Raw genomic sequence first — 57,671 nt, forward strand, 5'->3', positions numbered from 1 at the left:
GGGTGATAACATTTCATATCATATCAGCTTTTATCTCACATTTCAATTTTTATTTTTTATTCCTTGATGCGATTATTGAAATCCTCAATCTTACTTTCTGCTGCTTGCTTATCTTTTTCTAACTTTTTAATCGCATCTTTTGTTTCGTTCTTCTTGTCGTCATCCTTTATATCTTTCAGCTTTTTATTTTGTTCATCAATTTTGATGTTAATCTCTTTAAGATCGGTTTGTGCCTTTTGCTTCTCATCATAAGCTGATATTTTCTCATCATAATACTTTTTCAGATTATCATAACTTGAACCCACGTCATTTCTCTCATCATTCTTGATACTACTCATGAACTTATCTAATTCTTCTTTCTGATTTGTCATGAAGTAAGCTTCAACTAATTTTTTGCTTCTTCTTTGATTAAAAAGAATATCTTTATTTTCAATCATGGTTTGATATTTATTTTCCAAAGTAGCTATATCAAAGTTTATGACTTCATTATTTTTCACTTGGTTTGCTAATTGCTTTAACCTTTCTTCCCCATCATCTTCTTTAATTAAGGCATCCCCAATTTGGTAAGCATTCTTTTTATCTGCTGTGATCGCCTTTGTTAGTTTGTCTTGATCTATATACCAATCCACTAAAATACTTTGATCTTTTTGATTTAAATTTTCATAGCCAACCCTATCCAACTGAGCGTAAGCTTTTTCCTTTTGATCCTTGTTCCCATTAGCATTGATATAGACACGATAGGAGCTTAACACTTTATTTTGTTCCTGTATTTTTTTCTTGGCCTTGCTTAATGCATTCGGTTCCTCAGCACTACTAAAATTATCAAAGGCGACAGACAATAACCCTATTGCCAGTAAACATACAATGGTTATCACCATGCCTTTAGGACTCGTCATTTTATCCATTAAATTACTCTTCGATTTTTGCTTGGTATTATTTGACTCTTTTTTATTCTGTTCTTCATATAGACTATTTTTAATCATATCTTCTGTGCTAGCTACTTCTTTTTCTGCCGTATCAGACCGTTTGGTTTTAAACATTTTATTCCATTTGCTTTTTTGCCTTTTTTCCTCTTGCTCTATTTCTTTTTGGGTCTCTTCATATTGAATTTGATTTTCATAGGAGCGAATCACATCTTCCATTTCCTCAATGTCTTTTGAATGAATAATATCTTCTGCGAACAGGAAGACTCTTTCCCTTTGCTCTATAAAATCTGACTTTTTGGGTTTCCCTAAAATAGCGTGTTTCGTTGTTAAAGCCAACAATATTAACTCTTTTAAACCATCAACCTTATTATCCTTTTTATAGAGTTTAAACCCTTCAAAATCAAAGAGCAGTGCTTTAACCTTTTCTTCTTTGATATCTATGGCAAAATTACTTTTTTCCCAGAGAACAGAAACATTCTGTTTAGCAATATCGATCATGGAATTAAAATAGGGAAACATCTCTTCAAATTGTATCCGTCGTATATGGTGAAAATCAAAGGCATTTGTCATATCATAGGTGATTTGTAAGCGATCCCTAATGCTTGTTATTGATTCAGCATAGTAAAACGCATCTGCATAATTTAATTCTTTGATTTTTTCTTTATAATTTTCTTCTATCACTTCTATTTCTTCTGTTTCCAATCGTATCAATGGCATGGTAACGAGTGCTTCATTTTTATTAATGGTTATTTCACCGAATCGGTTTATTTTTTTAATCATGTGTTATCACCCTCCAGATCACGAAGCTTTATTCAGTTTGGGTCAAGAGATCATCAATATCTGTTGTCTCATTATCTTCATTCACATTCATCATGTGCGCCATAATGTCATCATGTGTGTTTTCCAACTGCCTTTGCTGCTCCACTTCATTTTCAAATGCTTTTTTAACATCATCAACGGCTCTTGGTTTTTTATTTTCCTCTTGCTGCTTTTTTTGTTTAAGTTGATTAAATTCCTTTTCATCTTCTGATGTCATTGCCACACGAGAATTTATTTCTTGAACAACCATTTCGCTTACACTTTCACTCTTTGACGAAACAGCAGCAGCCACCTCTATATCTGCTAACCTTCTCTGCTGTGCTCGTTGTTTTTGATAATCTTCAAAAGTGTCTATATTACCTTTGTTAATATTTTCTTCTTTTACAGGCGTTTTGTACCCAAGGCTTTTTCTATTCTGGTTATAATTTGGTTTTCTATTTTCATCAAAAAGCAACCCAGGGTAAAGGTCATATTGCCATGCCTTTTCTATTTTTAATGGGTCTTTCCCTTTTAATAATAAGTACGCTATATTTTTTTCCATGCTCATTAATTCATTTGCAGGCAGCAATGCTCTTTTTTCGTAAACATCAGAACGATTTGTTGTTTTCCCTTGCTTTGAAACAGATGTGGATTCACTTTTATATTTTACTGTGGTGGCATCTATCCAATCTGACCAGTATTTTGCCCCTTCCTTTTCCCCAACTTTTAGTATAAGGATGGCAGAGTGATTTGAAATAATGGTCTTAGTGGCTTCTTTCCCATATAACTTTTTATCTTGTAATTGTGAAATATCTTGGACAATGGTGTGCATATAAATTTTATAACCCCGGCATAAAGAGAGTGTATTTTCATAGCCGTCTATCTTACCGATGTTTGGAAATTCATCTAAAAGAAAATGGACTGGTATGTCTAACTCGGGAATTGGGTTTATATCCCCTAGTTCAAAAAAGCGATCGATCATTTGACTAAAGAAAACACTCGTTAGGGAAGCATAAGGATTAGTCGGTACAGCAATCTTTACGTATAGCACACTTTTATGTTTCTGAAATTCATCAAAAGAAAAATCACTGGTTTTGGTCATCTCTTTGATTCTGTTTAATTGGAAAATACTAATCATGCTTTGAAAACTTGATGAAATGCCCGATCTTGTATTCATTGATGTTAAATCACCAAGAACACTAATCAATAACCCTTTTGCTGGGTTTTCATCTGGCATGTCGTCCAACCATTCATCACACTTTTTAGGGTCAGACACATGTTGATTAAAGACATTGATGACTTGTGCCATGTTGGCCTGTTCTTTAGGAAATTCACTTTTAACATAGCTTATTAGACCAGCTAATAACTTTTGAGCACGTTCTTTAAAGAAATCTTCTTTGCCGTCTTTGGTGCTGTTTTTTGAAATGATATCACTCACTTTTTGAGCATCTTCATCATTTTTAACATAATCTAGGGGGTTGTATTTTGCACTGCTGAAGTCAGCGAAATCAATTTGATAAACACGATAGCCTTGATCTCTTTTTAATTGAGATGTGACATGATAGTTTTCACCCTTAGGATCAATGTTTATAATGCATTCGTTTCTGATACTAACTAAATTTGACATCACATACGATTGACCTTTACCACTACCAGAAGGGCCATTGACATAAACGTTCATGGTATCCAATTTGGTATGCTTGGGGAGAATTAAAGCCTTGCTTTTTTTAGGCACCTTTCCAATGATAATGCCTTCTTCCATTTCTAACCCTTTTCCATAGTCGCCTTTACTGAAATCGGCATGTTTCGAAAGGGTTTTTCCATCTAACATAAGCAAAGGGTTTCCCCATTTCGCCGTCCCTTTGACTCCGAAATCGGATGCACTTTTAAAGCTGATGTCAAAAATATTTTTCCTGAAAAGATAAATCGCTGCACAAAACAAAGCTATTGGAATAAAAGGGAAAACGATTTTTAAATTCTCATCACCTAATATTGTTTGATAAATTTCTATCGGTTGCTTTAACGCATCAACTAAACTTACGTTTAGTTTTTTAACGATTTGATAAAGGAATCCTCCAATAATATAAGAGATAGCTAGGGACGAAAATAAGCTTATTAAGACAATTGCTAACCAGCCCTGCTTTAATTTTTCCAATTTGTTATCACCCTCTCGCCCTATCTTCTAAACATACGTGTGACGGTTTTCACGCCACTTATAGCGCCCCGGCCACTGCCACTACTATTACCAAATTCTTTGAGTAATGATGGGATCGCTAACCCAACCATCAAAAAAGCGATAGAAGTTATTTTTTTCATAAAAAACGCCGTACCGTCACCTTCGATAACAAAGGAGATATCGGAAGCAAATGAGAAACATAAAACAACACACAATCCTTGTAGCGCAAGTGTTAAAAACCTAGAAATAATGGTCCTTAACCACATACTAAACATGTTGTATTCATCATTAACCATTGTGACGACTGCAACGGGGCCGACAACAAAGAACACCCCAACCAACGCAAATGTATATAACATCTGAATAAATAAGATCCCAAGCAGTACGGCATAGATAAGAATAAGGATAATAAATAAGGTGCCATTTGGCGTTAATAGTAAATTAAGCATGATGTTATTGGTTAATTCTTTACTTTGACTAATGTAATCAAAGATGCCATAATTCACACGGTATTGTATGGCAAGTATAAATCGAAAGACTAAATCATATGAAAAGAGAAAGATACACGCAAAAGCGATTTTAACAATTTTTTCATTCAAGACATTAATTGTGTCAGAATGATTCACCATGCGATAAGAGTATATCTTCATTAATTGAAACAGGATAAAGACGGCCAATAAAGAGTTTGTAAAAGTTGAAAATGATTCTTTGAATTTATTCAAGTTGTTATCATCTAATATTTTTTCAGGGGTAATCGCTAATTTACTGATGGGGTCTAAGAGCGCACCAATAATCGAGCCACCTGTGACATATCCGATATTAACCACATTACACAAAACATCGAAGTGGCCACATTCAAATTTCCCTTTTGTGTAATTTAATTTCTTTATCAGATCGACAAAAACGCCACCACCGGGAACATCATCTTCCCATTTATCAAATGCCTTTTTATGCGCATGATAGAGATCACCTTTAGCTCCCTCTTTTATGCCTAGGTTATTTTCTTTATATTTTCCACCTTGCTTTTTTGTATCTGAATCGATTTCGTTTCTAATCTCGCTTGATGGTTTATTAATTTCCTGATCGAGACTATTTCCTCCATGTTCTAAGCTATCAGTCGAAGGTTCCTTAGCGTTTGCACTAGGCATAAAAATGAAAAGGAATAGAAACATAGCCACCAGGATTAAAAGCATCTTTTTTCTTTTTTTTTGGAGCACCGTGTTATCACCCTCTCGTTTTAGCCCTTAATGAATAATAAATAGAAAATAACTATTCCAATAATCATTAAAGGAAACGAATAAAATTTAAATAAAAAGAATTTATACTGTGATTCTTCTTCTTTGTTCATGGGGCGTTTATACTTTTTTTGGTAGTAATCATTTTCCTTTTTGATTTTTTTTTCAAAAAGATAATATTTTATTCTATCTTCTAGTACCGTTATTTTTTGGGAGAACGATTCAACAATTGACTTAATCATCAATTCTCACTAATTTATCACCGTTACCAGCCGTACCTTTTTCATGAATTGAAAGCGTGTCTTTGTCCTTCATTTTAATTTGCAATCGCTTAGTTTCGTCATATCCCCCACTTAATATTAGGTAATCATAATCCTTATCCTTTACTTCTTCTACTTTGTATGTTTTATATCCCTCGAATCCTTCAATTGTCATATCATCATTTAGTCTTATATCGCTACCTTCATCAATCAGCGCTTCATCATCTTCTTTTACTTTCCAATGTCCGACAATATCCTTTTCAATATTCGAGCAGCCACTTAAAATAAGCATTACTGATAAACCAAACAAAATAAGCACATATTTTTTCAACCCATCACTTCCTTTTATTCGTTCCTTGAGGTTATTTCATCAAACTTAGTAACTAACCATTTGCCATTTTTCTTTTCCATGTCAATATTGACGACAACAAAATGCTTTTCAGTCACTTCTGGGCCTACAAGTTCTAAAGTAAAGGTGACAATAGACGAGTATTTATTGCTGTTTTTATATTTGCCGTAAAACTCAAAGTCTTTAACCCTTTTCGTAATACTTGGTTCTTCATCGTTATGTTTGGGGATTTTATCACCAAACAATTGTTTTCTTATATCGTCTGAAATGGCAGGTTTGATGGCAATGTATAAATTTTTTCGATCCGTTGATTGATATATTTCTTTGGTCAGCCAATGCGCATCAGATTCAAAGGTGTTTGAGCCATCTCCATGATTTACGTTATCTTTTAAATCCCTTGTTTGTTCATCTTTGTTTTGGCTTTTAACCTTGTTCGCTTCTTTTGTTTTGACAATTTCCTGCTTCAGTTCCTTGTTTTCCTTTTTAATTTCGCTATTTGTTTCTTGAACATTTTTGATTTGAACGATAAACACGACTACGGCTATGATCAAAATTATCGTGATGACGGGAAATATAAACTTTCGCAAGATGCCCCCCCTTTTTTATTTAACCCTTGCTCCAAAGTCCAAGTAATTTCTTGGGTTATAGTTTTTTCTGTTTGGATTTGAGAAATCGTCATTTTGAACCGTAAAATGGAGGTGTGGCCCTGTTGCTGAACCTGAACTTCCACAAATCCCAACGGGATCGCCTTGTTTGATTTCTCCCGGCTGGGCTATCTTTTGGCTCATATGGGCGTAGCCTGTGTAGAAATGATCGTCATGTTTGATAACCACATAGTTTCCTAAGCTGCTACTATGATTAGTTGGCAACACTTCGCCATCAGCACTGGCGTAAACCTTAGTGACGCCCTCTGTACAGGCTAGATCAATGCCGTGGTGATCTTCACCCTTCTCCCCGGTTATCGGATCGATTCGGCGCCCAAATTCGCTTGTTACAGTGATGGATTTTAAAGGATATCCTAATTCGCCATCATAATTAGTCGGTTGGGGCTTTCCACTCTTAATCTCTCCAACATATTTCATAACGGAAGAAACATATAATATATCGCCATAGCAAGCACCATATTTTTTTCCTTCTTGTCTTATACACGTATAATTACTTGGGTTTGCCACTTTTTGCATTTGCATTTTTGAGAAAGCAATAGCAATTTCTTTACTGTATTTTCCGTCATTTTGCTTTTGAGCATAATCAGCAAAACCAATACCGAAGTTATAAGACTGAATAGCAACCTTAATGTTATTATGTGATGCTTTAAGCACTCTTTTAAACTGTTTCACGCCTTGTTCAATGGACTCTTTAGGGTCTGTTATACATCCGATTTGACCACATTTAGATTCAGACGCTTGAAATATATCACCGTTCGATCCTTTCAAATTGCCCCCACTCTCCTGCTGCAGAATGGCCAAAAGAATAATAACGATATCTTTATCCATGCCTTGCCTTTCTACTTCTTTTGCTATATCGTCTTTCCACTGCAAGACACTTTCTGAGACAACTTGCCCTCCACCCTCTAAAGAAAAATCATCATCATTTGGGAGAATGCTAGCAACAATGATAATGATTAAAATGATGCCAACGGCAATGAGTCCTCCAGTAGAAAAAAGTATTTTCATCAGGAGCGTTCTGAAAACACTTTGTATTATCGCTTTAGCGTTTTCCATTTTAAATCTCCAAAGCAGAGTAATCTTTATCTAACCAGAGCTTTGCTTCCAAATCGGTTAACTCAACGTGTATTTTAATTTTTCGACTCCCGACAAATAAAAATCCTTTACCTGCCTTCTTTTTTCGATCTGCTTCACTAAATTCGAGAAAGTTAATGTCATCCTCGGAAAAATCATATAGCATTTCATTATTAACAAACATGACCTCTTTTTTCTGCATGGGTAGTATGATCTGTTGCATGGATAAAGCAATAACAGCATCCCCATAATTTCTGTTGGCATCTTTTGCACTCATAAAATCTTGGATTTGTTGAGTAGCTGTGGTAATGCCACAATTAAAGCTACGGACGACCTTCATCATTTCATATAAAAACTCCATAGCTACGGTTACTTTAGGGTCAGCGATTATATGAGCTTCATCAATGTATAATTGGGTTTTCGCTTTATCCCCATTCAAAATCTCATTACGCAGCGATGATAATAGCAGAAAATATAACGGCTTAACAAGTCGGTCATTTTTATAAACCGAAAATAAATCATAGGAGATTAAATCATTGTTCACATCGACATTCGTGTAGCCATTAAAAACGTTTGAATAAGCGCCAACAGCATATGCTCGAAGCGTTTGATGAAAGTCGGCTATGATTTTATATTGATCCTTATTATTTTGGGCTTTCTCAGATAACAAATTGTACAAGTTTTCCATCGTTGGATAATCGGTATTTTCTAACCTTAAAAACAGGCTTGAATCAGTATTTTTCGTGACTGATTTTCCAAAACGTTCATCTGCATAAAGCTCCAATAAAATTTCCGAAAGAACATCAGCTTGTAGGTCAGTCATATTGGAATACATTAATTGAAAAAAGGTGATTAAGGTTGACACCTTATCAAACAATGGATTTGATGCTTGTAAACTGCCATTATTATCTTCAAAAGATCGAACGGGGAGATCAAAAGGATTGATGATTGAACCACCCTCAAGCGAAAATTTGACCCACTCGCCCCCCATACGTTTTAAGACATTACCAAATTCCCCTTTAGGATCGATCACAATAATGCGATTGCCAAACATGTATTTACGCATCATATTCGAAAACATCGCTGTTGATTTACCACTTCCTGTCGTGCCAATGTAGACAGCGTGTTTATTTAAATAGGTCTCATCATTGACCATAATAATATTGTTTGTATCCATGTTCGACCCAAGGATAATCCCATTTTCATCGTAAATTTCGTTTTCATGAAAAGGAAAAAAGAAAGACACGGCTTCACTGTTCATCGGTCGATACGTTAAATCGTATACCTTGTTTTTGTTAATTGGTAAAAAGCTATCAAAAGCATCTTTCGCCCTTGTTTTCGGAAAATTCAATTTCGCTATACTGGCAACTTCTGATTTAACAAGGGAAGTCACACTTTCTAATTCATCTAGGGATGAGGAAACAATATGAATTAAGAACTGAAACATAAACATTCTTTCACTATTTCGGGCCAGGTTTTGTAAAAGCATTTCGGCATCTTCGATTTCAACTTGAGCCTTGGCTTTCACATATGACGATAACTTTTCTTCTTTTAATTTTGACTTATTCTGATCAATGGACTTGGATAACTCTTTTCTGACTTGAGAAGGTTCGTAAAAATCAAGATATTGCACGATAGAGATCGTTTCTGAGATTTCAGATATACGCCGAATATTATCCTGATTTAAAATTGGTTCAAATTCAACGGCGACTAACGTCCTTGTGTAGTTACTTCCACTGCGAACATAATCTTCTGTGATTTGAATGGAATCAGGGCTGATTTGTCTGGTTATTACATTGTTTTCATCGATCGTATCCTCATAGTTGAATTCTTTTTTATTTTTTTGGAACATTCCTTTTAAAAAGGAGAGAGCCATGTGTTATCACCCTTTAAATTAATAAGCTAAAGAATTTTTCTCTGCTTTGTTTCTTCCCATTCCTCTTGCATGCCTTGATAAGATGTGTCGCCCATAGATATTGGGAAGGCTATATTTTTACTAAGATCAATTTCATGATTAATTTGGGCTGATTCATAATCAATGCTAGAATAGATGAGTTTGAAAAGGTCTTCGTTATTTAAAACGTTGGCATTTATTCTGTATTTGTCTCCAATCATATTGATCAAATTAGAAATCATTATTTCGCTTTTTCGACTTAATTTACTTATTGCCTTTTCTTTATTGACGCCAATCTTTTCCGAAATAATAAAATACCTTGCCTTACTTACCATTTTTTTATTTTTTTGAATTTGGTTTGCTTTATTAATATAGCTTTCTGCAAGCATTCTTTTTATCATATTTCTTTCATTTCCTGTTTCTTCATGAACCCAATTCAAATAGGATTTAAGGTTTACAGGTTTAGACTGCTGCTCAATTTGAATTGGGAAATCCGAAGGAGGGTAGCTATTTAAAAAGTTTTGATATGACTTTAATGTTCGGTTTCTATCATTTTTGGACATACCCGTTAAATTGACACTAGAGACCTCAATGACTTTAACAATGCGTTTATCCAACGTCTCAATACAGTCATTAGCAATATTAAAAATGCCTAACTGGGTCCGAATATCATTTTTCATGTCTTCTGCCCTTTCCTTTGAATACTCATAAACCTTTTTGCTTTTCTTAAACTTAATTTGCCACCACATTTGCCGAATTAAAGAAATGTTTTTTCTGTCTGGGTGTTTGATCCACAAGAGACATAATACTAGTACAGGGGGCAGTACGGTAAAAGCAACGTTACCGGCTTTAAGGTATCCTAGGTTATACATGATATAGATCAAGATGATTGACAAGATAATAAAGGGTGTTGTGTACAAAATATCTACCCAACGGAATGTCCCCATAAAGTAACGGGAGGTATCAACATTCATTGGTATTTCAATCTGACCTTCATCTCTCATTTTTTGTTTTCGGACGTAATAGGATTCTTCAGCCAAAGTATCCCCCCTTATTCAAGTTGCTTTCCTTCTTACAAATTGCCTTGGAAAAACGAAATGATTGGTTTAGCTAAGAAGAATACAATAATTCCGGCTATACACGTAATAAATCCTCTTTGAAAAGTTCTTTTGTTTTCTTCGCCACCAAAAGCCGTAAGAAGAGCCATAACAATAATTCCGATCGCAAAGATTGAAATCCCCAATGTTCTGAATTCCGTAAATATGGTATCAACCAATCTTCCTAAAGCATCAAACATATCATAAATTCCTCCTTTTAATATACACATCTGATACATGCGTGTATAATTTATGTATAGTATATCATATGGAAAAACATGTTACAATAAGATTTAATAAGATCTTGGGGGAATATATTAGCTATGAAAAATGAAAAGAAACCAGATGAATTTTCCAGTATTCATATCAAATTAAGCAACAAATTTTTAAATGAGTTAGATGAATTTACAACAAGCTTTAACTTCACAAATCGGACTGAGGCTATGAGATATTTATTAAGCCTGGGCTTGAAATATCAAAAAGGTCTCCTAAAAGATAAAATGAGTGAATAATTTACATAAAGATCAAAAACATTCAGGTGTGCAGCATTGCTATTATTTTTAAATAGCAGCTGCACTTTTTATTTTAAATCCTTTAATTACCAATTATTTAAGTAGTCCGTAAGCCACTTTTCTTTTGCCCTTGCTTCTTCAGAAGACATAATGTTTGAATCATTTTCTTTTTTCGAGTCTTCATTATCCCATTTTAAATAATCATTCAACCATCTTTCCTCTGAAGCTGAAAGCTTTTCTTCCTGCTGCTCCTTTTCCCGTCCCATGTCCTTTTGAAGCCACTTAGGGAGTTTGTCACGTCTTTGATCAATATGTTGGTTAGAAGTAATACCTTCTGTTTTTTTACGTTTGTTCTCGATGTATGTATCTATGGAAACTTGTAGCATATTTCTAAAGTTTGATTTAACTTCACTGTTCAGAACATTGGTAAGCACATTTTCAAAATCGTAATCGGATAATCCAGATGTTTTATATTTTGTTTCAATGTCCAAAACATTAATTTTAAAAAGGATCAATCTATCAATCTTTTTTATTAAAGATTTTTTTAGACTTGGAGTAACATTTAAATCCATGATTTCATTTTCTATTTGGATTGATAGATTCTTATTATTATTTGTTTTTAATATATCTTTGTTTTTATTAAAAGATATATTATTACTTGTGTCTCGATTTGAGACTTGAGGAAGTTTCATATCGAGACTTGAGGAAGTTTCATTTTGAGACTTGCCCGTCATATCAGTATTTTCTCTGGAAGTTTCATTTTGAGACTTGCGATTTTCATTCTTATATTTTGTGGAATAAACCTTGTTTTTCTGTTTCCGTTCCTCATAATATTTTAACCGTTGTTCTTTGGCTTCATCATCTGAAAATAATACATTAACGATTTCATCAAAGAACATTTCTAAATATCTAGTAGTCTTTAATTTGTCATTAGACTTAATTTGCCGTTTATGCCGTTTTAAAAATCCTTCATCCTCTAAAGCCTTAAATAAACGAGATTGAGTTGCTTTAGAAAATGTCGTCTGTTCCTCACAATCTTCCTCTGTCCAAAAAAACATGCCTTGATCGTCAAGTTTTCCATCGGTGTACCAACGGCGATATTGATTAACTGCTTCTGCGAGTAACACTGCTTTGTTTAACCCGATTCGATGTGCTGTGTGTTTGTTTACGGGAATAAAGGAACCTGAGGACATCCAATCTAATACAAAGTGTTTTGAATCAATATTCATTTTGACCACTAAAAAAACCTCCTAGTTTAACCCATCCCAATAGTAATCATTCACTATTAGGAAGGAAACAAGCAGGATCGCATTTCCATTTACTTTTTGTTGCAAACATAGTGTGCATGGTGGTACAATATACACATAAATGCAAAGCAAAAAGCAATATCCCTTTTGTGAACAAACGCCCTATTGGTTATTTAATATCAAAATACTCCGCTAAAAGTTCTTTGATATTAAAGGAATGGGCAGTTAAATAGTTTAGAGTGCTACACTCATGTGTAGCGCTTTTTTCTGTTCAATATAAAAATTTTATCATATTTTGGCTAAATATGCCTTATGTATATTATTTAAATTTCTAAAAGAGGTAGGATGGGTGAACAATTTGCTTTTTTTGAATCACTATTTAGTCTAATATACTATTTAATGACTATAAACGCAAGACCATAATTACAAATAGTGAATATCCACTCACCTCTAATAAACGGGGTGTCAATAATGTCCCGTTTACACATCAAAAATCTTATTGTCACTTGTAAATGCTTTATGGCAGCATAGGGCTGCGTAAAAATGATCAGGCACACTGTGCCTTTCTGCCCCCTTTTTTACCAAATCAATAATATAGGCAGGAACCCTAGTAAAAATGGTTTCATATTCATCCGTTTTATAAATAGGCAAGTAATTAATCGGGCCGTTTAAAATACAATAAGATATTAACCCACTAATTGGTATATAATGTTTTTCACTGTAATCAACGATTTTTTTTTTTAGGTCTTCATTCACCTGTATCATCATCTGTTTTGGATCCGTGTTAAGATCGTTTTTTAAAACAGGAGAGTGTTCTTCTAACCGTTCAAAGTAATCTGAAATTAATAAGCCCATAAAGTGGTTTTTTTTCATACCAAGCTGTTTCTGCAGCTCGTCTATTTTCAGAGCGAAATCTTTTTTTATCGTTAATGAAAAGTTATCGGGCTCTAATATTACTTGTTGCTCTAAATTTAAAACATTCGTCATTGAAGGAGCATTCTTAAAAATGTTCGCTAGAGCAAAAGAAATAACACCGGCTTTAGAAAGATTCAAATTCTCGGAAGCACGCTCAATTCGTTTAAATGCCTTAATAGACAGTTTAATTGATAATTTAGTTGTCTCCCCTCGATTCTTTTTCCCCATTATGCAACCTCGCCTTTCGTCTAATATCCTTAGTTTAGATGACGGTATATTTATATGCAATGTCGGTTTGAAATAAAATTAATGTTAATAACCCAGATTAATGAACAAATACAAAAAAGCACGTTTTAAAAAAGATTGATCATTTTTAGGGTGCCTTTTAACCCAAAGCTCCCAATTATTTTAAGAAATAGCACTTAAATAAAGATTGAGTGAATCTTCTACTTCTTTTGCTATTAATTGAATAAAATCACGATAATTTTTTGTTGTATGAGATTTATCTAAGGCTTCATAATAAGCTAACCGGTTTTCCACCTTAATAACAACTGCAGGAAAGCCTGCTTTCATCAATTCTAAATTTAAGAGAAGGCGAGATGTACGTCCATTCCCATCAATGAACGGATGGATGCCAACAAATATTGCATGCAACATCGCTCCTCGCTCCACCGGATGTAACTCTTGCGCCTTGTTGTCGTACCACCTAATCAACTGTTCCATTTGTTCCTTGATTAAATAAGGTGCTGGAGGTGTATGTTTTGCCCCAGCAATAAATACTTGTTGATCACGGTATACACCTGCGTACTCATCATCAACGCCTTTTAAAACGAGCCGATGGAGACTTTTTATTTGCCATTCTGTAAATGGCTCTCCCTTTTGTACAATTTCCTCAACGTAGCGAATCGCATCTCGATGATTAATGACTTCCAAATGCTCTCGCATCGTTTTACCACCTACAGTAATCCCTTCTAACACGACCTTTGTTTCGTTCATTGTTAATGTATTACCTTCAATAGCGTTGGTATTATAAGTCCATTCAAGCAATAGCTTTTCATGTAAACTCTTTAACGTATATTTTGGCAATGGTCGTAAGGCATCTAAACTCGCCTTTTTCCTATCTATTTGCTCAAACATCTTATTTCACCTCTATGTGCCGTCCTATATTTTCACATCCCAATTTTACACTAACTGTTAAATAAAAACAGCTCTTCATTATAATTAGCAAGCTGTTTTATCAAACTTTAAAACCATACAATGATCCATGGTTTAGTTATCAAAAAATTGCATGACCATCATTCGAAAAAAGGACATTCATCTCATAATGATCATGCTTACTTTATAATAAAGAATTTCACTTTTGAAGATCAATCAAAAGTCGATGTTATAATCCTCGTCAATAGTACCAGTGATCTCATCAGATACCAGCTGGCCTTCTTTCTCAGCTAGAGGGCTAATATTATCTTTAGCATCTTTCTGATGGGCTGCCAGGGTGTTGGGCTTGGCCAAAGTTAGCTTGCCCTCTATTTTCTTATTAAGCTGTTTAAATTCATTTTCCATTTTATGACGTAGATCAAGGAGTTCGTCATAAACATGACGGTTTTTTTCCTTCCCCAATTCTATTTCCTTTTCCGACGCTATATCTCGTTCAATTAACTGAAACGCATACTCTCTGAAAGTCTTTTGGGGCATTTCTTGAATTCGCTTTTCCACAAAAGCATACATTCCATCAGACATTTTAGTTGTTCTTACGTTAAATACTGGGCTTCTATCGTCCATAATTATCACCTGAACTAAGTTGTAGTTTGCTGCTTTTTAGCCATATCAGCTCGGCTGAGTATTTCTAAACCATAAAGATTTAATTTACGGGCATCAGGAAGGAAAATATGGTTATTTTCAAATATATCGCCGTTATATCGACTTTCAATTTCATGCCTTACTGATTCTTTGATTATCGGGGCAACGCCACCAATATAGACATATTTATATGTTTTATCTTTAGGTGCTTGAAAAGCACCTTCTACTTTTGTTATTAAAATGTTGGCGTATTCACGCAAGGCATGGTAAATAGGATCCGTTAAATCATACGATTTGCCACTATTCCCATCCTTTCTCTCCATTTTTGATTTATCAATATTATCAACGATAAATTTTTCTAAGGAGCGTACCTCATCAAAGTGTTCTAAAAGCTTTTCTTTTCTAAGATCTTCTATGTGACTTAAATATGGTATATCAGAGAAGAACGTTAATGATTGACGACTTTTTGGCGCTGACAACCCGGCAGGCAAAAGCGCAAGGTCAACCGTTCCGGCCCCAATATCAACTAAGACAACATCATTGTTTTTAAATTGATCGGCATCAGAGTTGTTTTCTAAATCAAAGTTTTTCTTTAAAGCCCAACGAGCGACTTCCCCTTCGATCCGGCAATGACTCTCTTTTACCTCGATTGATAGCTTTTTATCAACACCTAAGGTATGAATCACCACTTCGTGCTGGCCTTTAAAACGGTCAGCCATTTTTGTTTGCATTTCACTAAATTTATTCAATTTCACAAGAAGCCAAATAGGTAGCATGGTTTGAAAATAATCAATTGTAACATTGTAGTCTTGGACCTGTTCCTCTTGTTTAATGGCATGATAGTAAGCAACGGACGCCAAAAAGGCAACATAAGGTATCTCTGATTCCGTCTTATTATGTAGTTTTTTTATATGATTATTACCAAGGACTTCTTTTTCGGCAGCGTTCCCTACTAAAAAATATCTTTCCTCATTATCAATTTTAGTCGAAATTAATAACCGTTGAAGCAACTCTTTTGGTTCCTCAATGGGAGAAACAAAATACCCTTCTGCTTTTTCCTGACTGACTTCCACAATATTAGTAGGCATTTCAAAGTAGTAACCGTCAAATAAGGTCATAAACATAGAATTACCAAAATCAGCATTTACATGGTTAACTTTCACAAAAACATCCCCTTTTGTATTTATCTTGAATTCAATTTATCTTATAATATCATCTATAACTCTCTTTGTAAAGCGCATGTATACAGTGTAATGTCAATAATAATGGGGTTTTATTCGTTTTTTTCTACAAGTGTATACAGTGAATACAATTTACTATTAGATGTGTATTTAGTGTTTTTCAACTAAAAATTTAATTTAAAAGAAAAAAGGACATATGTTAAAACACACCGAAATGTACACTTAGGTGCGAAAGATTGAGGGCAACCTATATGAAAGTTAAAACCTAACTTTAAAATACCGTTAAAGGCGCTTAGTAAAAGAACACTTAGGTTTAAACCAATGTGTGGATGTGAGGTGTGAACATGTGTGATCATGAAAACCCACCTTTTCAAAAGGTGAGTGAAAACCAAGGTGATTTATCACTAACTGTTAAAGAAGCTGCCATTCATATCAATGAAAGCCCTCATGTCGTCCGAAATTGGATGAAAGAATTAAAAGGGCAAATTCCAACCATACAAAAAGAGAATGGCTATCATTACTTTGATGTAGCAGCCTTAGAAAGACTTCTTCTTATTCAAAAATTAAGTAGAGAACAAAACTATACGTTAAAGCAGATACATTATTATTTGAGTACGGGGGAAGATCCTCTTGAACCTGAAAACATAAGTGATGATAAAAACGAAATTCTAGAGGAATTGAAATCAATAAAAGAGATGCTTAAACATCAGGAGAATTTTAATAAAGCTTTGGTTGAACGATTGGAAAATCAAAATAAATACATGGAGGAGACAATAGAAAAAAGGGAACAGCAGCTTCTTTTGTCTTTGAAAGAAACAAAAGAAGAAAATCAGCCTGAACCTCAACCTCCAACTAAAAAAGGCTTTTTTGCTCGACTTTTTAATAAAGATTCATAAATAAATAGAAAGCGAATTTGAAAGGATCAACGGGAGGATATTAACTTAGGTAGAAGACATGATCTATGATCTAAATAAAGTCTAAACTGCCTAATTATAAGGCGATTTAGACTTTAAAAAGATAATAATTATAAAGGCGCGTTTTAATGCTCCAATTCAACTTCATTTGTTGTTTCTTTATATGTCACCTTCGATTCGTTTTCTATGCTTTTATCATTTTCATCATTTTCTTTTGTTGCATTTTGATTGATGTCATCTAGGGTTCTTTCAACAGATACAGATTGAGTTAATTTTTCCAATCGTTTTTCCGTATTGGTAATGTTGTCTGTGATTTCATTCTTTAACTCTTTTATTGTAATTTGATCGGACGGGTTTTCTTTTTCCAGAACATTTAATTCATTTAATTTTTCCTTAAAGCTAAGAATGTTTTTTTCTAAAGCATGAATATTGTAAGCTGTGAAGGCTTTCATGTAAAGACTTTTATCATTACCTAAAGCTGCCTTTACTTTTTGAGCGTAAGACGTATTAAGTAATTCATGATTTACCGAATCATTTTTAACCACTGGGTTTTTATTCGCATTTAAATTTAATTTGTCATCCACTTTTTTAGAGAACGTCTTGATCGTCTCATTGATATTAGAAAGGGACTCTTTTATTTTATCTTTAGAGTGATTTTTGACTTTTTGAATACTATCTTGTGTGGCACTTTTTGATTGTGTAAATTTATCTTTAATGCTTTGTTTAAAGTTGTTTACCAATTCCTTTAATGACACTTTTATATCCGATATATTACCCTTATTTTCTTTTTTATTATAATCCTCTAAAAGCGCTTGAACCTTTAGTAAATGCTCATCAAGCATACCTTCGAGTTCATCTTTGCTGACGTATGATTGATTTGAATTATCCCCAACTACCTCATTATCAATAACGTCAGATAAATCTTTTTTATGATCTTCCAGCAATTGAGTTTGGTCATTTTTATTTTTTTCATTAATTACTTTTTTCTCATTATCATAATTCTTGTTATCTATAAAACTTTTCAGTGATTCCATTGTAACGGATGTATTTTTAAGGTGTTGAAAGTTGGACATATCATTCGTTAATTTTAGTTTATCGTCAATATTATCAAATAATTGGTTAATATCAAGGTCTTTATTATATATTTGGTTTATTTGAGTCTTTAACTTAGAATCGTTAATTTCTTTTATTTCTTTTAGTTCTTGTAAATCAAACGTGTTAAGGCTTTGACTTACTGGTTTATTATTTCCATTAACATTTTCTAGCCCATTCCATGTTTCAATTCCTTTACCACTTTTTAAATTAAGGGATAATGTTTTTGTTTGCTCCGTGTCTCTTTCATGTTTGTAAACTAAAGAAATATCGTCATCTTTTTTATTCACTTTATCAAGATAAAAACCTAGCTTATCTTCTGCCTTATCATAATATGAATTTAGAAGATCATAACCCTCCTTTTCTTCTTTGCTTTCATTGCCTTTTAAAAAATAATAATTTTCGCCCTTTTCTTGGCCTGATGGACTTATTTCACCGTCTTTGATAATCTCTAATCGGTTATCTTTTGAATCCTCTTTAAGCGCTTTGTCACTCTCAATGTTGTTGTCTTTATCATTTTCATTTTTACGTTTGCTAATATCTTGAGACATTTTTTTAAAAATGTTCTCCAATATTTCCATTAAATCATCTTGCTTAAGATCAGTGCTCATAATAAATCCTCCTTAATTATTTTAAATAATTTGGTTTGTTATGATTAACATAATCAGCAAACACTTTTAGGAGTTCCTCTGTTTCTTCAACATTTAATTTTTCACAGTCAAAATATTTTTCTAACAAAGCACCTTTTTGAATGAGCCTATTTGCTCTCTTTTTCCGTTCACCTTCCATAAATTGATACCACTTTCTTTTTTCTCGTTCTATGTGTTGTTTTTTTCTAGCAATTAATGTGAGGGGGTCGTTTGTATGTTTTCTTGTTCGGACTTCCCCATGCTGTCACCTTCATTATTCAGTAATTTGTTAGCTTGGTCTTTAAGTGATGTTATAACTTCAAATACCTTTTCACTATCATCCTGTATATCCCATGTTTTTAAAACAAAAGCACCGATGTCTTGTTGTGCCTTAACCTCTAATTCCTTCATTTCTTTTTCCATTTTTTCAATACGCTCTTGCATCTTTGCTTTACGTTCCATAGCCTTACTTACTTTATTAGCCATTGTTAACCTCTTTTCTTTGACTTATTTAGTATCCTATTGAACTTCTATCTATATAATAAATGAATATGTTGATAAATTCAACAAAAACATTGGAAATAATACGTAAAAATGTTATAATAGGATCACGAATTAAAGATGAGTGCCCATTTACACGCAGTGGTTCCCTCCGGTCTCAACTGCGCATCAAATGGGTTTCCTGCGGGGGCTCTTGGATTATAAAGAAAGGTGGTGACACATTATGAGTAATGGCTACTATTTGTTTAGCTGTGGAACAGTAAATAAGTCAGCGCAATCCGTTGTTGCTATGGCTTCTTATCGTTCAGATGAAAAGTTATATTCAACTCGTGATGGTATGACAAAAAGCTTTAAATCTCATAATGTGAAACCAGAGTCCTTTATCTTATCCCCCAAAAATGCCCCGTCATGGACAACTAACAGAGAGAGATTATGGAATGAAGTTGAAACATTTGAAAAGAGAGATAATGCAAGGTTAGCAAGGAGCATTTTATTAGGTTTACCCAATGATTTAACAAATGACCAGCAATTAGAACTGACAAAAGAATATGTTCAAGAGACGTTTGTTGATGAAGGTATGGTAGCAGATGTATCGATACATCGGGATGATGAACAAAACCCTCATGCTCATATTCTTTTAACAGTAAGAGAATTTAATGAAAAGGGCGAATGGGAAAAGAAGAAGTCACAAAGAGTACCCGTTTTGAATGATAAAGGGGAACAGGTATATGATGATAAAGGATGGAGAAAAACAAGATCGGTCAAGTTGAATAATTGGGATAGCAAAGAAACTTTATTGCATTGGAGGGGAAAATGGTCTGAAAAACTAAATGAAAAAGCCAAAATATATGACTCTGATAAAACATATAGTCATAAATCTTATAAAGACCAAAACAAAACAAAAAAGCCAACGCATCATTTAACACGAAATGCTTATCAATTAGAAGAAAAAGAAAAGAATGAATGTGAAAAAAATAATAAAACATACACTCCGAGAACATATTATGCTAAAAAAAATGTAGAAATTAAAGCATATAATAAAAAATATGAAAATGTTATAAACTTAGAAGAATATAAGACTGAAAAAGAATACAAAAAGTATCTTGATAATGTCCGTAGGGAACATCACTTTGATGAAGAAAAAATTCATGCTACAAACTTATTAGTGGAGAGAGCAAAGGGATATATTGATTATAAAGTGGCCCTAAATCTTTATAATAACTTCCATGATGAGCGTAATAAATGGTCGCTTAAATTGGAACGTGATGAATCAAAAATTAACGCAGAGAAAAAATTATATTCCAGTCTTTTGACAGCTTATAAAAATAATAAAAATGCTGTCGTCCAATTTGGTTATTCATCTAATGATTTTAAAAATGAAGTAAAGGCTGATTTGTTAAAGTTAAAAAATATTGAGGAAAAACATACTGAAGAAAAAGGGAAGTTTGATGAACTTAAAAAAGCAACGGAAATTAGTTTAGATTACCAAAAAGAATTAACTAATCTTGAATTTCATTCAATTTATAATCGTGGTTATGCTAAAGATTATTCCATTGAGGAAAAATATTTTGTTTTAGATTTATTGAAAAAACATAATATCCTTATTCCATCAAATAAGATCAAAGATGAATATCAAAGACAGGCTGTTTCCAATGAAAACATTTCAACTTATGTTCCTGTTTGGAAACAAGCAAAAGATACATTAACATCAATTGAAATATACAATCGAAGTATACGTAAATTTAACAACTTAAATCTCAATATTATCGAACCAACTAAACTTAAAGAAGAAACCATTAAAATTAATAGCATAAAACAATTGAAGTCAAATTATGAAAATTATATTGAAAAAATTGAGCCGTTGTTAGATCAAGATATTAGAGAAAAGATATCGCCAGATATTAATTGTGCTGTGATTGATATTAACGTTAAGGTTGCATTGTTAGAAGGGTATTCAAAACTTAACGAACAAGAAAAATTGTTTCTTGATGTTAATGAATTTATTAAAGACATACAAGAGCAAGAAGAATTTAAACAGCAAGAAGCAGCCAACAAATCAAATGAAAATGGAAATGATGACGAAAAAGAAATATATAATAATATCTCAGATCGTTCGAGTAATATTGTAGATGGTTTAACGTCACTTCTAGACGAATTGCAAAAGGATAATGAAAATGGAAATGGTCAATCTGTTAAACGGGATCGAACAAAATTGAGAAGGAGAAGATCAGAAAACGGAATGGAATTATAAAATACATTTAAAGGGTGATAACACATGGGACTTTCATTAATCTTGGCTGAAAAACCGAGTCAAGCTAAGGCTTATTCTGAAGCCTTTAATGTGGAAAAAAGAACAAAGCATTATATAGAGGTTAAACCTGATAAAGCTTTTCCAAATGGTGCAATTATCACTTGGGCGATTGGCCATTTAGTAGAGTTAAACCCTCCCCAATTTTATGATGAAAAATATAAAAAGTGGGATTTAGCCAATTTACCAATCGTCCCGAAAACCTTTTCTTATTCCGTTTCTAAGGATAAAAAAGAGCATTACAATGAAGTTGAGAAATTATTAAAAAATGCAAAAGAGCTTGTGATCGCTTCAGATATCGATCGAGAGGGTGAAGCGATATCACGCCTTATATTTCAACAAGCTAAGGTTACAAATAAGCCCATTAAACGATTATGGATTAATTCTCTGGAAAATGATGAAGTTCGTAAAGGGATGGAGAATTTACGTGATGGCAAAGAAACATATAACTTTTTCTTGGAAGCTCAAGCAAGGCAAAAAAGCGATTGGTTAGTGGGTATGAACTTATCTCCGTTATTTACTTTGCCACTTCAGCAGAGGGGATATAACGGAAGTCTTTCTATTGGCCGGGTCCAATCACCCACTGTTTATTTAATTTACCAACGACAAAATGAAATAGAAAACTTTGTATCAAAACCTTTTTTTCAAATTGAAGGTGAATTTACCGTGAAAAATGGGTCATACAAAGGTATGGCAGATGTTAAAGAAGAAGCGAGGGAAACGGTTCAAGCTTTGTTGGATAAACATGATATAACTGGTAAGGATCAAGGGATTATTCAATCCGTTGATAAGAAAGAAAAAAGGCAAAAGTCACCCAAATTACACTCTCTTTCTTCTCTGCAGAGTGCAGCCAATAAAAAGTGGAAATACAGCCCCAAGGCTGTCCTTGATATTGTACAGAAACTGTACGACAAAAAGATCCTTTCTTACCCCAGGACGGATAGCCATTTCATTACTGAAAGTGAGTTTCATTATTTAAAAGAGAATTTAAATGGGTATCAACAAATTCTGAACAATGTGTTTACCCCATTATCATTAACGCCAAATAAGCGTTATGTGGATGGATCAAAGGTAGAAGAGCACTATGCCATTATCCCGACCAAAGCCATTCCAAATGAAAGCATTATGGCAGGATTAAGCACAGAAGAAAAGAACATCTATCATGAAATTGTGGCTGTCACCTTGGGGATGTTTCATGGCGATTATATTTTTGAAGAAACCACGATTATGACAAATGTGAAAGGTCTTCCGTTTAAATCAACGGGAAAAACCGAAAAAGAAAAGGGATGGCATTCTTTATTCCCGGTTAATGCTGACAAAAAAGATAAAGATACTGTTTTACCAACTGTTTCTAAAAATGAACAGGCAACTGGTATCATCGGAATTAAGGAAGGTATGACCCAGCCTCCTAAACCTTATACCGAGGGGCAGTTAATCAATATGATGAAGACCTGTGGTAAATACGTTGAAGATGATAAAGATGTCGAGATTCTAAAAGATGTCGAAGGGTTGGGAACTGAAGCCACCCGGAGTAGTATTATAGAAAAAATAAAACAGCAAAACTATATTGATGTAAAAAAGAACATTGTTTCTGTGACTGATAAGGGGAAAATCCTTTGTGAAGCCATTGATGGGACCCTTTTATCGAGTCCGTCGATGACTGCCAAATGGGAAAGTTACCTTAAAAAGATCGGTGAAGGCCAAGGGTCACAAGAAAAGTTTCTTGAACAGATAACAGCATTCATTAATAAAATGATTTCTGAAGTCCCAACTCAATTAAACGTCCCTTCTATTGCTAAAAAAATTCAAGATCAGCAGCAAAGCAATGGCATATCTAAATGCCCTTCCTGCCAAAACGGGTTTATCATTGAAAAAAAGACAAGTAAAGGTAAATTTTATGGCTGCTCTTGTTATAAAGAAGGTTGTAAGGTGACCTTTCCAGCAAAAATGGCAGGGAAAACGTTAGGTAAAACAATCATTAAATCGTTGAGTACAAAAGGCAAAACAAACAAAATTAAAGGATTTAAGAGTAAAAAAGGAAAAGATTTTGAAGCAGCATTAAAATTAGATAGCGAATTTAACATTGAATTTGATTTCAGTTAGAAATATTGTTTTAAGTTCAGGGCATAAGAACCGTTGGTGTTGACTTAAAATAAAGTTTGAACAAAAGTACATCTTATTCCCTTTATTTAACGTTAAATAAAAAGAATCCGTTTTGAAAAAAGTTTGATCAAAATGGATTCCTTTTTTTTTGGCGATATACAATCTTTATAATAAAGTTTGATCATTTTCTATCTGCGATCTTTAACAATCGCGCCCGTTTGGAGTGTAATTTGGTCTACCCTTGATGTCACTATTATAGTCCTTCTACATAGAATTTCTCATACCTAATAAGAGGGTCATGCCAACATAATGTAAAAAATTTCATAAGGCCAATATCTTTAATTGTTTTTATTCAATGCATCAATGACTTTAGCCATGAATTCGGGATTATTAACAACAAGTAACATGATTTGTTTTCTGGCTCGGGTAACGGATTGATAGAACATTCGCTCTGGATCATAATAATTTGCATTTCTTACAGCAATACTATTTTGATCATCGTAATAAAAGGTAGAACCAATTAATACAAGTACTTTATCAAATTCTTGTCCTAAAACCCTATGTGCATTCAATCCTCTGTTAAGCTGCATCCTCTGGATTGCTTCACCATTGTAATTCTGACTTGTGTAATCAATAATCTGCCATCCTTCGTGTTCCAATCCTACTGCAAATTCTCTGGCTTTCTTAATATCTCCAAAGTAATGGATGGATATATTACCAGTGTTCCTACAATTCGCCATAGATCTCAGATTAAAAAGACCTTTGACGAAAGTACCAAGCTCCTTATTTGTTCGCATCTTTTTACTTAGTTCAAATAACTCACTCCTATTCAAGGTGTTTAGAGTATTAAGGTTGTTGAAATTACGTTCATGAACTGAAAGTATTTGCTTTGGATCCAAAGCAAATATACCTCTTATATTATTTTCTTTTATATATTGGATAATACTTTCAAGCTGTTGAGGATACATCCTTTGGGTCTCATCAACAAAAATAACTTTGGGGTTAAGTTGTTTAATCTGTTTAAATTCCTTAATAGGGATAATGTTCCATTTGTATTGTTGTCTTAATTTCAAATGTCCCTCATTCAATTCACCAGTATGAATTATAACTATATCATGTGTTTTGTTAAATTCTTTGGCTAAATCATAAAGTAATAAAGTTTTTCCTGTTCCGGGTAAGCCTTTCAAAATAATAAACTGCTGGTGGTTATCAAATGTTTTTTTCTTAAATTCTTCCTGTTGTTTCGTCAAAAAATATGACCCATTAATGAACCTTTCACTGTCATTGAAGGGAGATACCAAAAAATATGATGGATCAAACAAATCATCTATGTTTGAATGATGTTCTATTTTTTGACTAATTAAGAGCTTTTCGAATGTGGAAATGTCCGCAGGTCGAAAAGTTTCGTCGTTATCTAACTGATAAAAGCCATTATCTTCCGAAATATAGGTAAACAACTTTAAATTTTTACCTAAAGACGATAAATAATATTTATTTTTTAATAACTGTATCCGAGCGTCTTCTACATTCAGACAGGATTTTACTTCCACGTTCAAAATATAATTTTCTCCAAACCTAAGTAAATCAAACTCCTTATCAATTTGAGGTATTTTATAACCTACATAAAAATATCCAAGGTATCTATCATCCACGGACAGATTATCAATAAAGGCAGATATTTGTTCAATTTCCTCACTCCTCATAGAGAATTCGAAAAGATTCTTAATCCCTTCAAAAGTATTTTCTGGTAAATCCCTGTAACTGCTCACTAAAGAATTTAAATCAGTTGGTTTTTTCAATGCCTTCACCTTATATATATTTTTTTTTTGATTCCTACTAAATAATCTTGCCCGATTGTGGAACTGTCACATCAAGTTCGTCGACTTAATTGTATCAAACCTTTTTATAAATTATCGGACATTATTCCAAATGATCAATCTTTATTATAAATTATCAAAAAAGCTACAGTTGGGGTCGCCTTCCAGGTCTGCTCACAGCATGTAAAATAACCAAGGACGTTATTTAACATGCTATGGCATCTCACTGCCCTCTAAATTGCCCGATAACAACAAACTGTAGCATAATGGGCTCCATCCAAAGACGGATGGGGCTCATTATGACATTTTGTAAGTTCCTGTCCAATTCTTCACGAGGACATGACCACAAAAATCAAAAACCCAATGATAAAAAATGGATAGCTGGCTTTGGCCAGCTTTTTATTATAAATTATTTTTCCTTTTGCACTCCGAATCGTACAACGCCCTAAATCTTCTAACCTTCCAATGGGGCAGGTACCGTATGCCTTTCCCCATTGGAAGCTAAGAAGATGATGAAACCATCAATAAACTTTCACGGCATAGCCTTCGCTTCGCTACGGTATTCCATGTTTTATTGACAGTTTCATATAGGGGTTGTAAGAATCTCCATAGCAAAAGGGAAAAATAATCCCCTTTAGGGGACTTACTCGTTTCGGAGTTGCAAAATCAAAAATAATTTCAAAGGAGAAAAAAACAAATGAGCAAAAAAGTTTATGAAATGATTACGAACCAGATCATTAAAAAATTAGAAAAAGGAACCGTCCCGTGGAAGAAACCATTTAAAAACGGTGTGGCTGTCAATTGGAAAACACAAAAGCCATATCGTGGTATTAATACCATGCTGTTAGATGGTGGGGAGTATGCCACATTCAAACAGATCAATGATGCAGGAGGGAGAATTAAATACAAAGAAAAAGGTCATATCGTTGTTTTCTGGAAGATGCTTGAGGTTGAAGATAAGGACACAGGCAAAGAAGAAAAAATCCCAATGATGCGCTGCTATAAGGTCTTTGACATTAATACACAGGTTGAGGGGTTAGAAAGCAAACGAAGGACAGAGAGCTACGATCATGATCCCATTGAAGAAGCTGAAAAAATCAAAGGAGAATATGTCAATGCACCGTCCTTTAGTTTTGTATCAGGTGCCGCATATTACAAGCCGTTTGAAGATAGGGTGAACGTTCCTCCGTTGAAGGATTTCGAGGATGCAAACAAGTATTATAGTACGCTATTTCATGAACTAATTCATAGCACAGGTCACAAGGAACGGTTAAACAGGGAAGGGGTCACAGGAACTATAAGGTTTGGGAGTGAGAACTACAGCAAAGAAGAATTAATTGCCGAACTTGGCGCTTCCATGTTGTGCGGTGTGACTGGAATTGAAAATACAACAATCGATAACAGCGCATCTTATATTCAATCATGGTTGCGGGCCTTGAAGGATGATAAAACATTAATTGTGAAGGCATCACAGCAAGCACAGAAAGCCAGTGATTATATTAAAGGGGTTACATATTAAAAATGATCCCTTCCCTGCAGCCAGGGAGGGAAGGGAAATGATATCAAGTAAACATCAAGGCCAAAGACTAAGATGATTGACATACTAAAGAGGTATTTAACCCATTAAATTCTTGTACAATTATATATGGAAGTTTAGTAAGTCCTTAATTAATTAAGCGTCAGGCATGCTGACATTTGAAATGACAATAAACAATGATAAGAAGGAGCTGTCAAATAATGAAAACATGTGCCTACTGCTGTTCAGAGCTGCAAGAAAAATACTGTCCGTTTTGCGATATGGTTTTAGCTGAAAAATACGTTATGGAAAACGGTGAGCGCCTTTCTCACTCCATATCTTGGTATCCTGAAGAACACAACATTTATAAAAGCACTAAAGACCTGCTGAAATTAGAAACCATCGAGTTAATTTGTTTATTAAAACATGCAAGGGCATACAGAGGGCAGGCTTACGAGTTACGCCGTTTGCGGCATAAGTCAGAATTAAAGGTCGGAATGAATGAAGAGGTCGAAAGCATAGCCAAAGCGTCTTATGAAGAATATGAAATGGCGACTAGAAAAGTTTGGGTATTAGAAAATATTTTAAGGGAACGCATCGGTTATTTTCCTTACAGGATTTCAGAAAAATATATTCAAGGATATCTAGAACATATTGAGCGATCAGAAAAAAAGCAAATGGTAATTAGCGAAACAGTTTTTATTTGAAAGGAGTAAATAACATGAAAACCATTCTAAAAGGGATCCTTATAGCTTTTATTATTAGCTTTGTGATTAATCACTTTTTCCTTTTTCCGGCATTATTCACCTATATTGGCATTGTTGCATTTATATCTATGATTATTATTTATAGAATAGCTAGGCTTATCTTGAAGATAGTTCATTAAAAAAGCAAGGAAATAAATTTGTTTATTTTTTTATAAAAGTTACTTAAGAGTCTTTCCGTTTAAGTTACTTAAATATATAATAAAGGTAACTTAAATTATAAGGAATGATTTTATGGAATGCATGAATTGTGGTGGAACGTATGATGTAATTGATTTTTATATCGGTGAGGAAAAAATGATTTTATGTGCTGATTGTCGTCACAAACTAGTAGCGATAACAAGCAAGCATAAACAAGGTAATAAGGCAGGGCGTCCTTCACTTGGTGAAACTAAAAAAGTATCATTGACCCTTTCAGAAGATGATTGGGAATGGATTGACGAGAAGGCAAAGGGCAACCGTTCCAAATTGCTGCGCTATCTTATTGGCCAAGAACAAAGTTCAGAGGGCCGTTGGAGTAATGACGCTTGTTTAGGCTATGCCATTCTTGCTGCTGAAAAGCTCGGTTATTCGGAGAAAAAAGTCCAGGAACTGGTAGTGGCGATCTATGGTGAATTTGACAGAAAAAGCATAGGTGAAGCAAAAGATACTTATAATCAATCATCATATTAAAGGAAAGAGATATTATTCTTTTCCTAATAGAGATAGTTGGTGAGATCGTGGAAAATAGTCTCTATATAATTCTAACCAATAGAAAGGATGGAAAATATACAAAAATATTAGAACTATGAATTGTTAATCGACAAACCTTCCGATGCAACAGTCATCCTTGAATATTCTACTGATGAAGAACATGACTTTAGAAAATGAGGAAAAGATAGAAGAATACAGAAAAAGATTAAAAGTTATTTTGAATAAATTCTAGTATATGAAAAAAGGATGAAGATGCAGCTCTGTGGAAACAGTTAAGAGGATAGAAGTAAAAGGAAAAGGAGGGAGGGGTTAAATTTTGGGTAAATTGGTTCTGCCCACAAGTTCATGTAAAGGTTTTCCTGTTCAACCTGCCTTTTTGAAAGTCATTATTGTAATTCATTGTTATATTAACTGGCATAAAAAATTGATTTTGAGGAGGCATTGTTTATGAGTGAACAATTGACCATACAACAAAGGACATTTATTAGAGTTCCAGTGGAGGAAATTTATGATACTCTTACGACTGCAGCCGGATGGAATGCCTGGTTTACAGACGGAACTAATGTCAATATTAAAAATGGCAAAGGTGAAATCCACTTAGTTTGGATTGGTTTAGGAGGTAACAAGAATACGATAGAGGATGGAGGGCCAATAACAAAAGCGGATCCAAATCGTTGTTTTGAATTTAAGTGGTCTCCTGCTAAAAATTTAATTACAACGGTAACCTTTACCTTCGAAAGAAAGGAAAATGGGACTTATCTAACGGTAACTGATTCCGGTTATGATTTTGATAATTTATCCGCTTTAACAATGTGCAGCACGGGTTGGGGTGAGGCTTTAACTCTCTTAAAATTCTACCTAGAATATGGAATTATTGATAAACATCCCGAAAGTAAACCTATAAAAGAAAAAAGGGAAATATGACAGACAGCTTCAAGGGTTGAGGGATGTAATTTTTTTAAAGGACATGATGGTACATCGTTATGGGGATTGCGCTCCACGCCTTTTTAAAGAAAGCTGTTTGTCAACAAATAAAAACAGATTTCCTAAAAGCACAGTTTTATAACAGACGATCTCCAAATAAATGAAAAACGTATTGGGGTTAAGAGGTGGGGATAATAAAAGCAAAATAGAATAAGAACTCTTTTTTTTCTTCCATTAAAATAAAGACAAATATATTTTAGGGGGAATCATTCATGAGTAATCGAACTTTAGTCCAAAAAAAGTTACACAGTCTGTTAGCAAATAAGGATTATCAGGATCCAGGAGATCGGATGACCTTTAACGGACCACCTGAGGGCCTAGAAATTCCGTCATTTGACAGAAGGAGTGACAATCAACTTCTAGAAGTTGCATTCAATCATGAAAGTTCTATTGAACGAGAGAGAGCCATATGGGAATATGCGTATCGTCAAGACGAGAACGATGCACTGAAAAAGATCGGAGAAATTCTAAAAAGCGAACAGGATGCTGATACCCGTTCCAATCTACAATGGTTAGCAATTAAAATTAACAGTGAAAAAGCAATTCCGCTTCTTAAGGATTGCTTACAGGACGAGGATAGTGAGGTAAGGGATTGGGCCAGGGTAAATTTAAATGAACTAACTGGAGAAGATTTTGGAATGGAATATGATTCGGTCGTATATAACGATCAATATACTTTTGATCAGACAGTCCCATTGATAATCGGTGGATATGCGGATGTCTTAGTTCCCGGACAGGGATGGATCCAAGCAAAGTTATCTCCTCAATGGTTCGCCTCACTTCTAGGTAGAGTCCTTGCATGTACCAATACGGATACCTTCTTGACAAATTTGGTTATCGAGAAAGAGATTAAAAACTATAATACCGATGGATCGAATCATTACGAACCATTTATGTTTCGAGGTATGTCCTATGAAGCAAACAAATACCTTTACAAACATGTATATCAATCAAACACCACCAGACCATTATACACTAAAGGTAAAGTCAAGGAGAAAGAAGATAATCCGTACTTAATAAACGTGGAATTACAAAGAACGGCATTCACAGAGTTAATGTATCCAGATGAAGAAAATATTAGTTTCTCTTCCATTAACGGCACAATGACTAAAAGAGGTGAGAAACTTAAAAAACGTGGGTTTGTAAGAAGTGTTCGTGGTAAGTTTTCTGGTTGGGCTTATACTGACCTTAATCGTTTTATGAAAACGGGTGAGGTTAAACCCGGTACTGTGCAATTAACAAATACGACAGATGCGGTAAATGGCCATTTAGCAAACACGATAGTCTATGGAACATTCCGTGGAAAATCAGGAGATTTTAACCACGAAGGTAGAATTAATCTAAACAGTATTCCTTGCCACGCAACTGAAGATGGTTTGTTGGATCTTGACTTGGATGGAGTTGCAGACAAGGATCCATTTGTACCTAGTGTTGATTATAGATAATTGATGCCCAAACAACTTCTAAATTACAAGGTTTATAAAAAGGTAGCTGATGGTTACCATCAGCTACCTTGGCAATACTTCAAATATTAAATTAGAAGAATATTGTTTAAATGGAATATAAATCTGTTTGCTTATTACATTTAAATCCTTAATGTATACAAAATAAGGGAATTCTCGACCCAATCCGATTTTTCTCCGTTTATGATATACACAGATCAAAAAGGATACACAAAGGAAAGTGGGAAGTCACAATTCTCATACACGCAGCTTCCACCAGGCAAAAGTTGTTTGGTTCATACAAGATTAAGTCACAGACAAATATGTTGCAATATTGCAATTAAAGATTTTATTTTTTCATTAATAACAAATTTAGAATAGGCAATCGTAATATAAAAGAAAGAAGGCTTTTAATGAAGTCTTATATAAAAGTGTTGAGGATAAAAAATATCGGATGGTTAATTTTTACTAACTTTTTATTATCACTAACATTTTTTGATATTGTTTTCACGCTATTATTGCAATCAAGAGGGATTAATTTTACCCAAATCTTCATATTAGAAGCTGTGTTATCATTATTCGTTCTCATATGTGAAATACCAAGTGGGTATCTAGCGGATAGATGGGGACGAAAACCGCTATTTATTATTGCAGTTATTTGTTTTGCGGGGAGTACGTTAATGATTGCTATTTCCCAATCATTTGTTTTATTTTTAGTTCATTCGGTACTTTATGGCATTGGCGCCGCTGCAATGAGCGGAACGGATGAAGCTTTGATTTATGAGACATTACAAAAAAAAGAGCAAACCACGTTGAGTAGATATGCTTTTTCCTTACAAGCAGGGTCATCAACAGCAGCCATGCTTATCAGTTTTCCGCTTGGTAGTTTTATTGCACAGTATAGTCTTAACTTAACAGCTTACTTTTCTATAGGTTCAATGGTCTTGGCAATAGTTAGCGCTCTCTTTATAAAAGAAACTAAAACAAAAGTAAAATTGGACAATCAAGAAATAGATAAAAGTAGTAGGGCAGAATCTGCTTTTTTATATGTAATCAAAAAACAACCAATGTTGGTACTAATTAATATCCTTTCATCCGCCGCGTCTGCTTTTATTCTTAGTCTATTGTATTTTAACCAACCTTTGTTTCTTTCATTTGGGGTCAATATCGTTTATTTTGGTGTAATTATGTTGGGAGCCAACGGTCTTTCAACCCTTGGTTCAGTGTCAGCTCCTTCTTTAGCAAGCTATTTAGGAGTTGGCCGTATCATTGTCTTGTCATCCCTAATCACGGGTTCACTTTTTATATTATTAGCCTATATCACTAATGCGATTTTTGGACTAGCCATTTTTGCCTTGATTATGGGTGTTGGTGCTATTCGAGGTCCATTGGTGCGAACTATCATTAACGACACAATAGATCATGAGGCACGAACTACCGTTTTATCCTATTTAAGCTTTATTGGATCATTAGTTGGAATCACTTTAAATCCAATAATCGGGTGGCAAGCTGATTTAGGATTAAACCGTGTATTTATAATAGAAGGTTCCCTATTGTTGGTAGTTGGTATTGGTTTTGCTGTAGTTTTTACAAAACAAGTTCATAGAAACGATAAAAAAAAGCAAGATCAACATCTTAGTTATTAGTCGCTGTTGAGGGAACTTACATTAGATTGTTAAAGTACCCTAAAATCAATAATATGAGTATTTTTGCACAACCTTTGAAGGGATTTACAAAAATACCCTATGGGACATCGAAGGAGAGTAAAATAATATCTGATATCATCCAGAAATGAATCATGCTATTGAATTAAGTAAAAATACAGGGGTCAGCCAAGCAGCATATATTTGAAGAATTATATTATATAATAGTTATTTGGAATATAGAAAAGGGATTAGTCCAATTATGGGAACTTTACATATTTAGCACCTCATTCTGCGAATCGTTTCTGTACCCCTGATTGGAGAGAACTCGTGACTGCATGTTCCACTGGAAGCACGAAACTGTTGTCAGGGGGCAAATTCATATAAAAGGTAAAAACAGTAACCGTAAAAGTTTATCCCACCTCACACAACAACCCTACTATTCTCTATTGTAATTTAAATCCTGAGTATTTTATTATTCCCCCTTGCTCTGTTTCCCGAACTTCCAACCAGTAGGTTATATAACCTACTGGTTGGAAGTTTGTAGCTTCAAAGCTACACCGTGCGATACCGAGCCTTTTTCAGATTAATATCGTTAAAATACCTCATAAGTTAATTTGCTAATGAGGACTTATTTCCAAAAGGCACATTTCACATTTCATTAAACTTTCGATTAGCCTTTAACATCTGATACAATCGATTTCTTTTTACTCAGTGATTTATAATAAGTTATTAATCCCTCTATTAAGGGTGTTGTTATTAGGTAAGAGTATAACCCTGTGACATCCGTGTAACGATCTTCAATATTGTTATAGACACAAAAGCTGATGATGTTCCATTTAAGCTCTTGATACTCAAATGATATCCAGTATTTAGACATGTAAGTAGGATCATTTATATTTTTGTAATAAAATTCCATTTTACCATCATTATGCTCAAAAATATCTAAAATATTTAAATTCATGTCACCAATCTTAAGATGGGACATCCTATTCACTCCCTTTACTAAAGTGATGTTTTGAGACCTACTCTGTATATTTCAACATCACAAATGATTATTTCCTTTTTTCCTTGAGTTATAGGAGGTTGAGGCAATCCCCAGTGATGATCTATTTTTTTCAAAGCAACTTATAGTAAAAAACAATTACTGATCATTATAAGTTTGTGCCTTGTCTAGGTTATTTTTGTTTAATTCGCTACCGTTCATTTTCTGGTACTGTCCCTGTCTTAATAAATACATCAATACCCTCTATATCTATCTCAACTACATCCCCTTTAGAAAACTCGTGATTTAATAAAGCATAGGATAGAACCTTTCATTTCTTTGAATGTAATACAAAATATAGAGAAAACCGTCCGATATTGTGACTGGTTTTTTTATTAAACTTAGTAAACAGAAAACTTAAAATGGAATACGATGCATATTTACTACTACTATCCTCCTGATATTTAACAATGAAATCGGTCATATTCACATAAATTTAATGCGATAGTGTTATTTAATCCCGTTAATAAGGTAAAGGTATGCTTTAATACATAAATACACAAAAGTGGTAAATATAAAACTATTGAATCAATTATATTTTTTAGTAAAAAGTGGGAGGGATTTGTAGATGTTTGTCAGAAACTAAGTAAGTATGTAACTAAAGGTTTCCAAATGATGTTATTTGTAGTCGATAGTTTGGAAATGGAAAAGCATTTTATGAGAAGAAAGATATGTCTGCTCGTGTAAATAGAAGATTGTAAGTATGGTAAACAATTGAATTGAAAAGAGGCATTTAAATGGAGGCTGGTATAAAAATAATAAGCATTAATAATGCAAATGAAGAACTAAAAAAGGTATATGAAGAAGGCAATGGGGATTTAGCTAATATTTTAAAGGTTAGTTCTTTGAATCCAAAGGCTTTAAAGAAACATTACGAATTTTATAAAACCATTATGTTTGATAATTCTCCTTTATCTCGAAGAATCCGTGAAATGATAGCTGTGGTAGTATCGGTAAAAAACGATTGTTTTTACTGAACTCAGCATCACGGGGCGGCGCTCCGTTTAATAGTCAAGGATGAAGAATTTGTAAAACAAGTTATTCTGGATTTTAAGAAAGCAAACATTTCTGAAAAGGAAAAGGCCATTTTAAACTATGCAGCAAAGCTAACAACTGACATTAAAGAAATTTCGGTAAGGAACATAATGGACTTACGAAAACACGGTATAGATGATCGAGAAATTTTGGATATATGTCAAATAACCTCATATTTTAATTTTGTTAACCGGATGGCAGAAGGTTTGCAAGTAAATCTCGAACTAGATTTCCCAATTATTGAAATCGATTCTTAAGAGCATTGTTTTCGTATTTGAGAACGTATTTGTACTCTTATTCACGATACGTCCATATTTAGAAAAAAGACAGTATTGAAAGCAGGTGTTTCAATGGGGAGAATTAAAAGCTTTATATTGAATGTTTCATTAAAAAATGTTGATTCTGATATCAGAAAATTTGAAATAGGGAGTCGGCATAGCAAAAGAAGGATTGAAAATATTGGCCAAGCTTTCTTATATGGTTATAATGCTGCACTTAAACAAGATGAACTACCTTTTAAAAAACAAATGGATATCATTGAACCCGAATTAGAAGGGTTTGCTTATGAAGGTGCAGCAATGGCTTTAACCTTAAATGACTTTTTATTCCCTACCCGAAGTCCACGTTTGATTAAATTCATGTCTTCCTGCGGTGCAAACCATATATATATGCTCCATGTTGGAGCTGGTTGGGGACTAGCCCGACTTCCAAAATTTTATACAAATATCCTCTTATCGAAAATGGACCCTTTACTTAAATGGCTATCAATCGATGGTTATGGTTTTCATGAGGGGTACTTTCACTGGAACAAGGCATATCCCAAAATGTTGCTATTATCTAAAGTAACTAATAAATATAGAGACAGGGCATTTGCTCAAGGGTTTGGACGTAGTATTTGGTTTAAATTTGGAGGCAAACCCGAAACGATAAAATCAATCATCAGCAATTTTCCATACGAAAAACAAGGAGATATTTGGAGTGGTATAGGCCTTGCATTGGCATATGCTGGTGGTGTTCAAAAGGAGGAAGTGGAAACATTTAAGTCAATACCTCCGGAGTTTTTCCCCCATTTAGCTCAAGGAGTTACATTTGCTGCTAAGGCTAGAATATTTGCGGACATACCGTCCCTTCACACAAAGGTAGCTTGCGAAGTAATTTGTGAGACGACAGTTGAAAAAGCAGCTCAAATCACGGATTTAGCGTTGAAAAAAATAAACCGGAAGACACCCTATGCATATGAAAACTGGAGGAGAATGATCAGGGAGGAATTTGGGTCAAAGGGGGAAAAGACATGGATTGGTTAAAAAAATTATTGGTCCCAATTAGTGCTCTTCTTATTATTATAATTTTAGGAGTTATGGTTCTACCCAATGGAATATCTTCAGCAGCTAAAGATAGTTTAGCGAGTGAATTTAAATTTAAAAAGAACGCCTTAACCTATCAGTCAGGCAATGAACCAAAAAAGGCTAGGGAGGTTAATCCATCACTAGAACATATTAAGTCATGGATATCTTCCGTTGGAGCAGGCGTGGCCATTAATGATATTGATGGGAACGGAAAGCCAGACGATGTGTGCCATGTAGACCCTAGGTATAATGGAGTTACTATTGAAGCTGCACCAAATAATGCCAATCGTTACAAACCCTTTAATTTAGATCCAAAGCCTTTGAAGTATGATAAAACCATGGCACCAATGGGTTGCTTGCCGGGAGATATTAATGAGGATGGCTTAATGGATGTTTTGGTTTATTATTGGGGTCGAACGCCAATAGGATTTATTCAAAATAAAAGCCCCGGAAATAATGAAGGAAGTTTATCGGCTAGTAGATTTGAACCCCATGAATTAGCCAGTAAAGTGGACCATTGGTACACTAATGCTGCTTCTTGGGCAGATATCAATGGTGACGGACATAAGGATATAATAATCGGTAATTACTTTCAAGACGGTGCTCACATATTAGATGAAGGCGCAACCAAAGGGGATTCTATGCAACATTCAATGTCAAATGCATTCAATGGAGGGGATAATAGGATCCTTTTATGGACAAGGGGAAAAGATAAAACGGTTAATTACAAGGAAGTATCTTTACCGGAAAAAGTAAGTAAGGGATGGACGTTAGCTATAGGAGCAGCAGATTTAAACGGAGATTTGTTGCCAGAAATATATTTTGCCAATGACTTTGGACCTGATCGATTACTTCTAAATATTTCAGAAACAAATAAAGTCAAATTCAAACTTCTCCAAGGAGAATCAGCCATAAACACACCAAAATCAAGTGTACTTGGAAAAGATTCCTTTAAAGGCATGGGAATTGACTTTGGTGATATAAATAGGGATGGCTATTTCGATATGTATATAAGCAATATAGCTGATGAATATGCACTCATGGAAAGCCATCTCGCATTTATAAGTACTGGTAAAACACAAAAAATGGAAAAAGGGATTGCACCTTACAAAGAAGAGAGTCATGAACTAGGTTTGAATAGAAGTTCGTGGGGATGGGGTACAAAATTAACTGACTTTAATAATGATGGTGTATTAGAAGTTGTACAAGCTACCGGCTTTATAAAAGGTAAGGTTAATAAATGGGCGCAGTTGCAAGAAGTAGCTATGGGTAATGACACATTGCTAAGCAATCCTGAAACCTGGCCTAATTTAAAACCGGGAAGGGCAGATTTAAGTGGCCACGATCACAACCCTTTTTTCGTAAGATCAAAGTCTGGAAAATATATAGATTTGTCTAAAGATATTGGAATAGGCGATCCTCATGTGTCAAGAGGTATAGCCACTTCTGATGTTGATTTGGATGGCGATGCAGACTTCGCAATGGCTAACCAATGGGAAGAATCATATTTTTATGAGAATGTATCTCCTGTTAAAAATAAATTTTTGGAGCTTAAATTAAAACTACCAATTAACAAAAGTCTTAAAGATACACAGGTGATTCCTTATGATGAACATGAACAGTTTAAAGTCAATAGTATTAATGCGATTGGGGCAACTGTTAAATTGACTTTACCTTCAGGGAAAACAGTTATTAATCAAGTGGATGGTGGTAACGGACATTCTGGTAAACGCTCACCTCTAGTAAGGTTTGGTTTAGGTGATATAAATAAAAAGGTTCAAATTGATATAAATTGGAGGGATTTAAAAGGAATTAAGCACCATCAAAAGTTAATGATTCGACCTGGTATCTATACCATTATGTTGAATAATAAGGAGGGTTAGGATGAATAAACGGAAGAAAGCACTGCGAAGGTTTGCCTTAACAATAACGATCTTCAACATCCTTGGCCATACAGTATTAGGATTTGAACAATCCATCGCACAAATCTTTGTGTCATTGGGGACGGCATATTCTTTAGAAATCTTGTTTGAAACTATGAAAAGTATAATTAGTAAAAGAAAACCAAATTTTTCGGGGTCTTTTATCAATTTTATGGACTTTCTTTTACCTGCTCATATAAGTGGTCTAGCTATTTCAATGTTAATATATGCAAACGACGAATGGTTACCCTTTATTTTTGCAACGGCAGTTGCTATATGTTCAAAAGAAATTTTGAGAGCACCACATAAAAAAGGGAGTAAACATTTTTTAAACCCCTCCAATACTGGTATAGTGGTTATTTTACTTTTATGCCCTCGTGTGGGCATTGCCCCTCCTTATCACTTCACAGAGTATGTGGATGGCTTTTGGGATTGGTTTATTCCAGCATTAATTTTATCTTCAGGAGTTATGTTAAATGCTAAACTTACAAATAAAATGCCTTTAATCTTGGCATGGGCTGGAGGCTTTATAATTCAAGCCTTAATAAGGTATCAATTTTTACCGTATGAACATCTTGCCACCTTGTATCCAATAACCGGGCTAGCATTAATTTTATTTACCTTTTATATGATCACAGATCCGGGGACCACCCCGTTTAAAACAAAATCACAAATATGTTTTGGGCTTTCTTGCGCATTTGTATATGGAGTATTAATGCTATTTAATGTCGTATTCGGCTTTTTCTTCTCATTAGTAATTGTATGTAGTGTAAGAGGACTCTATATGTATTATTTGGCAATAATACATACCATGTCTCAAAAGGTAAGTTATCAAAAGGGTTTAGTCAAGGAGGCTAGATAAATGTCAAAAATAGCTGTTGTTGGAATGTCGTGTCTTTACCCCGACGCTTCGTCACCCACAGAATTATGGAATAACGTATTAACTAAACGGCGCTCATTTCGTAAAATTCCAGAAAAGAGATTATCTTTGAAGGATTACTATTCTTCTAATCCCAAAACACCTGATAAAATTTACTCAAAGATGGCCTCGGTTATAAAAAATTATTCTTTTGATAGGGTTAGATATAAGATTTCTGGTAGTAATTTTCGGTCCACTGATATGACACATTGGGTTGCGTTGGACATTGCAACCAAAGCACTTGAAGATGCTGGGTACATGTCCAATAAAAATTTACCTAATGAGAAAACTGGAGTAATAGTAGGAAACACTTTAACTGGTGAATTTTCCCGTTCATCATTAATGAGACTTCGATGGCCTTATGTCAAGCGAATTTTAGCAAAACAGCTAAAAAAGGAAAGCTGGACCTCCGAAAGGATTTCCAAATTTTTATTAGAAGCAGAGTATGCATATAAGGAGCCCTTTGAACCAGTAAATGCAGAAACCCTTGCTGGTGGATTGTCTAATACGATTGCGGGTAGAATTTGCAATTATTACGACCTTAAAGGTGGTGGTTATACTGTTGATGGTGCCTGCAGTTCTTCATTAATTGCCGTCAAGGATGGTTGTATTGCATTAACGCAACATGATTTGGATGTTGCGTTGGTAGGTGGCGTCGATTTAAGTTTAGATCCGTTTGAATTAATTGGTTTTTCAAAAACAGAAGCATTAGCAAAGAGTGAAATGAGAATATATGATCAAAAATCAAATGGGTTTTGGCCAGGTGAGGGTTGTGGTTTCGTTGTTCTTATGAGGCTTCAAGACGCCATTGATCAGGGATTCAATATTTACGCAAAAATAAACGGTTGGGGGGTATCATCCGATGGAAGTGGTGGTATAACTCGGCCAACTATTGATGGTCAACAATTGGCTATTAACAAAGCCTATAATAAGGCCGGTTATGGTATTGACACAGTTTCCTACTTTGAAGGACATGGAACTGGTACAAAGGTGGGCGATGAGGTTGAATTAAATACAATTATAAAAGCCCATGGGGATGTAACGCGAGGGAATCCTGGAGTCATCGGCTCAATTAAAGGGAATTTTGGGCATACAAAGGCTGCCGCCGGAATTGCGGGGTTAATTAAATCTGTTCTTACTCTTCACCATCAAATTATACCCCCGATCACTGGTCATACAGATTCCCATTCGATTCTTTTAGAAAATAAAAATACATTAACTGTATTAAATGAAGCGAAAGTGTGGAATGGGAAGGGACCAATGAGAGCCAGTGTAAGTTCTATGGGTTTTGGAGGAATAAATGTACATTTAACGATGGAGGGTACAAAAAAAGAACAAAAGGTTCTCACATCTCAAGAAAAATGGGTGACCTCATCATCACAGGACACTGAATTAATAATTATTGACGCAGAAAATCGGATGGTACTTGGAGGTCTTTTACAAACTATTCATGAACAATCCAAAGAAATGTCATACGGAGAGCTTACAGACTTGTCCGTTAACCTTTACCAGAATTTAAGCGATAAACCATTAAAGGTTGCACTAGTCGTTAAAAGCCCTGCTGAACTTCAAAATAAAACAGATAAGCTTATTAACTTTCTAAAGTCCCAATCAAGTTTTATTATAAATACCGATGAAGGGATTTACTTTACTGATAATATCAAGGAAGCAAAAGTAGGCTTGCTTTTCCCAGGTCAAGGGGTGAGAGTCGGGTCTGAAAATCAATGGCTGAAAAACAAATTTAAAGGTATTCAGCAATTTCACAATAAATTTCCGATAAGTAACAAAGGGGACATCGTGAATACATCCAACGCCCAGCCGAATATAATTAAATCTACACTGGCAGGGTTACATTTTTTAAAATCACTGTCTGTAGATTCTGATATCGCTGTTGGCCATAGTTTGGGAGAGCTAACAGCATTACACTGGGCAGGAAGTATAGATGAAAATGATGTGATTCGACTTGCAGAAATAAGAGGTAGAGTAATGGGAAATGTATCGGGGCCAAATGGAGCCATGGCCACAATTTTTGAGTCAAAGGAAAATGTTACTAACATTTTAACCCCCGGCGCTGTTATTTCGTGTATAAATGGTTCGAAACAAACAGTTATAGCCGGCGAAAAGGTCAGCATCGATCAATCAATTAAGGCAGCTGAAAATAAGGGCTATTTTGCAAAAAAACTTCAGGTTTCTCATGCGTTTCATTCACCATTAATGAATGATTCAAAAAGCACATTATCAAATTACTTAAAAAACTACCATTTTACTGAACCAAAACGAAACATCATTTCCACAACTACAGGTGATATGGTTAATGATGTCGCTAACATAAAAGAAATACTTATTTCCCAGTTAACAAAGCCTGTGTTATTTTTAGGTGCCTTGAATCAGCTGAAAAGTTTTTCCCTTGATTTACTAGTTGAAGTAGGGCCTGGAAAATCATTGAATCATATTGCAAAAAGTGAGATGGATGTTCCTGTAGTTTCCATGGAAACCGAACATCATTCGGTGGATGGCTTATTGAATGTCACAGGTGCATTGTTTGTGTTAGGTAAAACCTCATGTGGACAGTTAAAGGCGCTTTACAACAGATATACAAGACCATTTGACTCCGAAGGGGATTCACAGTATTTTGTAAATCCATGTGAAATGGTTGATGAAGACGATGGTATTGAATCTACATATGATAGGCTAATTTCCGAGGAAGTCGCTGCTACTGCCGAAGAGGAAATAACTGATATAAGTACCGATAATTCCGAAAACGCATTCAAAAAGCTTTTATCAGAAAAAGTAGAGTTACCAATTGAATCTATAAGTGACGATAGCCGTCTTTTAGACGATCTACATTTAAGCTCGATTTCCGTGGGACAAATTATTGGTCAAGCAGCTAAGAGCTTAAATATTAAGGTTCCAATATCATTCTTGGAATTCACTAATAGTACAGTAAAAGAGGTAAGCAACTTTTTATCGCAACAAATTGGCAATTATGATGATGCTGCTGAGATGTCTCCCGAGGGAATTAAAGATTGGGCAGGTGTTTTTACTATAGAACAAGTTGAAAAAAGCTTGGTAAGAAGATCTTCAGACTTTCAGGGGAATGACTGGGATTTATTTATTCCAAACAATTTCCCATTAAAAAAGCAATTGGAGAAGACTTTATCTGATTATAAAGGTCAGGGTGTCATAACAGGCTATTCTGATTCACCTAATAATTTTAATTTATTATTAAAAGCAGCTACTGTAGCCAAGGAGAAAAGATCTAAATTAGTTTTAATCCAAACAGAATCCTTAAAAGCCTCGTCCTTTGCTAAGACGTTTCACCTGGAAACAAATATTGATACTTTAGTTATTACAATTCCTGAGAGTAATCAAGCTATTCCATGGATTATAGAAGAAGTTAAGCATCTAAAGGGGTTTAATGAAGTAAGATACACTGCAAGTGGTAAAAGATTAGAACCAAGAGTTAAAAGTCTTCCACTTAAAGGAGATGGCATTGCCAGGATTTTAGACAATAAAGATATCATTTTGTTTACTGGTGGTGGAAAAGGGATAGCAACAGAGTGTGCATTATTTTTGGCAAAGGAAACAGGTTCTCGTTTAGTTTTAATAGGTAGGTCTGACCCTAACAGTGACACACAATTGTTTAATAATTTAGAGAGGCTCAAAAAACATAAAATAGATTTCAACTATGTTCAAGCCGATATAACAAATGAAATACATGTTAAGAAAGCTATGAAATGGATACGAAGTAATGTTGGACACGTCACTGGTATAGTTCATGCGACTGGAGTTAATCATCCTAAAAGTCTTAATAATTTAACGAATTCGGATCTTAATGAAACGGTTCAACCAAAAGTAAATGGTTTACGTAATCTTATCGAAAATATCGAGTCTGAATACTTAAGGTTTTTTGTTTCTTTCGGATCAATTATTGGTCGATCTGGTTTACATGGAGAGGCACATTACGGCTTAGCAAACGAATGGCTTACCAATGAAACATCCAAAATTAATAAGCAGCTTATCCATTGTAAGACATTAACAATGGAATGGTCAGTTTGGTCCGGTGTCGGAATGGGACAGAGTTTAGGGACGGTTGATCTATTAAAGAAGCAAGGTATAGTACCAATTAAAATAGAACAGGGGACTCGATGTTTTAATACATTATTAGCAAATTTATTAATAGGTAATCTCACAAGTCCATCCGCAATTATTACAGGAAGGTTTGGAAAAATGCCTACTTTAAAATTAGGTGAAAAACCCCTTCCATTTTATCGATTTATGGAGAAACCAGTTATTCATTACCCAAAGTACGAATTAGTCGCTGATGCAACATTAAAAGAGGATACAGATCTCTATTTAAAAGACCACGTATTTGATAATAACCTATTATTCCCTGCTGTTATGGGTTTAGAGATGATGGCACAAGCTATAATTTCATTATCCGAGAAAAAAGAAGGTTTGATGTTTAAAAACGTTCGTTTTGATCAACCAATTATCGTGGACCCAAATCAGAAGTCAAACGTACGTGTTGTTGCGCAAAGAAAAGAAGATAATGATTACGAATTGGCTATTAGAAGTAACCATACTGACTATGCAATAAATCATTTTCAAGCTACCTGTGATACTAACTCTAATTTTAATAAAAAGAACTATAAGCACCTAATTACTAATTCATCTTATCAAACCACTTTAAATCCAGATCAAGATTTATACGGACAAGTGTTGTTCCAATCAGGCATGTTTCAAAAAGTACAAAATTATAAACGATTAATTGCCACGGAAACCTTATTTATTGTAAAACCAAAGACCGAACAATGGTTTAGTACTTTTTATCCAGAGAAGCTTGTTTTACAAGATCCTGGGGTTCGGGATGCAGCGCTTCATGGAATACAATCTTGCGTTCCAAATCAAATTTTAATTCCTGTCTCGGTGGGGAAAATTAATTTTATCGGTGATATTGGTAAAGCAAATTACGTATACGCTAAAGAAGTGAGCCAAAGTGAGTCCAATTATGAGTACAATATTCTTATACTAGACAAAGAGGGTAACTTACTAGAGTCTTGGGATCATTTGACCTTAACTGCAGTTAAATCGCTTCCTAGTGTAAATCTAAATGAAAAATTATCATGCATTGTGTTTAATCGTAAGATTAAACAATTAAACTTAGATAAAGCTCCCGTAATATCAGTTGACTCATTTGAAGGTTCTAGGGAATGGAAAAAGGCACAGTCTCTCTACCAGTTAACTGGAATAACTAACCCAGTACTAAAACGGCAAGATGGTAAACCGGAACTACTTGACACCAATGTTTCGGCTTCTTTTTCCTATAAATATGGTATGACATTTAGTGCACTTGGGAAAGGGGCTATTGGGTGTGATATAGAAGTTGTTGATGAATCTTGTAATTGGGTTACACTTTTGGATACTGAGCAATTAGGATTATCCACTCAAATCATGAATGTCATGAGTGAATCATTTGATCATAGTGCTACACGTGTATGGTGCGCTATGGAATGCGCGAAAAAAGCTGGTTACAACGATACAAAAAACTTTAGAATAAGTATAAAAAATACTAATTTATTAATTCTAAGGAATAAAAAGGTGTCCGTTTTTTCCTACAAATTCAAAAAGGAAGATAACCATTATATCTTATCTTTATTAATGGAGGGGAGTTAATGAAGGCTTTTGAATATGAACATATTGTTGGTTTTGAAGAAACTAATGTTGTTGGTAATGTTTATTACGCCAATTATATAAAATGGCAGGGAAGATGCCGAGAAATTTTTCTGCAGCAATATGTACCGAACATTTTAAAGGAAATTGACAATGGATTATCTTTAGTTACCATGAACGTTTCGTGTGATTTTTTTAAAGAACTTTTTGCTTTTGATAAGGTATTAATAAAGATGTACTTAAAAGAATATGTACAAAATCGGGTAACTATGGAATTTGAATATTGGAAAGTCGCTGATAACCATTTCGAAGAATTAATAGCAAAGGGTAACCAACAAATTGCTTCTATGCGAAAAACCGAGGAGAGATTAGAACCTGAGCCACTTCCTGAACCATTTATAAATGCACTTTCTGAATATAAAAAAACATAACGATATATCTTTTGTGGGTTCATTTTAAGAAAGGGTGTATCTGAATGAATGAAATGCAAGAATATCAAATAGTGGTACAAAAGGTGGTTCAAGAAATTCGGAACAATTTAGAAAATAAAATAACAATGGATGAGTTAGCTGGTTTAGCTCACTATAGTCCTTACCATTTTAATAGGATTTTTAAAGGGGTTATGGGAATTCCTCCTAAAAGGTTTTTAGGTGCACTCAGAATAGAGAAAAGTAAAGATTTATTAGAGAAGACATCTAAAAGTATTACAGATATTTGTTTAGATGTAGGATATAGCAGCTTGACAACCTTCTCAAACCTATTCACAAAAGAAGTAGGTCTATCTCCATTAAAGTACAAAAAAGGAAATCGTCTAATAAAAAAAGACCACACCATAGAGGCAGATAAAATTATAGGTCGTTTAACCGGATCGATAATAATACCTAATAATTTTAATGGAAAGATTTTTATGGGTGTTTTCCCAACAAGTATCCCCCAAGGGAAACCTAGGCATTGCATAATTTTGAAAAATGGGCCGTTTTTTAACATCAATTTAGATGCCAAAGGAAAATTTTATTTGCTGGCGGTGGCAATTCCCGATAATAACTCTGAATGCTCGGATTTAAGGGGGAAGCAAAAGAAATATGTAGCTTCATACGGACCATTTACTACAAGTGATGGACCAGTTAACGAGTACATTGACTTGACTTTTCATTTGCAGAACCCAACCGATCCCCCAATATTAACTGGATTGTAGTAAAGATGTTAATTTAAATTTTTTATTTATTTAAAAATAAGTGTGGAATTTACAAATAAAATTTAATCTTAGTTGAAATAATATTAGGATAACAAACCCGATTCCCTATAATTAGGAAAGTCGGGTTTGTTATATTTGTTCGTTTTAAGTACACCCTTGTTACACATTTAAAAATAGCGTAAGATCAATATATATAAAAGTTCAAATAGGGTTGTTCAATATAGGGGGTACCCGTTTATGCTTATCGGATATGCAAGAGTAAGTTCTTTTCAACAAAATTTAGAAAGGCAGATAAGGAGTTTAAAAGATTTTGGTTGCAACAAAGTTTTCGCTGATAAAATATCTGGGAAAAATTTTGACCGACCTGAATATCAAAAAATGAAATCAAAGTTACGATTTGGAGATACGCTTGTTATTCCGTCTTTAAGTCGCTTAGGCAGATCGAAACAAGGGATTTTAGATGAATGGAAAGAATTAATGAAAGAAGATATTGATATTGTTGTATTGGATATGCCGATTCTTGACACAAGGAAATATAAAGACCTTGAAGGGATTGGCCAACTTATTACTGATATTGTATTACAACTATTGTCTTGGATGGTTGAAGAAGAAAGAACAAATATAAGAGAAAACCAACGGCAAGGTATTGAGATTGCCAAAATTGAAGGTAAATACAATGGGAGGAAGGTGAAATATCATGCCAACGCCACTGGTAAAGACAAAATCATTTATGACAAGATCATAGAAATGCTGAATCTTGGGAAAAGCGTGATCGATATTCATGATGCAACTGGCGTAGCGAGAAATACGATTTATCGAATTAAACGGGATAAAGAAAATAATGAGAGAATTTAATCCAAACAAACACAGCCAATATATCTATAATATGGAGGATGAATGTAATGGATAATAAATTAACCATCATTATTGTCACTCATCAGTTAAATCCTTTCATTCTTCAAACTTTTCCCTTTACCTGAATGTGCCAACTGCAAAGCTATAGCTTAATAGAGTAATTGTTTGCTAAGCTTGTTACAGGTGAAGTCTTATGTTTATTTATCCACAGTTATTAGAAACAAGCCCAGAGCCGTTTGATCACTCTGACGTCATCTGGGAGCCTAAAATGGACGGGTTTAGGGGCATCCTAACCAGATTTGATGGGAAAACCACGTTGTACACCCGGAAAGGAAATGTTGTTACAGACCGTTTTCCGGAATTTTGGGAAATTCCGGCTTCAGGAGACTTCATTCTTGATGGTGAAGTCATCTGTTATGACCCCCAAAATAAGCAGATTGACTTTGAACTTGCTATGCAGCGCTTTTCAACCAAAAGCCATTCAAAGGTTCTATATAAAAGCAAAACCCTTCCTTGTGTTTTTGTTGCTTGGGATATTCTTTTTTATAAAGGAAAAGACTTGCGACAAACACCCTTGATCAAACGAAAAGTAATACTAGAAAATGTATTAGAGGAAAACGAACATTTTCTGAAGATCAGGTATATAGAAGGACAGGGAAAAGCGTATTTCAATAGCATTAAAAAGATAAATCTTGAAGGGGCTATTGCGAAATTCAAGCAATCCTTTTATGTATCCACGAATCCACCAACGGCTAAAAGATCAAACCATTGGCTTAAGGTAATCAATTGGAAATATACCAATGTCTATTTAACAGGTTACCGTAAAAATCCTGAGTTCGGATGGCTTGCAGCCATAGAGGAAAATGGCCAGATTAAACCTGTTTGCATTATAGAATATGGTGCAACACCAAAGGAACGTCAAGCGTTTTACGGGGTTGCAAAGTCTCTTATTACAAAAGAGGATAATGAAATGGTTTACCTCAAGCCGGCAATTCGAGCAAAGATTAAATTCCGGAATTGGACCCGAAAGGGTTATTTAAGGACACCTGTGTTTGAGGAATTCATTTTATAAATGGCGGACTTTAGTCCGTCTTTTTTTTCTTCAGGCTAATCGAATACTCTATTGCCATTTCTGCTCCGTTACTACACAGGCCCAATACCATTTTTTAAACATGAAAATCCATATGTGGTTTCTCCTGTTTATAATAGTCTAATCTATCCTGCAAAACACCAGTATGAAATTCGAATTTATGACCATCGGGATCAGTAAAATAAATGGATTTCTTATCTCTTTTATCTCTAGGACGGCCAGTTAAAATATTTACACCCATTTTTTCTAATTTGTTGTATATACTATCAAAGTCAGTCTCTTCAATTGAAAAAGCAACATGAGTGTATGATTGACTTATTTCATTACGAGGAATGTCTTTCTCTAAATTAAGTGCCAGCCACATGCCATTCAAATCAAAATAAGCAGTACTTCTTCCTTTAACCAGTAATTTAGCACCAAATACATCTTGGTAAAACTTTATGGACGTTTCTAAATCAGAAACTGAAAATAAAAAGTGGCTTAGTCCCTTCACAAACAACTACATCACCTCAAAATAGTTATTTTACATAATGGCCCCGATCGCTGAATTTAAATAAACCAGCACACTAGATAATTGTATCAATATTTATAATAAATTATCAGAATTAATATAAATAATCAAACTTTATTTCCAAGCCACAACACACGCGAATCTATTAATGGAAAACTATTTAAGACCTTTTCATGTTATAATTTGAGCAATAGTTCGGATCAAGGGTGGTCGGCGCACTCCTGTTGATGTCTTGTCTTACGACATGCCACAACGAAAGGGGGTGAGCCTATCACCGTCTATGAAAGTCTTATTGTGATGATCCAGTTCGCAGCACTTGTGGTTGCGATCTTGTCATTTCCAAGAGACAAAAAATAGACCGCCCTTGTTATCGCAGGCAGCGGTCTATTTTTAACCGTATTGCCGACCCCCTTGAAGGGGAACCGACTATTACTGACCGTATGAGGTAGGACTCATGCGGTCTTTATTAATGTACTTAGCTTGTACCTATATTATACCACTTTTAAATACTTTTAAAAACGTTATCATTTTTTGTTCGGGAATAAAATCCGATTATCAGCTGCCGGAGGTATTGAATGTTCGTCTTTTTACCTCTTCCGGAAGTTGGCCAATATTTATTTGTTCGGTTTTAGGTCAATATCCCCAACTGCTATTTGCTAAAAAACTTAAATTATAATAAACACGGCTGTTTGAGCCACTATTTATCAATTTCCAACGTAATGTCTCACTCTTGGGACAATCAAAAGTTGATGAACGTGACGTCCCATTTCTTTTTGGATGCATCGTCCTATAATAATGCCAATGACCATTCACCTTATGTTCTAAAATAAGGGTATATCGTCCACCTGCGCTACTATGGCTTGTAGTAGTGATTTGCATTTGACCCGTATGACCAAGCGATGTAAAGGTTTTGGTGTAGACATAGTTCGAAAAAGACCCACTCTTATGTACTGTAGTCCAATTTGCAGAAGCTTTTTGAGGGGTACTAAGGCCCACAAACAATGTGAATATCAAAGCAAAACTCAATATCGCACTTATTAATATTTTCTTTTTGATCATCCTTGTTTCCCTCCTTCTTTTAAAATAATAAACTATAACTTTTCAATAATATCACTTTTTTATAGACTTTTGTAGTGGTTATATCATCGTGGATGTGGAGGAACTTTTAACCCTCCACAAACAATAAGTCACCAATTTTAGGTGGCTTCACTATTTTTTCAGTTAGTGACTGGCTCAAATTTTTTATTTATAGCATCCATTACAATTTCAGCACCTTCACGACTAAGTACCAGGTTCCCATTATTTAAAATGAGATTATTAGTATCCGTCTCACCAGTTATTTGGCATGTCATATCGGGGATATATTTTTTTAAAACGATCCGATCATCTTCTAAAAAAATCTCAAGTGGATCTTTTTCCTGAATGCCCATAGTTGTCCTCAATTCCTTTGGTATAACGATACGACCTAGTTCGTCAACTTTTCTAACAATTCCAGTCGATTTCATTTGCTTCATTCCCTCCGTAAAATGGTGTTGTTCATTATTTTTAGATTAGCATTTTATCACAAAATTACAATCATTTAGTTTAGAGTTGGAAGTTATTCAGGCGAAATAACCCAACATAAATAATGTCGAGATTTTTGTCATAGTTATAGGTTATAAATATAATGCTACAATTTAAGTACACATTAGCAAGAGCAATTGTAGCAAGTGCCCACCCCATTTTATGCGTTTTTTCACCATAAAAGCCCACCTTTTTAATCATCATTCCTGATTTCTTTTATTCCTTATGACATCTTCGGAAGAAAAAAGGCAGGAGGAATGATTTCATTCCTCCTGCCTTTTATTTTATAACTCTTTCATCGATCCATGATTTAACCTTTTCGGTCACTGTGAAAGTTGATTCCTTCACTTCATCTAACAAGATACTGATAAACGTTCCAAAAGATATATCTTTATTATAAGGGTTATTTTTAGTGATATATTTATAAATCTCTTTGAGCTGCTTCATCCTAACAGCGTCTAATTCACTTTTGACATGATTGGAAATATATGAATTTATAATATCTGTGTTTTTCACCGATAAAGCTAACAAAGCCCCTGTTGCGGACGATGGTGGGATATCAAGAGAATAAGCTAGCCTTGCTAACTGGTCATGATCTTTTTGAGAAAACCTCATTGTTATTCGTCTTTTTTGTATTCCTTTTTCAAATGAAAACGTCTCACCCTCCAAATGCCCTGCATACAAAACATTGTTGTTTGCCCAATAATCACGTTTGATAAATGAAGATAAATATTCAAGAACGGCTGTTGAATATAACCCTCTTTTGGAAATAATAACCCCGACATCTTTAATCGGCACACTGGTAATATATGAAAGCCGACTGACAGTTTCATAAAGTTGGATGGGAATTGTTGGTTTAACATCTCTTTTTTTATCGGCCCTTATCTTCCTCTTCTCTATTGTTTGAGTCATCCAATCCCTCACTTTCCGTTAGGCCAATGTCCCAACGTCCTAGACTTAATCATATATATATGAGGGGAGAGGGAGGGGTTATGTATCTTTAGGACATTTTTTTGGTTATTTTTCTCTTTTTATTTTTCAATGGAAAGCCGTACTTTTCGCTATGTTCAAATCCCTTTTTCATTATCTTATTTACTTCTTTTTGACTCATTTTTACAGCCATATGATCATCTCCTTTTAAAAGCATTATCGACAAGCACCTAAACACTTATACACTCCCAAACCTTATTTTGGGGTGCCACCAGCATTTTGACGTTTGACTCACGCTAAGACAATATCTCCATAAAAAACCCGGAATTCTTTACGCTAAGAATATTCCGGGATACATTATTAGATTTTGAATTATAGTGTTCCATTTTCACCCATTTAGGGTATGCCGATATATGCTATAAAAGAAAGGAGCAAAACATTTTAATTTTTTTCAAATAATGTTAACATTGTCAACAATCCGTGCTATAATAATGTTGACAATGTTAACAGGAGGTTTTTCCTATGAAAAAGGCGACCAAAATAATTAATGACCGTTTCCCCTTCGTTGAAGAAAAACTGGCCACCAATGAAAATTTATTTTTGGCTACAGAAGCCCTTGATTCTTTAAATGATATTGAAAAGGTTTTTTTAAGGCTCGCTTGGTTCTTTGAAAATCCCAATACGGAATCATTTGATTTAAACACCTTGTATAAATCGTTAAACGATGACTGGTTAGAATTAGCATTGGAATGTGTTGTTTTATTTTTTAAAGAAGATACGGTTTTAATACAAAAGCCTAATTTTTCTGTTCTCCGGGAAGATGACGATTATTTAAATCAAAACCAGTTCGCTAATTACCTTTCGGATCAAGGATTGCCTTATAATCGATCTAAGCTAAATGTTTATTTAAACAGAGGGTTGATTCCTGAACCTGATTTGAAAGTCGCTAATAAGTCTTACTGGCGCCTGTCTGCCGTGAAAGCTTTTTGCGATAAAGAACAGTTAAAGTAAGTGATTGATGAAAATAAATAGCGAACACGGAAAGGAGGTATAAAATGCCATTATTATTTAAATAGTTTTCAGCTTTCAAGATATTTTTCTTTATCCTCCGTAATAAAAAATGTCCTAAGTGCGGAAGTCCCTTGTTGGTAATGGGGAAGGGCATTTCGAACTAACTGAAAAAGGGTTTAAAAGAGAATGTAAATGTGGGGCAAGCGTTCAAACAGGTTTTGCAAAATCAAATCAATTTAGTTGAGAAATTTATAATCGATGCTATTGTTTACAAAGGAAAGACTCATAAATCGGGCTAATCAATCTTACTTAAATATTTTTCGACGGACTTTAGTCCGTTTTTTTATGCCTTCAGGCCAAAGAATAACCACTGCTTGGGTGACAGCACTAACGGATCGTAGAATAGCAAACTACGCTATCCAACGATCCGATAAGTGTCGCTTCGCCTTAAAATGGTCGATCATAACGGTCTGTACGGCTGAGCCTACACACCGTAAATTCCTGTCCATTTCTTAACAGACGAACGAGTCAAAGATCGTCTCCGACGGCTTGAAACCTAGTTTTCAAGACTTCCTACGCTCGGCGCTAGCCGTCAAAGGATGAAAGGGGGAAACCACCCTTATCACTCCTTTGGTCATTCCTAGCTTTTGGGTTGAGAGCAACCCGTCAACTCCTTAAATTCCTTCCACTTCGTTCCAGTCAGACATTTACCGTTGACGGATACGAAACAGGCATTCCTACCGTTTTTATGATGAAATAACATAAATTTTGTTTAAGATATTCGCAATTAAATGTTGACTTTATCAACATTTAGGCGTATAATTATAACTATAGAAAGGGGGCGAGAAACAGACCCGACACCACAGCTAAAATTCAAAAAGGTCGGTTCTTAAATATCCCAATTTCAATTCAAAGGAGCAAAAGACAATGGAAACAACTTATGAAATCCAGCGCATTAAACAAGTGGTTCAGGAGGTCGAGGAAGGTGTCAGATACGTTATTCGCTCGCCAATAGACGCAGTGGAGATAGCAACAAAATTTATTGGCGACGATGATAGAGAGATTTTCTTCGTTATGTGTCTGAATACGAAAAATCACGTTTTGGCCGTTCATCGTTGCCACATCGGGGCGTTGAACGCTAGTATCGCTCATCCGAGGGAAATCTTTAAAGCAGCTATTCTTAATAACGCTGCAAGCATTATTGTTTCACATCAGCACCCGAGTGGAGATACCTTTCCTTCCAGTGAAGACATTGACGTTACTAAAAGGTTAGTGAAAGCCGGAAGAATCATAGGGATTGACGTATTGGATCACATTATTGTAAACCATAAAGCCGATTATACTAGCCTAAAAGATAAAGGGTTCGTATAAAAAGGGGGACTCCCCCCCTTTTTATACCCTTTGCGATTGAACTAGAGTTAGATATTTAATAAGGAGGGATAATATGGGTTATCCAAAAGCCTATGCACCCAAAGAAGGCTATAAGTATCAATTGCTCGGTAAATTTAATCGAGATGGCGATTTTGAACATATCGGTTACGGTGTGGACGAAGAAGATATCAATCACTTGATGAAAGAAATCTCTGAACGTGATGTTGTGTGCCAATTCCACATCTTTCAACTACCAAAATAATAAGGAGAGATTACCATTGATTTTACAATTAACTCGCAAATCGGGAGCTATGGTGTTTATCAACACACATCAGATTTCATCTTTTGAACATCATGAAATTCCATATAATATCTCGGCGACACAGGTCACTATGACAACGGAGGTTTTAATCGTTAATGAGGCACCCGAACAAATTAAAAAAATGTTAATCAATCGCTAGTTATTTTACAAAGTTTTTCGCCCCCAACACAGCAAATTGTTCTATTTAATTGTTGACTTTATCAACATTTGAGTGTATAATTATAAGTGTAGAGAGGGGGTGGAATGCCATTCTGGCATACAGCTAAATCTTAAACGCCAGGTCTTATCCGTCCAATTTTCAACACAAAGGAGAAAAAATGGTTATTGAAATCATTAGAGCAATCATCGGATTAGGGCTTTCCACATTATTCATTTTATGGATTTTAGATAATGTGAAAAAAGAATCAATCAAAACTTTCGCCCTTCTCGTTTACTGCTTACTGTTTATTGTCATTGTTACTCATTTAGTTATTCGTCTCTTTTTCACTTTTCTTTAAGAATGAAAGGAGTGCCAAAAATGCCGTTCACTATTCATTGCAAAACGTGTGGAACCCGTTCAGCAAAAAGCTACCTTTACAAAAAGACAGCACAAAACCAAATCAATAAGGGGGTCTGGAAACGCCACAAAGACAACTGTCATGTTATTAAAGTCGAAAAGGTGTACTAAAATTCAGGGGGCTTTCGCCCCCTCCCCCCCCAAGGAGGATCAAGATGGTTCCAGAAATAGAATGTCAAGTTTACCATGCGATAGTGATTAGAGACCATCAGGAACAATATACAAAACTTTTAATTTCAGTGACACGTCTCGACCCGTGGGAATTTGCTTCATGTCATTTTAAAAATTTAGATTGGACGCTACACGAATTGGAGGTTTTACAATGATAAGCAAAAAAGAATACATTGATCAGGCTTATAGAAAGATAGCTGAAATTTGCCACCACATGACAAATGACGCTTTAACGGAATACCTGATCATGTACGTTTATGAAATTGGTGCAACGGATGAAGTTGTTCATTATATTGAGCATTTTTACATGATGCAAAAAACGATTGCCAATAACGCAGGTGTCCCAATGCTTAAACAGGCCATTTCATTACTGGAAGGTGGCTTTGATCATGATCGAGTATGTCTGTACGCCATGTGATATCAATGAATTGATCTTCGGTATTGTACCTTTTAAGAGGTGCCCAAAGTGTGGCTTGTTGATGATGACCATTGAAAAGGATTGATTTCATAACAACAGGAGGGAACATCATGAGTGAATGGTCTTATTATAATCAGGTTATTCTAGAACATGGCATGAATACTATTGGGGCTAGTGAAGACTACTGGGATATCTACAAAAAGGCTGCGGTTGTTTGTTCGAACACCGATTCATTTTGGGGCGTTGCTTGTCATCCGGAAAATCTTTTTGACTTAAATACTAGGAGGTTAAACCATATGGCAAACTTAAAGATTTATAAAGTCGGGGATGATGAATACACGGAATATATTGCTGCTGAAAACGAGCTTGAGGCTTTAAGAGATTATAATTTACGGATGGATGATGTGCAGCAACCTGCGCTGAAAGCAGATGTTGCTCCTTTGGAAACTGAATTATTCTTTGAAGATGGTACTGCCGGTTATAAAAGAATGTCCATTAAAGATTATTTTAAAAAGTATATGATGAATGATTCCCATTATAATGGCCCTTTTCTTATCGGGTGGAATGAATGAATAGTGACACCTTGTATTGGAAGCAAGCTGTCCAGACAGCACACATTACACCATTTGCTTATTATAAAAAGGTTGTACCCCTCATAGAAGAAGTGAAACGGTCACGCATTTATGAAATAATGTATCAAAACAAACAGGATCAGGTCGACTATTTAAAAAAGAAACTAGCTGAGGAATGGTTGGTAAAACAAAGCCTTTTACAAGAAATAAACGATCTTAGGAATCACCATCACAGGCTAGCAAAATAGCATATGCCGTTAATATGACCATTTATTCTTAATCATGAGAATGATTTAAGAGTCACTTTTATCTCGCTCTCAAAATTAAAAGGAGGATTTGCTTTGTATAACTGGATGGACTATTACAAAGCCTTAGTTGACCTTTGTAATAAAATGGGTGTTAACGTCCCAAATGATGCCATTCATTGGTCCAGTAAAAAGCTTTGCAATTATTATCATTATCTGTTAAACACCTAGCCCATGTTGACATTCACAACATTCCGTTTTATACTAAAGGCACATTTGTGTTGAAATAGGATGTTTAAGTCCTAAAAGTGATATGGATTAGCTGCCATATCACTTTTAATTTGATAAAGGGGTTTCAATGATGACCAAAAAATACATTGGACAAAGGGAAATCGGTAACATGATGAGTGATTATGGTATCCCGGGCGATTACCGGAAGGTAAACGTGCTTTATAGTCGTGGTAAGCTACCTGAACCAAGTGTCTACATAGGCAAAAATCCTGGTTGGTTGAAAGAAGATATTGAAAAATGGCTTTCTGAATATCAAAAAACACAGAGACCATATAATAAACATTAAGGGGTATAAACAATGCATTCTATAGGGGTTGTTAGAAAGGTCGATAGACTAGGTCGCTTCGCCATCCCAGCTGAACTGAGAAAGGCCTTAGACATTTCACCAAAAGATCCTCTAGAAATATCTTTTGATAGTCACAACACATTGACTTTAAAAAAATACAGTCCCGGTACCACGTGTCAAATCACAGGTAAAACGGATGATGATAACCTTATCTTAGCCAAATACAACCTTGTATTGAGCCGTGAAGGCGCTGAAATGGTTATGAGGGAAATTAAAAGATACCTTCTAGAACATTTAAAAGACGAATTGGAAAGGATCAGCACCACGTCTGCATCTGTTTATAATGCAAATAAAAAAGCAGGAGAACCACACAGTAGTACCGTTTGTAGGCGTTTCAATATGACATTCTCAGAAATTGTAAAGTTGTTGGGTCTCAAGCCTTCGAAGGCTTTTTTGCCGAAAGATGAAATGCTTGAGCAGTTAACCATTGAATTTAATCGTATTGGAAGCTATAAGAAAAATGATTATGAGAAAAAGAGAAATAAAGCCCTTTTCCCTTATCCGAGGGTTTTAACCGCTCATCTCGATATGACATGGAATGACATTATTAAAGCATGTGGCTGTGAAAAAATTAGGCGATATAAAATAGATGAAGTCTCCGATCAAGTATTAATACATGAATATAAACAAATAAGTGACCAACTAAATCACCCGGCAACGGTCAGAGAACTTCAACAACTAACGGCTTTTAGCTACGACATATACCGACAGCACTTTGGGACGATAACCGAGTTAAGAAGGCAATGCGACTTTAAAATAGCCGATAAGGTTGATCTTCATGCCATTACTAAAGCCGAGTGTCAAAAACAGCTTTTAAATATTTATAAAAAGCATGGTCGCCTTTCTTATTCGGAACTTAAAAAAAGAATGGATATCAGCATGTCCACTCTTTTTAGAAAATTTAATACAACTAAAATCAATGATATTTGGAATGAGGTCACTGGAATTAATTTTTAATTTAAATTCAAGCAGGTCAATAATATAAAAAGAAATAGGTGGTTTTAAAGTGAAAGTCCACAGCATTTAAGAACCTTTAAAAAACCAGAAGTATACTGATCTGATTGCTATGTCTATTTGCTCTTATTACAAATACTATAAATACCAAGCCATAAATATTCGAAAGCCCCGGACAGTTGAGGCTTTTTTCATTTGCTCAAAAATAACTTGTAGGGGTAGAAAAGGGTTTACAATTACACGGAAACGTGTATAATAATAAGTAACAACACGGAAACGTGTATAAAAAAGGGGGGCAAACAAAATGGAAATCGAATCCCTAAACTGGTATGAAATGATTGTTGAAGCTGAAGGATCAGATTACATTGAGAATTATAGAACAAAGCAAACATTAGATGAGTTGAAAAGGAGCAGGAGGTTTGAAGGATTTGAAGGCATTCAGGAATCTGCTAAATGGAATCATAAAGGATCAGGAATGTTTATAAAAGCACGTGTCATGGAATCGGCAGCAGAAGATATAAGCATTGTTCAAGAATTTAATAAAAACTCCAAAACAGGAACAAAAGGACATTACACCATAAATGAACTTGAAGGATTTGATTTAGTAGATGTCTCTGGGTATGGCATTGTTGATAACTTCCTTGAATTCAAAAGGCAATATGAGGTTGAAGTTGCAAAAAAGTAGCTTGCCCGCTAGAGGAGGTGTATACGGCAAGTGAAGCAGAAGATAAATGGAGATTGCCTGAAGGATCAGTAAGACAATCATGTAATCGTGGTAAATTGAAAGATCATATTGGA

General features: G+C 34.7%; 56 protein-coding genes and 1 pseudogene (1 of these 57 running past the window's edge). 33 read left to right on the forward strand and 24 right to left on the reverse strand.

Annotated elements, in window-relative coordinates; all coding sequences use genetic code 11:
- Positions 1–56 precede the first annotated feature (56 nt).
- From EV207_RS15140 to EV207_RS15180, 9 genes are all read right to left on the reverse strand, one after another.
- Positions 57–1,706 (reverse strand): hypothetical protein, encoded by a 1,650-nt coding sequence (locus EV207_RS15140; protein WP_132747001.1) that lies wholly within the window; start codon positions 1,704–1,706, stop codon positions 57–59.
- A 28-nt stretch (positions 1,707–1,734) separates the two neighbouring features.
- Complete coding sequence (locus EV207_RS15145; RefSeq protein WP_132747002.1) at positions 1,735–3,879, reverse strand: VirD4-like conjugal transfer protein, CD1115 family; 2,145 nt, start codon at positions 3,877–3,879, stop codon at positions 1,735–1,737.
- Positions 3,880–3,899: 20 nt separating this feature from the next.
- Positions 3,900–5,117, reverse strand: a complete 1,218-nt coding sequence (locus EV207_RS15150; protein ID WP_132747003.1) for a conjugal transfer protein TrbL family protein — start codon at positions 5,115–5,117, stop codon at positions 3,900–3,902.
- A 252-nt stretch (positions 5,118–5,369) separates the two neighbouring features.
- Positions 5,370–5,726: a type 1 glutamine amidotransferase family protein gene (locus EV207_RS15155; protein WP_132747004.1), complete on the reverse strand. Its 357-nt coding sequence runs from the start codon at positions 5,724–5,726 to the stop codon at positions 5,370–5,372.
- A gap of 14 nt (positions 5,727–5,740) precedes the next feature.
- Positions 5,741–6,331, reverse strand: a complete 591-nt coding sequence (locus EV207_RS15160) for a hypothetical protein (protein ID WP_132747005.1) — start codon at positions 6,329–6,331, stop codon at positions 5,741–5,743.
- 15 nt (positions 6,332–6,346) lie between these two features.
- Complete coding sequence (locus tag EV207_RS15165) at positions 6,347–7,465, reverse strand: lysozyme family protein (RefSeq protein ID WP_132747006.1); 1,119 nt, start codon at positions 7,463–7,465, stop codon at positions 6,347–6,349.
- 1 nt (position 7,466) lies between these two features.
- A complete protein-coding gene (locus EV207_RS15170; RefSeq protein ID WP_132747007.1) occupies positions 7,467–9,359 on the reverse strand; it encodes a VirB4 family type IV secretion system protein in 1,893 nt (630 codons plus the stop codon).
- Between the two features lie 26 nt (positions 9,360–9,385).
- Positions 9,386–10,417: a hypothetical protein gene (locus EV207_RS15175; RefSeq protein WP_132747008.1), complete on the reverse strand. Its 1,032-nt coding sequence runs from the start codon at positions 10,415–10,417 to the stop codon at positions 9,386–9,388.
- 32 nt (positions 10,418–10,449) lie between these two features.
- Positions 10,450–10,674 carry a hypothetical protein gene (locus EV207_RS15180; protein WP_132747009.1) on the reverse strand — a complete coding sequence of 75 codons (225 nt, stop codon included), beginning with the start codon at positions 10,672–10,674 and terminating at the stop codon, positions 10,450–10,452.
- A gap of 123 nt (positions 10,675–10,797) precedes the next feature.
- On the opposite strand from EV207_RS15180, the gene EV207_RS15185 reads away from it, so the two are divergent.
- The gene (locus tag EV207_RS15185; RefSeq protein ID WP_132747010.1) at positions 10,798–10,986 is read left to right on the forward strand and encodes a ribbon-helix-helix domain-containing protein; all 189 of its coding nucleotides are present in this window, start codon (positions 10,798–10,800) and stop codon (positions 10,984–10,986) included.
- 86 nt (positions 10,987–11,072) lie between these two features.
- Here EV207_RS15185 and EV207_RS15190 read toward each other — a convergent pair whose 3' ends face one another.
- From EV207_RS15190 to EV207_RS15210, 5 genes are all read right to left on the reverse strand, one after another.
- Positions 11,073–12,224 carry a hypothetical protein gene (locus EV207_RS15190; protein WP_132747011.1) on the reverse strand — a complete coding sequence of 384 codons (1,152 nt, stop codon included), beginning with the start codon at positions 12,222–12,224 and terminating at the stop codon, positions 11,073–11,075.
- Between the two features lie 489 nt (positions 12,225–12,713).
- Positions 12,714–13,376: a hypothetical protein gene (locus EV207_RS15195; RefSeq protein ID WP_132747012.1), complete on the reverse strand. Its 663-nt coding sequence runs from the start codon at positions 13,374–13,376 to the stop codon at positions 12,714–12,716.
- 180 nt (positions 13,377–13,556) lie between these two features.
- The gene (locus EV207_RS15200; RefSeq protein ID WP_132747013.1) at positions 13,557–14,285 is read right to left on the reverse strand and encodes a Fic family protein; all 729 of its coding nucleotides are present in this window, start codon (positions 14,283–14,285) and stop codon (positions 13,557–13,559) included.
- Between the two features lie 234 nt (positions 14,286–14,519).
- Complete coding sequence (locus tag EV207_RS15205) at positions 14,520–14,927, reverse strand: hypothetical protein (RefSeq protein ID WP_132747014.1); 408 nt, start codon at positions 14,925–14,927, stop codon at positions 14,520–14,522.
- A gap of 14 nt (positions 14,928–14,941) precedes the next feature.
- Entirely contained in the window at positions 14,942–16,108 is a 1,167-nt protein-coding gene (locus tag EV207_RS15210) for a ParM/StbA family protein (protein WP_207902962.1), read from the reverse strand.
- Positions 16,109–16,470: 362 nt separating this feature from the next.
- Between EV207_RS15210 and EV207_RS15215 the strand changes: the two genes are divergently transcribed.
- Complete coding sequence (locus tag EV207_RS15215) at positions 16,471–17,022, forward strand: helix-turn-helix domain-containing protein (protein WP_132747015.1); 552 nt, start codon at positions 16,471–16,473, stop codon at positions 17,020–17,022.
- 143 nt (positions 17,023–17,165) lie between these two features.
- Here the strand turns inward: EV207_RS15215 and EV207_RS15220 are convergent, their stop codons facing one another.
- The 3 genes from EV207_RS15220 to EV207_RS15230 are packed head-to-tail and all read right to left on the reverse strand — an operon-like array spanning position 17,166 to position 19,247.
- Entirely contained in the window at positions 17,166–18,743 is a 1,578-nt protein-coding gene (locus EV207_RS15220) for a hypothetical protein (RefSeq protein WP_132747016.1), read from the reverse strand.
- A gap of 16 nt (positions 18,744–18,759) precedes the next feature.
- A complete protein-coding gene (locus EV207_RS15225; protein WP_481405330.1) occupies positions 18,760–18,921 on the reverse strand; it encodes a hypothetical protein in 162 nt (53 codons plus the stop codon).
- A 53-nt stretch (positions 18,922–18,974) separates the two neighbouring features.
- On the reverse strand, positions 18,975–19,247 hold the full coding sequence (locus tag EV207_RS15230) for a hypothetical protein (RefSeq protein ID WP_132747018.1): 273 nt from the start codon (positions 19,245–19,247) through the stop codon (positions 18,975–18,977).
- 238 nt (positions 19,248–19,485) lie between these two features.
- On the opposite strand from EV207_RS15230, the gene EV207_RS15235 reads away from it, so the two are divergent.
- The gene (locus tag EV207_RS15235) at positions 19,486–21,513 is read left to right on the forward strand and encodes a MobA/MobL family protein (RefSeq protein WP_132747019.1); all 2,028 of its coding nucleotides are present in this window, start codon (positions 19,486–19,488) and stop codon (positions 21,511–21,513) included.
- 24 nt (positions 21,514–21,537) lie between these two features.
- Entirely contained in the window at positions 21,538–23,673 is a 2,136-nt protein-coding gene (locus tag EV207_RS15240; RefSeq protein WP_132747020.1) for a type IA DNA topoisomerase, read from the forward strand.
- Positions 23,674–24,011: 338 nt separating this feature from the next.
- Here the strand turns inward: EV207_RS15240 and EV207_RS15245 are convergent, their stop codons facing one another.
- Positions 24,012–25,481: an ATP-binding protein gene (locus tag EV207_RS15245; protein ID WP_243647104.1), complete on the reverse strand. Its 1,470-nt coding sequence runs from the start codon at positions 25,479–25,481 to the stop codon at positions 24,012–24,014.
- 706 nt (positions 25,482–26,187) lie between these two features.
- On the opposite strand from EV207_RS15245, the gene EV207_RS15250 reads away from it, so the two are divergent.
- The 6 genes from EV207_RS15250 to EV207_RS15275 all read left to right on the forward strand — a co-directional run bounded on the left by EV207_RS15250 (position 26,188) and on the right by EV207_RS15275 (position 32,535).
- Positions 26,188–27,009, forward strand: a complete 822-nt coding sequence (locus tag EV207_RS15250) for an ArdC family protein (RefSeq protein WP_132747022.1) — start codon at positions 26,188–26,190, stop codon at positions 27,007–27,009.
- Between the two features lie 218 nt (positions 27,010–27,227).
- Entirely contained in the window at positions 27,228–27,713 is a 486-nt protein-coding gene (locus EV207_RS15255) for a hypothetical protein (RefSeq protein WP_132747023.1), read from the forward strand.
- A gap of 291 nt (positions 27,714–28,004) precedes the next feature.
- Positions 28,005–28,442: a hypothetical protein gene (locus EV207_RS23495; RefSeq protein ID WP_243647105.1), complete on the forward strand. Its 438-nt coding sequence runs from the start codon at positions 28,005–28,007 to the stop codon at positions 28,440–28,442.
- 468 nt (positions 28,443–28,910) lie between these two features.
- Complete coding sequence (locus tag EV207_RS15265; protein WP_132747024.1) at positions 28,911–29,387, forward strand: SRPBCC family protein; 477 nt, start codon at positions 28,911–28,913, stop codon at positions 29,385–29,387.
- Positions 29,388–29,659: 272 nt separating this feature from the next.
- Complete coding sequence (locus EV207_RS15270; protein WP_132747025.1) at positions 29,660–30,892, forward strand: HEAT repeat domain-containing protein; 1,233 nt, start codon at positions 29,660–29,662, stop codon at positions 30,890–30,892.
- A gap of 410 nt (positions 30,893–31,302) precedes the next feature.
- On the forward strand, positions 31,303–32,535 hold the full coding sequence (locus tag EV207_RS15275) for an MFS transporter (protein WP_132747026.1): 1,233 nt from the start codon (positions 31,303–31,305) through the stop codon (positions 32,533–32,535).
- A 670-nt stretch (positions 32,536–33,205) separates the two neighbouring features.
- Here the strand turns inward: EV207_RS15275 and EV207_RS15280 are convergent.
- Entirely contained in the window at positions 33,206–33,520 is a 315-nt protein-coding gene (locus EV207_RS15280) for a hypothetical protein (RefSeq protein WP_132747027.1), read from the reverse strand.
- Positions 33,521–34,314: 794 nt separating this feature from the next.
- Between EV207_RS15280 and EV207_RS15285 the strand changes: the two genes are divergently transcribed.
- The 9 genes from EV207_RS15285 (at position 34,315) to EV207_RS15330 (ending at position 47,594) form a co-directional block, all read left to right on the forward strand.
- Positions 34,315–34,554 (forward strand): carboxymuconolactone decarboxylase family protein, encoded by a 240-nt coding sequence (locus EV207_RS15285; protein ID WP_132747028.1) that lies wholly within the window; start codon positions 34,315–34,317, stop codon positions 34,552–34,554.
- A gap of 408 nt (positions 34,555–34,962) precedes the next feature.
- Positions 34,963–35,916: a DUF1702 family protein gene (locus EV207_RS15295; protein WP_132747029.1), complete on the forward strand. Its 954-nt coding sequence runs from the start codon at positions 34,963–34,965 to the stop codon at positions 35,914–35,916.
- Positions 35,904–37,841, forward strand: a complete 1,938-nt coding sequence (locus EV207_RS15300; RefSeq protein ID WP_132747030.1) for a CRTAC1 family protein — start codon at positions 35,904–35,906, stop codon at positions 37,839–37,841. The genes EV207_RS15295 and EV207_RS15300 overlap by 13 nt, the downstream gene beginning before the upstream one ends.
- Before the next feature lies 1 nt (position 37,842).
- Positions 37,843–38,742 (forward strand): RnfABCDGE type electron transport complex subunit D, encoded by a 900-nt coding sequence (locus tag EV207_RS15305; RefSeq protein WP_132747031.1) that lies wholly within the window; start codon positions 37,843–37,845, stop codon positions 38,740–38,742.
- Positions 38,743–44,475, forward strand: coding sequence for a type I polyketide synthase (locus EV207_RS15310; RefSeq protein WP_132747032.1), 5,733 nt, complete (start codon positions 38,743–38,745; stop codon positions 44,473–44,475).
- Complete coding sequence (locus EV207_RS15315) at positions 44,475–44,903, forward strand: acyl-CoA thioesterase (RefSeq protein WP_132747033.1); 429 nt, start codon at positions 44,475–44,477, stop codon at positions 44,901–44,903. The genes EV207_RS15310 and EV207_RS15315 overlap by 1 nt, the downstream gene beginning before the upstream one ends.
- 44 nt (positions 44,904–44,947) lie before the next feature.
- Complete coding sequence (locus EV207_RS15320) at positions 44,948–45,667, forward strand: helix-turn-helix domain-containing protein (protein WP_132747034.1); 720 nt, start codon at positions 44,948–44,950, stop codon at positions 45,665–45,667.
- A gap of 237 nt (positions 45,668–45,904) precedes the next feature.
- Positions 45,905–46,522: a recombinase family protein gene (locus EV207_RS15325; protein ID WP_132747035.1), complete on the forward strand. Its 618-nt coding sequence runs from the start codon at positions 45,905–45,907 to the stop codon at positions 46,520–46,522.
- Positions 46,523–46,715: 193 nt separating this feature from the next.
- Complete coding sequence (locus EV207_RS15330; RefSeq protein ID WP_132747036.1) at positions 46,716–47,594, forward strand: ATP-dependent DNA ligase; 879 nt, start codon at positions 46,716–46,718, stop codon at positions 47,592–47,594.
- Positions 47,595–47,688: 94 nt separating this feature from the next.
- On the opposite strand, the gene fosM is transcribed toward EV207_RS15330, so the two are convergent.
- Positions 47,689–48,111 carry a FosM family fosfomycin resistance protein gene (fosM, locus tag EV207_RS15335; protein WP_132747037.1) on the reverse strand — a complete coding sequence of 141 codons (423 nt, stop codon included), beginning with the start codon at positions 48,109–48,111 and terminating at the stop codon, positions 47,689–47,691.
- A 282-nt stretch (positions 48,112–48,393) separates the two neighbouring features.
- Here fosM and EV207_RS23940 point away from each other — a divergent pair, with 282 nt between their 5' ends.
- Entirely contained in the window at positions 48,394–48,480 is an 87-nt protein-coding gene (locus EV207_RS23940) for a putative holin-like toxin (RefSeq protein ID WP_424511377.1), read from the forward strand.
- Between the two features lie 276 nt (positions 48,481–48,756).
- Here the strand turns inward: EV207_RS23940 and EV207_RS15340 are convergent, their stop codons facing one another.
- The 4 genes from EV207_RS15340 to EV207_RS23740 all read right to left on the reverse strand — a co-directional run bounded on the left by EV207_RS15340 (position 48,757) and on the right by EV207_RS23740 (position 50,809).
- Positions 48,757–49,182: a hypothetical protein gene (locus EV207_RS15340; RefSeq protein ID WP_132747038.1), complete on the reverse strand. Its 426-nt coding sequence runs from the start codon at positions 49,180–49,182 to the stop codon at positions 48,757–48,759.
- Positions 49,183–49,340: 158 nt separating this feature from the next.
- On the reverse strand, positions 49,341–49,628 hold the full coding sequence (locus EV207_RS15345) for an AbrB/MazE/SpoVT family DNA-binding domain-containing protein (RefSeq protein ID WP_132747039.1): 288 nt from the start codon (positions 49,626–49,628) through the stop codon (positions 49,341–49,343).
- A gap of 337 nt (positions 49,629–49,965) precedes the next feature.
- Positions 49,966–50,598, reverse strand: coding sequence for a hypothetical protein (locus tag EV207_RS15350; RefSeq protein WP_132747040.1), 633 nt, complete (start codon positions 50,596–50,598; stop codon positions 49,966–49,968).
- A gap of 88 nt (positions 50,599–50,686) precedes the next feature.
- Positions 50,687–50,809: a hypothetical protein gene (locus tag EV207_RS23740; protein ID WP_279389198.1), complete on the reverse strand. Its 123-nt coding sequence runs from the start codon at positions 50,807–50,809 to the stop codon at positions 50,687–50,689.
- 329 nt (positions 50,810–51,138) lie between these two features.
- On the opposite strand from EV207_RS23740, the gene EV207_RS15355 reads away from it, so the two are divergent.
- The 13 genes and pseudogenes from EV207_RS15355 to EV207_RS23505 form a co-directional block, all read left to right on the forward strand.
- Complete coding sequence (locus EV207_RS15355) at positions 51,139–51,627, forward strand: hypothetical protein (RefSeq protein ID WP_132747041.1); 489 nt, start codon at positions 51,139–51,141, stop codon at positions 51,625–51,627.
- A gap of 118 nt (positions 51,628–51,745) precedes the next feature.
- The gene (locus EV207_RS24000; protein ID WP_481405335.1) at positions 51,746–51,871 is read left to right on the forward strand and encodes a DUF3797 domain-containing protein; all 126 of its coding nucleotides are present in this window, start codon (positions 51,746–51,748) and stop codon (positions 51,869–51,871) included.
- 683 nt (positions 51,872–52,554) lie between these two features.
- Positions 52,555–52,998, forward strand: coding sequence for a JAB domain-containing protein (locus EV207_RS15365; protein ID WP_132747042.1), 444 nt, complete (start codon positions 52,555–52,557; stop codon positions 52,996–52,998).
- 73 nt (positions 52,999–53,071) lie between these two features.
- Positions 53,072–53,260 (forward strand): hypothetical protein, encoded by a 189-nt coding sequence (locus EV207_RS15370; RefSeq protein ID WP_132747043.1) that lies wholly within the window; start codon positions 53,072–53,074, stop codon positions 53,258–53,260.
- A gap of 16 nt (positions 53,261–53,276) precedes the next feature.
- Positions 53,277–53,459, forward strand: coding sequence for a hypothetical protein (locus EV207_RS15375; protein WP_132747044.1), 183 nt, complete (start codon positions 53,277–53,279; stop codon positions 53,457–53,459).
- Between the two features lie 739 nt (positions 53,460–54,198).
- Positions 54,199–54,465, forward strand: a complete 267-nt coding sequence (locus EV207_RS15380; RefSeq protein WP_132747045.1) for a hypothetical protein — start codon at positions 54,199–54,201, stop codon at positions 54,463–54,465.
- 110 nt (positions 54,466–54,575) lie between these two features.
- Positions 54,576–55,037 carry a hypothetical protein gene (locus EV207_RS15385; RefSeq protein ID WP_132747046.1) on the forward strand — a complete coding sequence of 154 codons (462 nt, stop codon included), beginning with the start codon at positions 54,576–54,578 and terminating at the stop codon, positions 55,035–55,037.
- On the forward strand, positions 55,034–55,285 hold the full coding sequence (locus EV207_RS15390; RefSeq protein WP_132747047.1) for a hypothetical protein: 252 nt from the start codon (positions 55,034–55,036) through the stop codon (positions 55,283–55,285). The genes EV207_RS15385 and EV207_RS15390 overlap by 4 nt, the downstream gene beginning before the upstream one ends.
- 93 nt (positions 55,286–55,378) lie before the next feature.
- The gene (locus EV207_RS23745) at positions 55,379–55,513 is read left to right on the forward strand and encodes a hypothetical protein (RefSeq protein ID WP_279389199.1); all 135 of its coding nucleotides are present in this window, start codon (positions 55,379–55,381) and stop codon (positions 55,511–55,513) included.
- Between the two features lie 127 nt (positions 55,514–55,640).
- Positions 55,641–55,859, forward strand: coding sequence for a hypothetical protein (locus EV207_RS15395; RefSeq protein ID WP_132747048.1), 219 nt, complete (start codon positions 55,641–55,643; stop codon positions 55,857–55,859).
- 12 nt (positions 55,860–55,871) lie between these two features.
- Positions 55,872–56,876: an AbrB/MazE/SpoVT family DNA-binding domain-containing protein gene (locus EV207_RS23945; protein ID WP_165886966.1), complete on the forward strand. Its 1,005-nt coding sequence runs from the start codon at positions 55,872–55,874 to the stop codon at positions 56,874–56,876.
- A 301-nt stretch (positions 56,877–57,177) separates the two neighbouring features.
- Entirely contained in the window at positions 57,178–57,558 is a 381-nt protein-coding gene (locus EV207_RS15405) for a hypothetical protein (RefSeq protein WP_132747049.1), read from the forward strand.
- Between the two features lie 17 nt (positions 57,559–57,575).
- Positions 57,576–57,671, forward strand: a pseudogene (locus EV207_RS23505) (helix-turn-helix domain-containing protein) (its annotated part continues 63 nt past the right edge of the window); the annotation flags it as partial.

The organism is Scopulibacillus darangshiensis, assembly GCF_004341035.1.
Taxonomy (GTDB): domain Bacteria; phylum Bacillota; class Bacilli; order Bacillales; family Sporolactobacillaceae; genus Scopulibacillus; species Scopulibacillus darangshiensis.

What these genes read in the sequence shown, in the direction of transcription:
- EV207_RS15140 (WP_132747001.1), bottom strand. Translation starts at nt 1,706, where the DNA reads ATGATTAAAAAAATAAACCGATTCGGTGAAATAACCATTAATAAAAAT.
- EV207_RS15165 (WP_132747006.1), bottom strand. Translation starts at nt 7,465, where the DNA reads ATGGAAAACGCTAAAGCGATAATACAAAGTGTTTTCAGAACGCTCCTG.
- EV207_RS15170 (WP_132747007.1), bottom strand. Translation starts at nt 9,359, where the DNA reads ATGGCTCTCTCCTTTTTAAAAGGAATGTTCCAAAAAAATAAAAAAGAA.
- EV207_RS15180 (WP_132747009.1), bottom strand. Translation starts at nt 10,674, where the DNA reads ATGTTTGATGCTTTAGGAAGATTGGTTGATACCATATTTACGGAATTC.
- EV207_RS15185 (WP_132747010.1), top strand. Translation starts at nt 10,798, where the DNA reads ATGAAAAATGAAAAGAAACCAGATGAATTTTCCAGTATTCATATCAAA.
- EV207_RS15195 (WP_132747012.1), bottom strand. Translation starts at nt 13,376, where the DNA reads ATGGGGAAAAAGAATCGAGGGGAGACAACTAAATTATCAATTAAACTG.
- EV207_RS15200 (WP_132747013.1), bottom strand. Translation starts at nt 14,285, where the DNA reads ATGTTTGAGCAAATAGATAGGAAAAAGGCGAGTTTAGATGCCTTACGA.
- EV207_RS15205 (WP_132747014.1), bottom strand. Translation starts at nt 14,927, where the DNA reads ATGGACGATAGAAGCCCAGTATTTAACGTAAGAACAACTAAAATGTCT.
- EV207_RS15215 (WP_132747015.1), top strand. Translation starts at nt 16,471, where the DNA reads ATGTGTGATCATGAAAACCCACCTTTTCAAAAGGTGAGTGAAAACCAA.
- EV207_RS15220 (WP_132747016.1), bottom strand. Translation starts at nt 18,743, where the DNA reads ATGAGCACTGATCTTAAGCAAGATGATTTAATGGAAATATTGGAGAAC.
- EV207_RS15225 (WP_481405330.1), bottom strand. Translation starts at nt 18,921, where the DNA reads ATGGAAGGTGAACGGAAAAAGAGAGCAAATAGGCTCATTCAAAAAGGT.
- EV207_RS15230 (WP_132747018.1), bottom strand. Translation starts at nt 19,247, where the DNA reads ATGGCTAATAAAGTAAGTAAGGCTATGGAACGTAAAGCAAAGATGCAA.
- EV207_RS15235 (WP_132747019.1), top strand. Translation starts at nt 19,486, where the DNA reads ATGAGTAATGGCTACTATTTGTTTAGCTGTGGAACAGTAAATAAGTCA.
- EV207_RS15240 (WP_132747020.1), top strand. Translation starts at nt 21,538, where the DNA reads ATGGGACTTTCATTAATCTTGGCTGAAAAACCGAGTCAAGCTAAGGCT.
- EV207_RS15250 (WP_132747022.1), top strand. Translation starts at nt 26,188, where the DNA reads ATGAGCAAAAAAGTTTATGAAATGATTACGAACCAGATCATTAAAAAA.
- EV207_RS15255 (WP_132747023.1), top strand. Translation starts at nt 27,228, where the DNA reads ATGAAAACATGTGCCTACTGCTGTTCAGAGCTGCAAGAAAAATACTGT.
- EV207_RS23495 (WP_243647105.1), top strand. Translation starts at nt 28,005, where the DNA reads ATGGAATGCATGAATTGTGGTGGAACGTATGATGTAATTGATTTTTAT.
- EV207_RS15265 (WP_132747024.1), top strand. Translation starts at nt 28,911, where the DNA reads ATGAGTGAACAATTGACCATACAACAAAGGACATTTATTAGAGTTCCA.
- EV207_RS15270 (WP_132747025.1), top strand. Translation starts at nt 29,660, where the DNA reads ATGAGTAATCGAACTTTAGTCCAAAAAAAGTTACACAGTCTGTTAGCA.
- EV207_RS15275 (WP_132747026.1), top strand. Translation starts at nt 31,303, where the DNA reads ATGAAGTCTTATATAAAAGTGTTGAGGATAAAAAATATCGGATGGTTA.
- EV207_RS15280 (WP_132747027.1), bottom strand. Translation starts at nt 33,520, where the DNA reads ATGTCCCATCTTAAGATTGGTGACATGAATTTAAATATTTTAGATATT.
- EV207_RS15285 (WP_132747028.1), top strand. Translation starts at nt 34,315, where the DNA reads ATGGAGGCTGGTATAAAAATAATAAGCATTAATAATGCAAATGAAGAA.
- EV207_RS15295 (WP_132747029.1), top strand. Translation starts at nt 34,963, where the DNA reads ATGGGGAGAATTAAAAGCTTTATATTGAATGTTTCATTAAAAAATGTT.
- EV207_RS15300 (WP_132747030.1), top strand. Translation starts at nt 35,904, where the DNA reads ATGGATTGGTTAAAAAAATTATTGGTCCCAATTAGTGCTCTTCTTATT.
- EV207_RS15305 (WP_132747031.1), top strand. Translation starts at nt 37,843, where the DNA reads ATGAATAAACGGAAGAAAGCACTGCGAAGGTTTGCCTTAACAATAACG.
- EV207_RS15310 (WP_132747032.1), top strand. Translation starts at nt 38,743, where the DNA reads ATGTCAAAAATAGCTGTTGTTGGAATGTCGTGTCTTTACCCCGACGCT.
- EV207_RS15315 (WP_132747033.1), top strand. Translation starts at nt 44,475, where the DNA reads ATGAAGGCTTTTGAATATGAACATATTGTTGGTTTTGAAGAAACTAAT.
- EV207_RS15320 (WP_132747034.1), top strand. Translation starts at nt 44,948, where the DNA reads ATGAATGAAATGCAAGAATATCAAATAGTGGTACAAAAGGTGGTTCAA.
- EV207_RS15325 (WP_132747035.1), top strand. Translation starts at nt 45,905, where the DNA reads ATGCTTATCGGATATGCAAGAGTAAGTTCTTTTCAACAAAATTTAGAA.
- EV207_RS15330 (WP_132747036.1), top strand. Translation starts at nt 46,716, where the DNA reads ATGTTTATTTATCCACAGTTATTAGAAACAAGCCCAGAGCCGTTTGAT.
- EV207_RS15340 (WP_132747038.1), bottom strand. Translation starts at nt 49,182, where the DNA reads ATGATCAAAAAGAAAATATTAATAAGTGCGATATTGAGTTTTGCTTTG.
- EV207_RS15345 (WP_132747039.1), bottom strand. Translation starts at nt 49,628, where the DNA reads ATGAAATCGACTGGAATTGTTAGAAAAGTTGACGAACTAGGTCGTATC.
- EV207_RS15350 (WP_132747040.1), bottom strand. Translation starts at nt 50,598, where the DNA reads ATGACTCAAACAATAGAGAAGAGGAAGATAAGGGCCGATAAAAAAAGA.
- EV207_RS23740 (WP_279389198.1), bottom strand. Translation starts at nt 50,809, where the DNA reads ATGGCTGTAAAAATGAGTCAAAAAGAAGTAAATAAGATAATGAAAAAG.
- EV207_RS15355 (WP_132747041.1), top strand. Translation starts at nt 51,139, where the DNA reads ATGAAAAAGGCGACCAAAATAATTAATGACCGTTTCCCCTTCGTTGAA.
- EV207_RS15365 (WP_132747042.1), top strand. Translation starts at nt 52,555, where the DNA reads ATGGAAACAACTTATGAAATCCAGCGCATTAAACAAGTGGTTCAGGAG.
- EV207_RS15370 (WP_132747043.1), top strand. Translation starts at nt 53,072, where the DNA reads ATGGGTTATCCAAAAGCCTATGCACCCAAAGAAGGCTATAAGTATCAA.
- EV207_RS15380 (WP_132747045.1), top strand. Translation starts at nt 54,199, where the DNA reads ATGATAAGCAAAAAAGAATACATTGATCAGGCTTATAGAAAGATAGCT.
- EV207_RS15385 (WP_132747046.1), top strand. Translation starts at nt 54,576, where the DNA reads ATGAGTGAATGGTCTTATTATAATCAGGTTATTCTAGAACATGGCATG.
- EV207_RS15390 (WP_132747047.1), top strand. Translation starts at nt 55,034, where the DNA reads ATGAATAGTGACACCTTGTATTGGAAGCAAGCTGTCCAGACAGCACAC.
- EV207_RS15395 (WP_132747048.1), top strand. Translation starts at nt 55,641, where the DNA reads ATGATGACCAAAAAATACATTGGACAAAGGGAAATCGGTAACATGATG.
- EV207_RS23945 (WP_165886966.1), top strand. Translation starts at nt 55,872, where the DNA reads ATGCATTCTATAGGGGTTGTTAGAAAGGTCGATAGACTAGGTCGCTTC.
- EV207_RS15405 (WP_132747049.1), top strand. Translation starts at nt 57,178, where the DNA reads ATGGAAATCGAATCCCTAAACTGGTATGAAATGATTGTTGAAGCTGAA.